Annotated in this window: 52 protein-coding genes (2 of these 52 running past the window's edge); 30 read left to right on the top strand and 22 right to left on the bottom strand. The window is 64.7% G+C overall.

Going from position 1 to position 57,671, the window contains the following annotated elements; all coding sequences use genetic code 11:
* The 9 genes from GQO94_RS03330 to GQO94_RS03290 all read left to right on the top strand — a co-directional run.
* Positions 1–256, top strand: partial view of a glutamate-5-semialdehyde dehydrogenase gene (locus GQO94_RS03330; protein ID WP_156839721.1) — the final stretch only. It extends 1,019 nt beyond the left edge of the window; only the last 256 of its 1,275 coding nucleotides appear in the window; its start codon lies off the left edge, out of view; the stop codon is at positions 254–256.
* Positions 257–274: 18 nt separating this feature from the next.
* On the top strand, positions 275–913 hold the full coding sequence (locus GQO94_RS03325) for a nicotinate-nucleotide adenylyltransferase (RefSeq protein ID WP_156839720.1): 639 nt from the start codon (positions 275–277) through the stop codon (positions 911–913).
* 113 nt (positions 914–1,026) lie between these two features.
* Positions 1,027–1,428, top strand: coding sequence for a ribosome silencing factor (gene rsfS / locus GQO94_RS03320; protein ID WP_156839719.1), 402 nt, complete (start codon positions 1,027–1,029; stop codon positions 1,426–1,428).
* A 94-nt stretch (positions 1,429–1,522) separates the two neighbouring features.
* Positions 1,523–1,945 carry a 23S rRNA (pseudouridine(1915)-N(3))-methyltransferase RlmH gene (locus tag GQO94_RS03315; protein WP_156839718.1) on the top strand — a complete coding sequence of 141 codons (423 nt, stop codon included), beginning with the start codon at positions 1,523–1,525 and terminating at the stop codon, positions 1,943–1,945.
* Positions 1,946–1,984: 39 nt separating this feature from the next.
* On the top strand, positions 1,985–3,226 hold the full coding sequence (locus GQO94_RS03310) for a murein hydrolase activator EnvC family protein (RefSeq protein ID WP_332310815.1): 1,242 nt from the start codon (positions 1,985–1,987) through the stop codon (positions 3,224–3,226).
* Between the two features lie 123 nt (positions 3,227–3,349).
* Complete coding sequence (locus GQO94_RS03305; protein WP_156839717.1) at positions 3,350–4,681, top strand: S41 family peptidase; 1,332 nt, start codon at positions 3,350–3,352, stop codon at positions 4,679–4,681.
* Positions 4,682–4,690: 9 nt separating this feature from the next.
* Complete coding sequence (locus GQO94_RS03300) at positions 4,691–5,164, top strand: disulfide bond formation protein B (protein ID WP_156839716.1); 474 nt, start codon at positions 4,691–4,693, stop codon at positions 5,162–5,164.
* Positions 5,161–5,685 carry a demethoxyubiquinone hydroxylase family protein gene (locus GQO94_RS03295; protein WP_156839715.1) on the top strand — a complete coding sequence of 175 codons (525 nt, stop codon included), beginning with the start codon at positions 5,161–5,163 and terminating at the stop codon, positions 5,683–5,685. The genes GQO94_RS03300 and GQO94_RS03295 overlap by 4 nt, the downstream gene beginning before the upstream one ends.
* A 118-nt stretch (positions 5,686–5,803) precedes the next feature.
* Positions 5,804–6,358, top strand: coding sequence for a hypothetical protein (locus GQO94_RS03290; RefSeq protein WP_156839714.1), 555 nt, complete (start codon positions 5,804–5,806; stop codon positions 6,356–6,358).
* A 32-nt stretch (positions 6,359–6,390) separates the two neighbouring features.
* On the opposite strand, the gene GQO94_RS03285 is transcribed toward GQO94_RS03290, so the two are convergent.
* Positions 6,391–7,293 (bottom strand): response regulator transcription factor, encoded by a 903-nt coding sequence (locus tag GQO94_RS03285; protein ID WP_156839713.1) that lies wholly within the window; start codon positions 7,291–7,293, stop codon positions 6,391–6,393.
* A gap of 603 nt (positions 7,294–7,896) precedes the next feature.
* Here GQO94_RS03285 and GQO94_RS03280 point away from each other — a divergent pair.
* The 7 genes from GQO94_RS03280 to GQO94_RS03250 all read left to right on the top strand — a co-directional run bounded on the left by GQO94_RS03280 (position 7,897) and on the right by GQO94_RS03250 (position 23,166).
* Positions 7,897–8,301, top strand: a complete 405-nt coding sequence (locus tag GQO94_RS03280) for a hypothetical protein (protein WP_156839712.1) — start codon at positions 7,897–7,899, stop codon at positions 8,299–8,301.
* A 46-nt stretch (positions 8,302–8,347) separates the two neighbouring features.
* The gene (locus GQO94_RS03275; RefSeq protein ID WP_156839711.1) at positions 8,348–10,000 is read left to right on the top strand and encodes a TolC family protein; all 1,653 of its coding nucleotides are present in this window, start codon (positions 8,348–8,350) and stop codon (positions 9,998–10,000) included.
* Positions 9,997–12,168, top strand: a complete 2,172-nt coding sequence (locus GQO94_RS03270) for an ATP-binding cassette domain-containing protein (RefSeq protein ID WP_156839710.1) — start codon at positions 9,997–9,999, stop codon at positions 12,166–12,168. The genes GQO94_RS03275 and GQO94_RS03270 overlap by 4 nt, the downstream gene beginning before the upstream one ends.
* A complete protein-coding gene (locus GQO94_RS03265) occupies positions 12,168–13,337 on the top strand; it encodes an HlyD family type I secretion periplasmic adaptor subunit (RefSeq protein ID WP_232332750.1) in 1,170 nt (389 codons plus the stop codon). Before GQO94_RS03270 ends, GQO94_RS03265 begins: the two co-directional genes overlap by 1 nt.
* A gap of 328 nt (positions 13,338–13,665) precedes the next feature.
* Positions 13,666–15,024, top strand: coding sequence for an Ig-like domain-containing protein (locus tag GQO94_RS03260; protein WP_156839708.1), 1,359 nt, complete (start codon positions 13,666–13,668; stop codon positions 15,022–15,024).
* 53 nt (positions 15,025–15,077) lie between these two features.
* Positions 15,078–19,166 carry a hypothetical protein gene (locus GQO94_RS03255; RefSeq protein ID WP_156839707.1) on the top strand — a complete coding sequence of 1,363 codons (4,089 nt, stop codon included), beginning with the start codon at positions 15,078–15,080 and terminating at the stop codon, positions 19,164–19,166.
* A gap of 286 nt (positions 19,167–19,452) precedes the next feature.
* Positions 19,453–23,166, top strand: coding sequence for a beta strand repeat-containing protein (locus tag GQO94_RS03250; protein WP_156839706.1), 3,714 nt, complete (start codon positions 19,453–19,455; stop codon positions 23,164–23,166).
* Positions 23,167–23,230: 64 nt separating this feature from the next.
* On the opposite strand, the gene fabI is transcribed toward GQO94_RS03250, so the two are convergent.
* From fabI to GQO94_RS03235, 3 genes are read right to left on the bottom strand one after another with little or no spacing between them, the layout of a single operon-like run.
* Entirely contained in the window at positions 23,231–24,037 is an 807-nt protein-coding gene (fabI, locus tag GQO94_RS03245) for an enoyl-ACP reductase FabI (protein ID WP_156839867.1), read from the bottom strand.
* 18 nt (positions 24,038–24,055) lie between these two features.
* Positions 24,056–25,048, bottom strand: coding sequence for a YihY/virulence factor BrkB family protein (locus GQO94_RS03240; RefSeq protein ID WP_332310814.1), 993 nt, complete (start codon positions 25,046–25,048; stop codon positions 24,056–24,058).
* 25 nt (positions 25,049–25,073) lie between these two features.
* Positions 25,074–26,048 carry a DnaJ C-terminal domain-containing protein gene (locus tag GQO94_RS03235; RefSeq protein WP_156839704.1) on the bottom strand — a complete coding sequence of 325 codons (975 nt, stop codon included), beginning with the start codon at positions 26,046–26,048 and terminating at the stop codon, positions 25,074–25,076.
* 138 nt (positions 26,049–26,186) lie between these two features.
* Between GQO94_RS03235 and pdxH the strand changes: the two genes are divergently transcribed.
* Genes pdxH through GQO94_RS03220 form a run of 3 tightly spaced genes read left to right on the top strand, consistent with a single transcriptional unit; the run spans position 26,187 to position 28,569 of the window.
* Positions 26,187–26,795 carry a pyridoxamine 5'-phosphate oxidase gene (gene pdxH, locus GQO94_RS03230; protein ID WP_156839703.1) on the top strand — a complete coding sequence of 203 codons (609 nt, stop codon included), beginning with the start codon at positions 26,187–26,189 and terminating at the stop codon, positions 26,793–26,795.
* On the top strand, positions 26,792–27,775 hold the full coding sequence (locus GQO94_RS03225; RefSeq protein WP_156839702.1) for a cation diffusion facilitator family transporter: 984 nt from the start codon (positions 26,792–26,794) through the stop codon (positions 27,773–27,775). The genes pdxH and GQO94_RS03225 overlap by 4 nt, the downstream gene beginning before the upstream one ends.
* Positions 27,775–28,569 (top strand): PhzF family phenazine biosynthesis protein, encoded by a 795-nt coding sequence (locus tag GQO94_RS03220; protein WP_156839701.1) that lies wholly within the window; start codon positions 27,775–27,777, stop codon positions 28,567–28,569. The genes GQO94_RS03225 and GQO94_RS03220 overlap by 1 nt, the downstream gene beginning before the upstream one ends.
* Positions 28,570–28,580: 11 nt before the next feature.
* Here the strand turns inward: GQO94_RS03220 and GQO94_RS03215 are convergent, their stop codons facing one another.
* Positions 28,581–29,708 (bottom strand): serine hydrolase domain-containing protein, encoded by a 1,128-nt coding sequence (locus tag GQO94_RS03215; RefSeq protein ID WP_156839700.1) that lies wholly within the window; start codon positions 29,706–29,708, stop codon positions 28,581–28,583.
* A gap of 32 nt (positions 29,709–29,740) precedes the next feature.
* On the opposite strand from GQO94_RS03215, the gene GQO94_RS03210 reads away from it, so the two are divergent.
* Positions 29,741–30,091: a hypothetical protein gene (locus tag GQO94_RS03210; RefSeq protein ID WP_156839699.1), complete on the top strand. Its 351-nt coding sequence runs from the start codon at positions 29,741–29,743 to the stop codon at positions 30,089–30,091.
* 30 nt (positions 30,092–30,121) lie between these two features.
* On the opposite strand, the gene mnmA is transcribed toward GQO94_RS03210, so the two are convergent.
* A complete protein-coding gene (gene mnmA, locus GQO94_RS03205; RefSeq protein WP_156839698.1) occupies positions 30,122–31,279 on the bottom strand; it encodes a tRNA 2-thiouridine(34) synthase MnmA in 1,158 nt (385 codons plus the stop codon).
* A 131-nt stretch (positions 31,280–31,410) separates the two neighbouring features.
* Between mnmA and GQO94_RS03200 the strand changes: the two genes are divergently transcribed.
* From GQO94_RS03200 to GQO94_RS03170, 7 genes are all read left to right on the top strand, one after another.
* On the top strand, positions 31,411–31,734 hold the full coding sequence (locus GQO94_RS03200; protein WP_198045780.1) for a hypothetical protein: 324 nt from the start codon (positions 31,411–31,413) through the stop codon (positions 31,732–31,734).
* Entirely contained in the window at positions 31,731–32,030 is a 300-nt protein-coding gene (gene sciP, locus GQO94_RS03195) for a CtrA inhibitor SciP (RefSeq protein WP_156839696.1), read from the top strand. The genes GQO94_RS03200 and sciP overlap by 4 nt, the downstream gene beginning before the upstream one ends.
* A gap of 139 nt (positions 32,031–32,169) precedes the next feature.
* On the top strand, positions 32,170–32,442 hold the full coding sequence (locus GQO94_RS03190; RefSeq protein ID WP_408636575.1) for a GlsB/YeaQ/YmgE family stress response membrane protein: 273 nt from the start codon (positions 32,170–32,172) through the stop codon (positions 32,440–32,442).
* Between the two features lie 207 nt (positions 32,443–32,649).
* Entirely contained in the window at positions 32,650–33,849 is a 1,200-nt protein-coding gene (locus GQO94_RS03185; protein WP_156839695.1) for an efflux RND transporter periplasmic adaptor subunit, read from the top strand.
* A gap of 21 nt (positions 33,850–33,870) precedes the next feature.
* Positions 33,871–37,305: an efflux RND transporter permease subunit gene (locus GQO94_RS03180; protein ID WP_156839694.1), complete on the top strand. Its 3,435-nt coding sequence runs from the start codon at positions 33,871–33,873 to the stop codon at positions 37,303–37,305.
* Between the two features lie 67 nt (positions 37,306–37,372).
* Positions 37,373–38,581 (top strand): DUF445 domain-containing protein, encoded by a 1,209-nt coding sequence (locus tag GQO94_RS03175; protein ID WP_156839693.1) that lies wholly within the window; start codon positions 37,373–37,375, stop codon positions 38,579–38,581.
* On the top strand, positions 38,578–39,129 hold the full coding sequence (locus GQO94_RS03170) for a GNAT family N-acetyltransferase (protein ID WP_156839692.1): 552 nt from the start codon (positions 38,578–38,580) through the stop codon (positions 39,127–39,129). The genes GQO94_RS03175 and GQO94_RS03170 overlap by 4 nt, the downstream gene beginning before the upstream one ends.
* Positions 39,130–39,221: 92 nt before the next feature.
* Here GQO94_RS03170 and GQO94_RS03165 read toward each other — a convergent pair whose 3' ends face one another.
* The 5 genes from GQO94_RS03165 to sucC all read right to left on the bottom strand — a co-directional run bounded on the left by GQO94_RS03165 (position 39,222) and on the right by sucC (position 44,343).
* Complete coding sequence (locus GQO94_RS03165; protein ID WP_156839691.1) at positions 39,222–40,208, bottom strand: energy transducer TonB; 987 nt, start codon at positions 40,206–40,208, stop codon at positions 39,222–39,224.
* Positions 40,209–40,224: 16 nt separating this feature from the next.
* Positions 40,225–41,154 (bottom strand): electron transfer flavoprotein subunit alpha/FixB family protein, encoded by a 930-nt coding sequence (locus GQO94_RS03160; protein WP_156839690.1) that lies wholly within the window; start codon positions 41,152–41,154, stop codon positions 40,225–40,227.
* A gap of 27 nt (positions 41,155–41,181) precedes the next feature.
* Positions 41,182–41,931, bottom strand: a complete 750-nt coding sequence (locus GQO94_RS03155; protein WP_156839689.1) for an electron transfer flavoprotein subunit beta/FixA family protein — start codon at positions 41,929–41,931, stop codon at positions 41,182–41,184.
* A gap of 189 nt (positions 41,932–42,120) precedes the next feature.
* Positions 42,121–43,047: a class I SAM-dependent methyltransferase gene (locus tag GQO94_RS03150; RefSeq protein WP_156839688.1), complete on the bottom strand. Its 927-nt coding sequence runs from the start codon at positions 43,045–43,047 to the stop codon at positions 42,121–42,123.
* 96 nt (positions 43,048–43,143) lie between these two features.
* Positions 43,144–44,343 carry an ADP-forming succinate--CoA ligase subunit beta gene (sucC, locus tag GQO94_RS03145; RefSeq protein ID WP_156839687.1) on the bottom strand — a complete coding sequence of 400 codons (1,200 nt, stop codon included), beginning with the start codon at positions 44,341–44,343 and terminating at the stop codon, positions 43,144–43,146.
* Between the two features lie 178 nt (positions 44,344–44,521).
* Here sucC and GQO94_RS03140 point away from each other — a divergent pair, with 178 nt between their 5' ends.
* Positions 44,522–45,316 carry a 3'(2'),5'-bisphosphate nucleotidase CysQ gene (locus tag GQO94_RS03140; RefSeq protein WP_156839686.1) on the top strand — a complete coding sequence of 265 codons (795 nt, stop codon included), beginning with the start codon at positions 44,522–44,524 and terminating at the stop codon, positions 45,314–45,316.
* Positions 45,317–45,382: 66 nt separating this feature from the next.
* On the opposite strand, the gene GQO94_RS03135 is transcribed toward GQO94_RS03140, so the two are convergent.
* Positions 45,383–46,636, bottom strand: coding sequence for an MFS transporter (locus GQO94_RS03135; RefSeq protein WP_198045779.1), 1,254 nt, complete (start codon positions 46,634–46,636; stop codon positions 45,383–45,385).
* A 139-nt stretch (positions 46,637–46,775) separates the two neighbouring features.
* Between GQO94_RS03135 and GQO94_RS03130 the strand changes: the two genes are divergently transcribed.
* Positions 46,776–47,042: an acyl-CoA dehydrogenase family protein gene (locus GQO94_RS03130; RefSeq protein WP_156839684.1), complete on the top strand. Its 267-nt coding sequence runs from the start codon at positions 46,776–46,778 to the stop codon at positions 47,040–47,042.
* Positions 47,043–47,143: 101 nt separating this feature from the next.
* On the opposite strand, the gene GQO94_RS03125 is transcribed toward GQO94_RS03130, so the two are convergent.
* Positions 47,144–47,818, bottom strand: a complete 675-nt coding sequence (locus tag GQO94_RS03125) for an OmpA family protein (protein ID WP_156839683.1) — start codon at positions 47,816–47,818, stop codon at positions 47,144–47,146.
* A gap of 192 nt (positions 47,819–48,010) precedes the next feature.
* Here GQO94_RS03125 and GQO94_RS03120 point away from each other — a divergent pair, with 192 nt between their 5' ends.
* Complete coding sequence (locus GQO94_RS03120; RefSeq protein WP_156839682.1) at positions 48,011–49,339, top strand: hemolysin family protein; 1,329 nt, start codon at positions 48,011–48,013, stop codon at positions 49,337–49,339.
* 523 nt (positions 49,340–49,862) lie between these two features.
* Here GQO94_RS03120 and GQO94_RS03115 read toward each other — a convergent pair.
* The 9 genes in view from GQO94_RS03115 to GQO94_RS03075 are tightly spaced (at most 40 nt apart) and all read right to left on the bottom strand, a layout consistent with a single transcriptional unit that may run on beyond the window.
* On the bottom strand, positions 49,863–50,282 hold the full coding sequence (locus GQO94_RS03115; RefSeq protein WP_156839681.1) for a DUF3035 domain-containing protein: 420 nt from the start codon (positions 50,280–50,282) through the stop codon (positions 49,863–49,865).
* Positions 50,283–50,286: 4 nt separating this feature from the next.
* Positions 50,287–50,811 (bottom strand): signal peptidase II, encoded by a 525-nt coding sequence (gene lspA, locus GQO94_RS03110; RefSeq protein WP_232332749.1) that lies wholly within the window; start codon positions 50,809–50,811, stop codon positions 50,287–50,289.
* Entirely contained in the window at positions 50,808–53,789 is a 2,982-nt protein-coding gene (gene ileS, locus GQO94_RS03105) for an isoleucine--tRNA ligase (RefSeq protein ID WP_156839679.1), read from the bottom strand. The genes lspA and ileS overlap by 4 nt, the downstream gene beginning before the upstream one ends.
* A gap of 16 nt (positions 53,790–53,805) precedes the next feature.
* Entirely contained in the window at positions 53,806–54,738 is a 933-nt protein-coding gene (locus tag GQO94_RS03100; RefSeq protein ID WP_198045777.1) for a bifunctional riboflavin kinase/FAD synthetase, read from the bottom strand.
* A 22-nt stretch (positions 54,739–54,760) separates the two neighbouring features.
* The gene (locus GQO94_RS03095; RefSeq protein ID WP_156839678.1) at positions 54,761–55,246 is read right to left on the bottom strand and encodes a dihydrofolate reductase; all 486 of its coding nucleotides are present in this window, start codon (positions 55,244–55,246) and stop codon (positions 54,761–54,763) included.
* 1 nt (position 55,247) lies between these two features.
* Positions 55,248–56,303: a 5-(carboxyamino)imidazole ribonucleotide synthase gene (locus tag GQO94_RS03090; protein ID WP_156839677.1), complete on the bottom strand. Its 1,056-nt coding sequence runs from the start codon at positions 56,301–56,303 to the stop codon at positions 55,248–55,250.
* A gap of 40 nt (positions 56,304–56,343) precedes the next feature.
* Positions 56,344–56,799, bottom strand: a complete 456-nt coding sequence (purE, locus tag GQO94_RS03085) for a 5-(carboxyamino)imidazole ribonucleotide mutase (protein ID WP_198045786.1) — start codon at positions 56,797–56,799, stop codon at positions 56,344–56,346.
* A gap of 37 nt (positions 56,800–56,836) precedes the next feature.
* On the bottom strand, positions 56,837–57,529 hold the full coding sequence (gene gpmA, locus GQO94_RS03080; RefSeq protein WP_156839675.1) for a 2,3-diphosphoglycerate-dependent phosphoglycerate mutase: 693 nt from the start codon (positions 57,527–57,529) through the stop codon (positions 56,837–56,839).
* A 33-nt stretch (positions 57,530–57,562) separates the two neighbouring features.
* Positions 57,563–57,671 carry the 3' portion of a hypothetical protein gene (locus GQO94_RS03075; RefSeq protein WP_156839674.1) on the bottom strand. The gene runs 83 nt beyond the window's last position, so 109 of the gene's 192 nt are visible here — the last part of the coding sequence; its start codon lies beyond the right edge, outside the window; the stop codon is at positions 57,563–57,565.

The raw sequence follows: 57,671 nt of genomic DNA, 5'->3' as shown, positions 1-57,671 counted from the left end.
CGCGGAGCATTCCTCGGGCCATACCGATGCGATCGTGACGAGCGATGCCGCAACGGCCGAGCGCTTCCTCGCTGGGGTCGACAGCGCCATCGTCATGGTCAACGCCTCGAGCCAGTTCGCTGACGGCGGCGAGTTCGGCCTCGGCGCCGAGATCGGCATTGCCACGGGTCGGCTCCACGCGCGCGGCCCGGTCGCGCTCGAAGGGCTCACGACTTACAAGTGGCTGGTGCGCGGGACCGGGCAGATCCGCAACTGACCGCCGCGAGACCGGGCGATGCGCATCGGGATCCTGGGCGGTAGCTTCAACCCGGCGCACGGCGGGCACCGCCGCATTTCGCTGTTCGCGCGCGAGGCTCTGCATCTCGACGAGATCTGGTGGCTGGTCTCGCCCGGCAATCCGCTCAAACCGCGCGAAGGCATGGCGCCGTTGGCGAAGCGCTTCGCCTCCGCGCGGCGCATGGCGCGCCGCGCGCCGATCCGCGTGACCGCGATGGAGCGCGAGTTCGGCACGCCGTACACGGTCGAAACTTTGCGCCGGATCTCGCGACGCTGGCCGAAACATCGCTTCGTCTGGCTCATGGGCAGCGACAATCTCGCCCAGTTCCACGAGTGGAAGCAGTGGCGCGATATAGCGAGAACGATGCCGATTGCGGTGATCGCCCGTCCGGGCTATGATGCCGACGCTATCGCGAGCCCCGCGATGGCCTGGCTCGGGCGGTACCGGGAGCCCGCCTCCAGTCTCTTTGCCCGGGATGGATGGAGCGCTCCGGCGCTGGTGATCTTGCGTTTTGACCCTGATACGCGTTCGGCCTCTGCAATCCGCGAAGCTGATCCCGACTGGGCAGACGGGCCGTTAGCGACCCATCTGCGCGATGGCGTCACCTTTCGTCCCATCCCCGGTAACGCCGCATGAGCAGGCCGGCCGATCTTGCGAGATCAGGCAGTTATCCCAAAATTAGGGCGGCATGCGGAAGAATGGCGGGTCCGCCGCACATTCCGTTTTGAAAAGGAGTCTACGCAAACTCGATGACACAGGCGCAAATCCAGCCGGCCAAGGCCGGCGCCGCCGCCATCACCATGACTGACGAGGCCGAGTCCCGTTTGTCGCTGGTCCTGGAATCGCTCGACGACGATCAGGCTCAGGAAGTGGTGACCATCGCGCTCGACGGAAAATCGAGCATCGCCGACTACATGGTTGTCGCCAGCGGGCGATCGACGCGGCAAGTCGCCGCGATCGCGCAGAAGCTTGCCCAAAATCTGAAAGATGCCGGGTTCGGCAGCGCGCGAGTCGAAGGGCTTCCCGCCGCCGACTGGGTTCTCGTGGATGCGGGCGAAGTGATCGTTCATGTCTTCCGCCCCGAAGTTCGCAGCTTCTACAATCTCGAACGGATGTGGGGTTTCGAAGAAGGCGCCGCCGGGGAGGCCTGACGCCGCCGCCGACTGCTGACGGGCGACAGGTTCGGCCTTCGCATCGGACTGCGGGTGCTAGGAAAGCGTGGTCGCAAGGCCGCGCGAGGATGTGATGCTGCTGCACATTGTGGCCCGGGGCAAACTTGGTCGCAGCCCCGAGGCCGATCTTCTCGACCGGTACGCGAAGCGCCTTGCCTGGCCGTTTCGCCATACCGAGCTGCCGGAAACCGGCGGCAAAATTCCGGATTTTCAGACGCCCTATCGGCTCGTCCTGCTCGACGAGCGCGGCAAGGCGATGCCCTCGGAGGACTTCGCCGCGCTGCTTGGCCGCTGGCGCGATGACGGCGTGCGCGAGACTCGCTTCGTGATCGGTGCCGCCGACGGTCACAGCGAAGCCGAGCGCAAGGAGGCCGATCTGCTGTTCGCCTTCGGCGCCATGACTTGGCCGCACTTGCTGGCCCGCGCCATGCTCGCCGAACAGCTCTGGCGCGCGACCAGCATTCTTGCCGGGCATCCCTATCATCGTTCCGGCTGAGCTTGCTTCACGGGCTTTTGCGCGCTTAGGGATCTGCCCATGATGTCAAAGCGCCTCCTTGTCGGTGCGGGTCTCGCGTGCGCCGTGAGCCTTGCCGGCATGGCGGCGGTTTCCGCGCAGCAGGGCAGCGCGCTGATCAACCCTGCAGGCCTGCGCGACGTCCGCATCATCCGATCGCAGCTGATCGAAGCGCGCCGGCAAGGCAGCCTTGCCCGACAACGCGCCGAGAAACTGGAGCGCGAGGCCCGCGCCGCCACCGAGCGCGTCGCGCGGACCGAGCGCGAGGCCGCAGCACTGGCGGCGCGGATCCAGGAAACCGAGGCCGCGGTCGGAGCGCGCGAAGCGGAAGCGAAGCTGATCGGCGAAGCGCGCGACCGGTTGAGGGCAACATTGGCCGAACGCCAGCGCCCGCTCGTGCGCCTCACTGCCGCGCTGCAACGGCTTTCGCGCCGCCCTCCGGCACTGGCGCTGCTGCGCCCCGGCTCGGTCGAGGACACGATGCATTTGCGCGCGCTGCTCGAGACGATGCTGCCGGAAGTGGAGACGCGCACGGCAGCCTTGCGCGAAGAGATCGAAAAGGGCCGCGCGCTCGAACGCCGCGCGCTGGCGGCGGTGGAGACGATGCGGCGCAGCGAAGCCGAACTGGCAGACCGCCGCAAGCAGCTCGCGGCGCTCGAAAGCCAGCAGCGGCTCGCCAGCCGTTCCGCTTCGGGCACGGCGGCGCGCGAAGCCGAGCGCGCTCTGGCACTGGCGGAAAAGGCCGGCGATCTCGGCGGGCTGGTCGAGCAAGTCGGTCGCCAGGGCAAGTTGCGCGAGCGGCTGGCACGCTTGCCGGGGCCGATCATGCGGCCTGCACGTCCCGAGGTTTCGCAAGTGGTCGACGTCGAAAGCTTTGCGCCTGTCGCACAAGGGATCGCCGGCTACGTCCTCCCGGTGGGCGGGCGCGTGATCACGGGTTTCGGCGAGACCCGGGAGAACCAGCGCCGGACGCGGGGGCTCGAGCTCGAAACGCGGCCCAATGCGCAAGTCGTCGCGCCGGCCGCGGGGCGAGTCGCTTTCGCGGGTCCGTACCGCGGCTATGGCCGGATCGTCATCATCGCGCACGATGGCGGTTGGACCACGCTGGTGACGGGCCTGGCCCGGATCAACGTGGACGTGGGCGATGAGCTCTTGTCCGGCTCGCCGCTCGGCATCGCGGGGCCGGTCTCGCCGGTGATCGGGGTGGAGCTGCGCAAGGACGGCGAACCGGTCAACCCGCTGCGCTATGTGCGGCCGAACTGAGTCATCGGAGTCGGCATGACTCGGGATTTGGACCGCATTTCGCCATCCCTTGCAGCCATCTGGCATTAATTAGCCAAAGCGCATATTGTAAGCAGCGATATTTCCAAGAGGTCCGCACCCGCAATGAAACTGCTGCCCCTGTTCCGCGCCACTCTGCTCGTCAGCGCGGTCGCCCTGGTTCCGGCATCGACTGCCGGTCTTGCGGCCGTCGATGGACGCTCGAGCGCGGAGTTCGGCAGGCTCTTCGCGATCTACCAGCTGGTGAAGGACAATTACGTCGATCAGGTGGACGACGACAAGCTGCTGCGCGGCGCGATCGACGGCATGCTCGCCAGTCTCGATCCGCATTCGAGCTATCTCGACGGCGCTTCGCTGCAGCGCCTCGAAACGATGATCGACGGCAACTACACCGGTCTCGGCCTTTCGGTCATCCTCGAGGACGGAGCGGTCAAGATCATTTCGCCGTTCAAGGGCAGCCCTGCCGACAAGGCGGGCCTGAAAGCGGGCGACTTCATCACCCATCTCGACGGCCAGCTCTATTTCGACCGCGACCTCGATGAAGCCGTGGCCAAGATGCGCGGTGCCGCCGGCACGTCGATCCGCTTGACGGTATTCCGTCCCGGACGCGACGAACCGTTCGATGTGACGGTGACGCGCGGCGTGATCGAACTGGAACCGGTGACGCACGAAGTGAAGCACAATGTCGGCGTGATCTCGGTCAACGAGTTCTCCCGCGACGTCGGCCGGGACGTCAATGCCGCGATTGCCTCGATCAAGGCGCAGACCGGCAACAAGCTGGCCGGGCTCGTGCTCGATCTGCGCTCGAATCCCGGTGGTTCGCTCGACGAAGCCGTCGCGCTATCGGACTTGTTCCTGGAGAGCGGCGACATCGTCTCGCAGCGCGGACGCCTTTCGAGCGAGAACATGGTCTACCGCGCGCACAAGGGCGATATCGCCAATGGCTTGCCGATCGTGGTGCTGATCGACGCGGGCAGCGCCTCGGCTTCCGAGATCGTCGCCGGCGCCTTGCAGGACCAGAAGCGCGCCGTCGTGATGGGCGAGCGCAGCTTCGGCAAGGGCAGCGTCCAGTCGCTGATCGGGCTCGACCGCAACAGCGCGGTCAAGCTCACCACGGCGCGCTATTTCACGCCGTCCGGTCACTCGGTGCAGGAAGGCGGCATCGAACCCGACATCAAGGTGCCGCAGCTTTCGGATCCCGATGCGAAGGCCCGTGCCGATCGCGCGATTCGCGAATCCGATTTGCGCGGCCACTTGATCAACGAGGTTTCGCTCGACGACAAGAAGCTCGAGGACGACAAGAAGCAGGATCCCCGCTTCACCGAGACGGCCGAGGAGCTGAAGAAGAAGGGAATCGAAGATTTCCAGCTGCACTATGCCGTGCAGACTCTCCAGCGCACTGCCAACACTCCCGCGTTCGCGGCTCGAAAGCGCTGATGCCGGCCCATGGGTGAGGGGATCAGGGCGGCGCGTCTGCTCGCGTTCGCGACTCCCGCCTTTCTGCTCGGCGGTGCTTATCTCGGACAGTACGCCTTCGGGCTTTACCCCTGCGAGATGTGCTGGTGGCAGCGCTACCCGCAGTTCGTCGCGCTGGGGCTCGCGATCGTCGCGCTGCTCATCCCGAGACCGAAAGCGGTGCTGGCGTTGGCCGCGCTTGCGATCGCCGTGTCGGGCGCCATCGGCGCGTTCCATGCCGGGGTCGAATATGGCTGGTGGGACGGCGTGACCGCTTGCAGCACGACGGGCCGGCCGGCAGGCACCGAAGCCCTCGAGGCCATCCTCGACGCGCCGGTGATCCGTTGCGATGTTGCGCCCTGGACCCTGTTCGGCATTTCGCTGGCGGGGTGGAACTTCCTGTTCTCGAGCGCCGCCGCGCTCGCACTCGTCTTCCTGCTGACCGCCGAGAGGAAACCCGCATGACCGATACCGCAGCCAAGCTTACCGAACGCATGTTGCGCGTCGACCAGGCCGGCGAATACGGCGCCACGCGCATCTACGAGGGGCAGATCGCGGTCATGGGCAATCGCGCTCCCGGTTCCTCGCTGATCGCCGGAATGGCCGCGCAGGAAGTGGGCCATCGCGAGCGGTTCGACGCGATGATGACCGAGCGTGGCGTTCGTCCGACCGCGCTGCAACCCTTGTGGTCGGCCGCCGGCTATGCGCTGGGCGCCGCGACCGCGCTCATGGGACCCGAAGCGGCGATGGCGTGCACGGCCGCGATCGAGACCGAAATCGAACGGCACTACACCCAGCAGCTCGAAACTCTGGACGGCGAGGATCCCGAACTGTCCGAAGCGATTCGCGAGTTTCGCGATGACGAGCGCGCGCATCACGATGCGGCGATCGAAGCCGGGGCCCGCGGAGCGCCGGGCTATCCCTTCCTCTCGGGCGCGATCCGTCTCGGATGCCGCCTGGCGATCCGGTTGTCCGAAAGGATCTGAGCCCCCGCTCCGGCGCGATGGAGCGACGCGGCGGGAACCAACCCCCTTGCTTCAGCTATCATTCAATGGCGGCACCCCTATAGTCGCCGCATTAGCGCCAAATTCCGGAGCCCGTTCGATGTCCCGTCCATTTTATCTCTTCGCCGCCGCCGCGCTCATCAGCGGCCTTCCCGTCACTGCGGCGCAGGCTCAGGACGAGGGCGAACGCTACAATCAGGTCATCGTCTATGGCGACGATCCATGCCCGCAGTCGCAAGGCGACGAAATCGTGATTTGCGCGCGCAAGGACGAAGCGGAGCGCTACAGGATTCCGGAGCCTCTGCGCGGGATCGACAATCCCGAGAGCGAATCGTGGAACGAGAAGGTTCTCGCTTACGAAACGATCGGTAGCTTCGGCACGCTGAGCTGCTCCCCGGTCGGCGCCGGGGGCGCGACCGGCTGCACCCAGAAGCTGATCGATGCGGCCTATGCCGAACGCACCAATGGGACCGACGTGCGCTTCAGCGAACTGATCGATGCGGAACGGCAGAAGCGGCTTTCGACCATCGACGATGAGGCCGCCAGCGAGCAGGCCCGTGTCGAAGCGGCCGAGCGCGAGTATTTTCAGCGCAAGGCGCAGGAAGACGTCGCGAAGAAGATGGCCAGCGAAGCGGGCGCACAGAAGGACGACTGACCGCTTGCGGCCCCCGCCGGCCGCTGCTCAAGCTACCACAATTTGGCGAGCGTCGCGTGCACAGCGGTCAGGTAATCGCGCATGTTGGTCGCGGTCGTCTCGGTCAGCGCGATGAGATCGCGCCGCCGGTCCTTGGGATCGGTCCAGCGCCGCAACAGTCCCGCATCGGTCATCTGCCGGACCCAGCGCAGGGCGGTGCTCATCGGCACCGACGCGGCAATGCACACGCTCGAGACCGAGACCTGCTGCCCGTCGAGTTTGGCGCGCGTGAGGTCGAGCAGGATATCCCAGGCGGGATCGGCGAACATCTGGCTGGGAAAGAAGCGATTGCGCAACGAGCGTGAGGCAATGATCGCACGCAGCGTCGCGCCGATGTCCTTGTCGGTCAGACGCGTGTCCGACCGCGGCTCGAGCGTCTTGCCTTCGAGCACCGAGACGAGCCGCGCGAGCTGCTCGCTGAAGTTCGTCATGCTGGCGCCGTCGGCGATGTGACGCCGCACGCCGAGGTAGCGCATCGCCCGGCGCAGCGCGGCCGAATAGGCATCGAATTGCAGCGGACGGCACAGCACGTCGACCGCTTCGACATGAAGGCCGCGCACCGCGAGTTCGGTCGTAAGCTGGTTGGTGATCATCACCGCGGCGAGCGGCCGTGCCGTGCCGAGGCGCGAGCGGGCTTCGTCGATGAGGATGAAGCCGTCGGTCGCCGGGATGTGCAGATCGACCATGAGGATCTGGATTGCGGACTCCCGCGTCAGGCGTTCCAGCGCTTCGCGGGCCGTCGCCACACAGAAGTAATCGTAATTGAGCTCTTCGAGCATCCGTGCGCAGTGGGCCGAGCACTCACGATCGCTGTTGATCACGAGAACGGCGGGGGCTTTCGGTTCGACGAAGGGTTGCAGACCCTGAAGAGGGGCTGCCAAGGCCTGGCTAGCCATCGACGATACTCTCCTTTTCAGGGTCAGCCACCCTGCTTGCTCCGCGAACCGGCGAAGCCGTTGCGACAGCCCGAAGCGATCGTTCGCGAAAACGCGCCGGAGGGCCGGGACGGCGCAGCTATAGACCCAAAAATACAGATTACCACCGTCTTGGCTGCAAAGCGGTGGTCACACCGGCCCAGCTGAAGGGATGGTGGCCCGCTGGATCCGGTTAGCGGTCGCGCATCGGGCAACCGCTTCGCAAGATTCTCGAGCCGACGCGCGTTGCCGTCGCCCGCCTCTATGCGGCCTTTAGAAAATCCCTTGATTTCAATAGGAAGGCGCGGCTTCACTTGGAATCATCCAACCGGTCGCGGGCCTCGATCCGTCGCTATTCCTGGCGAGTGGTGCTCGTGACCGACGCGCTGACCCCGCCGGGGCATGGCGATCCGACCGCTTTGCTCAGGCCGTCGCCAGCAATTCTCGCGCTTATTTTCCACAGATATGACGGTATCCGGGAACTTTTGCTGGATATCGCGCCAATATGACACTAGTTGGCCGCCTATCCGAGATTCGATGTGATAATTGCATGCTCAATTTGCAGATAAATAGTGCAGAGGTTTAGTGGACGATTCGCGAGGAGGGCCCGACAGTGCCGCCGCCGCAGGACTGGATGCCGATAAGTCCGACGGTGAACATGGCGTTGGAGAAAAGTCCGGCAAGACGGGAACCGAGCGGCGTGGCCAGAACTGGCGGAGCCTGCTCGAACTCGATGCGCAGATTCACGAAAAGCATGGCATTCGTATCCTGACGCCCGAAGCGCGAGTCCTCATCCACCTCAAGCTGCAAGGGACGCTTTCAGTAACCACGGCCATGCAGCTTGCGGGAGTATCCTATCGTGGTTTCTATGCCGTACTCGAGCGGCTCAAACAGGCCGGGGTCGTGTCGCAGGCGAGGGACAAGGGGGACCAGCGCGTGCGCAATCTCAGCCTCGATCCCTCCATGCCGCTGACCACGGACAACGTCTGAAGACGCTGCCGCCGCATTTCCTGCAGAATTCTGGGAATACCCGACCTTGACGCAATCCGCTCCTGCCATCGCGGCAATCCTCAAATTGAAGTCGCGATCGCTGCTCCTTGCCGGTATCGCCGCGGTGGCACCGACGCTCTGCCTGTCGCTGCCGGCGCTGGCCGACGACGGCGGTCAGGCGTCGACTCTGCAGCCGATCCCGGATCCGGACGTGGCCGCCCGGCAAGGCGCCAACGATCAGTTCGATTCCGCTTTCGATGCCACCGACGATACGACCGTCGCTGTGCCTTCGGCGCCGGACACTGCCGCATCGGGCGATGTCATGGCACCGATGCCCGGTGTCGCTGTGCCCCCCCGCAATGACGCGCCGGCGATGGTCGGTCCCGTCTACGATCCCGGTCGGCCGACCATTGCGCCAGACGCGCTGTATGGTCCGCCGTCGCCCAAGCAGCGCAAGGGCAATCTTCCCGCGATCGGCTGGACCGAGCCGGCCCGCGTAGTGCCGCCGGCGCTCGAGGAAGCGGTGCAGATCGTGACCCGCAATTACCCATCGGCCCTCGCCGCGCGCTCGGCCTTGCGGGCCGCGAATTCAGACGTCAGTTCCGCCAAGTGGCAGCGCTTCCCCAGCCTCACCGGCAATCTCGCCTATCTCGACGATCGAGGCTCGCCGCAGCCCGAAGTGGTGGTCGAGGCGCCGATCTGGGCGGGTGGCCGGATTTCGGCGAACATCCGCCGCGCCCGCGCGCAGGAGGACGTCAGCTCCGCGCAGTACGTCGAAACCGTGCAGCAGCTCGCTTTGACGGTCTCGCAAGTCTACTTCGAGATCGCGCGCCTGACATTGCGCGAACAGCTGCTCAAGGAAAGCCTTGCCGAGCATCTCCGGCTGGTCGAGACGATGGAGCGCCGCGTCGCGCAGGAAGTCAGCCCGCAGGCCGACCTGGAGCTGGCGCGTTCGCGTGCCGCGCAGATCCAGCAGGAATATACGGTCTCGCAAGCCGCACGCGAAACCAATCTGCGCGTTCTCGCGCAGCTCGTGGCGGATCCGAGCTACGATCTTGGGCCGATCCCGTTTTTCGATCCCGCGCTCGACCTCGCCAGCAAGACCACACTGGAGGAACAGGCAGTCGCCTACGATCCCCAGATCAGCCGCCGCCGCTCGGAGGCCGACATTTCGCGCGCCGATCTGGATCTGCGCCGCGCCGCCATTCTCCCGCAGGTCAACGCGCAGTATTCCTATTCCGATGTCTTCGGCAGCCGTGTGGGCGTGGTCCTGCGCTCGCAGACCGGTTCGGGATTGAGCGCGCTTGCCGACGTCAACAGCGCGCAGGCCCGCATCCAGACCGCGATCGAAAACGTCCGGGTCGCGGAACAGGAATTGCGGCGCGAGGTCGCAGCTGACATCATCAATTTCGAAGCCGCCAAGGCCCGTGCCGTGATTTCCACCGATGCCGCCGCGACGTCGGCACGAGTCAGCGAAAGCTACACCCGGCAGTTCATCGCCGGCCGCCGATCGTGGCTCGACGTGATGAACGCGCTGCGTGAGGCCGTGAACAACGCCATCGGCAAGACCGATGCAGAAATGACCGCGCTTGCGACCGCGACCAAACTCTTGCTGGAAAGCGGGCGTTGGCGTCCGGTCTTCAGCGATCAGACCAATGCCGGAATGCGCATCCCGGAAAGCCAGGAAACGGGGCAATGACAGTGGCCAATGCAATTCAGACGTCGATATCGGACCTCGCGCTGCTGCGCAGGATCGAACTGAAGCCCGAGTGGGCCGATTCGGCCCAGGAGGTAACGCGCGAGGATGAAGAAGGCCTGGCCGCCTTCATTTCCGCGATCGGCTGGGCGCCGCCGAACGCGTTGCGGACGCCGCCGCGCGCCAACGACTTCCCGCTGCTGGTGTTTCATCCGGACCATGGCTGGGCCGTGGCCGAGCGCCTGGAGTCGGACAATCGTCTCCAGATCATGCGCCACGGCATCGCCGCGGTCTGGGAAGACGCCGACAAGGCGACTCTCTACGAGGTCGTGATCCCGCTGCCGGCAGGCCAGCAGCCGTTCACCCGCGCTATCGACGTCTTCAAGACGGCGGTCTTGCGGCGCAAGAACGTCATCGTCGTGGCGATCGTCGCGACCGTGGTCGTCAACTTCATCGCGCTCGTGACGAGCCTTTATACGATGCAGGTCTATGATCGGGTCGTCCCGCGCGGGGCGTTCTCGACGCTGTTCGTCCTTACCGTGGGTGTGTTCATCGCCTTCGCCTTCGACTTCACGCTGCGAGTCGTGCGCGCCAACCTGATGGAGCGCGAGGCGGCGCATATCGATACCGAGGTGTCGGAATTCTTCTTCTCGCGTGCCGCCGAAGCGCGGCTCGATGCGCGCCCGCCTTCGGTCGGCACCATGGCCGCGCAGTTGCGTGGCCAGGAGCAAGTGCGCTCCATGATCTCCTCCGGGATCGTGTTCGCTTTTGCCGACCTTCCGTTCGCGCTGCTCTTCATCGGGGTCGTCGCGCTGCTGGGCGGCGTCATCTCGCTGGTGCTCCTCGTCGCGTTCCCGTTGTCGATCTGCATTGCGCTGATCTTCGCCCGCCTGATCCGCAAGGATACGGAACGGACCCAAGTCAGCAGCAACCGCAAGAACGGCCTGCTGGTGGAAGCGCTCGACGCGGCCGAAACGGTGAAGGCGAATCGCGGCCAGTGGTACATGCTGTCGCGCTGGAGCGCGCTGCTCGACGAACTGCACGAATCCGAGGTCCCCACCAAGAAGCTCCAGGCCAAGGCGGGTTCCATCTTCGGCGTCCTGCAGCAGGCGACTTACGTCTGCCTGATCGCCTGGGGATCCTACGAGGTCTTTTCGAATCGGATTTCGCTCGGCGGCCTGATTGCCTGTTCGATCCTCGCGGGTCGCGTCAACGGACCGCTGATCGCGCAGCTGCCGAACCTGCTGGTGCAGTGGAGCTATTCGCGCTCCGCGCTCAAGATGCTCGACGGCATTCTCGCGCTTCCGGTCGACCGGCAGCACGACGTCGAGCAGCTGCGCCCGGCACGACTGGCGCCGGCGTTGTCGTTCAAGGACGTGGAATTCGTCTATCAGGGCGGCAGGACCGGCATCAACGTCCCCAAGCTGGAAATCGGCACCGGCGAACGCATCGGCATGATCGGTGGCGTCGGGTCGGGCAAGTCGACGTTGCTCAAGCTCATGAGCGGGCTCTACCCGCCGCAGAAGGGGCAAATCCTGATCGACCGGCTCGACATGACTCAGGTCGCCGAAGATATCCTGCGCGGCACGATCGGCTATCTGCCGCAGGACTATCGCCTCGTGAACGGCAGCCTGCGCGATAACCTGACTCTGGGTATCCCCGATCCGGGCGACGACAAAATCATGGAAGCAGCTCAGGCCACTGGTCTGGCCTCGCTGATCACTTCGCATCCGCGCGGGCTCGATCTGCCGATCAGCGAAGGCGGGCGTGGTCTTTCCGGCGGACAGCGCACGCTGACCGGCCTTACGCGCCTGCTGCTCGCGCAGCCCAAGCTGCTGCTGCTCGACGAGCCGACCTCGAATCTCGACGTCGACACCGAGGCGCTGGTGCTGCGGACCATCACCCAGCGCTTTTCGTCCGAAACCACTTTGGTCATGGTCACGCACAAGCTTCAGCTCGTCAATCTGGTCAGCCGCGTGCTGCTCGTCGCCAACGGCCAGATCGCGATGGACGGCCCGACCGCGGAAGTGATGAAGCGTCTGCGCCCCAACCAGGCGGGCCAGCAGCCGACGGCAGCCACTAGCAACACCGTCGCCGCCACCACCACCTCCACGCAGGGCAAGCAGGTCACGATCACCCCAAAGCGCAGTCAGGAAGGAGCTAAGGCATAATGGTCTCCGCCAGCTTCAAGAACCGATGGTTCAATCAGTCGACGATCGTCGTCTTCTCCGTGCTCGCCTTTCTGGTGCTTGCGATCACCTGGTCGTTCTGGGCGGAACTCGATCAGGTCAGCCGCGCGCCGGGGCAAGTCATCCCGACCGGCCGAATCCAGGTCATTCAGAGCACCGACGGCGGCCAGATCGAAAAGATCTTCGTGCGCGAGGGCGACAAGATCAAGAAGGGCCAGCAGCTCGTCCAGCTCGAGGACGTCAAGCTGCGCGCCTCGACCAGCGAGGCGCAGGGCAAAGTCGCCTCGCTCCTTTCGACGATGTCGCGAATCAACGCCGAGCTGTTCGATCGCCCACTTTCCTTCCCGCCCGAAGTGCAGGCGTGGCCCGAGTTCGTGAACAACCAGACGCTGCTTTATACCAAGCGCCGCCAGGCCTTGAACGATCAGCTCTCGTCCTTGCGCCAGATGCTCGGCCTGATGAATCAGGAGCTCAACATGAACATGCCCCTGCTCGAGCAGGGTGACGTCAGCCGCGCCGACGTCCTGCGGTTGCAGCGCAGCGTGTCGGACATCGAATCGCAGATCGTCAACGTGCGCAACAAGTACCTGTCCGACCTCCAGACCGAGTACACCAAGACCGAGGAAGACCTCGTGACCGCGCGCGAAGTGCTCGCCCAGCGCACCGATGCGCTGTCGGACACGAAGATCTACGCGCCCAGCGATGGCATCGTGAAGAACATCAAGCTGACCACCGTCGGCGGCGTGCTGCGACCCAGCGACGAGATCATGACGATCGTTCCGACAGGTGACGAACTGATCGTCGAAGCCAAGATGTCGCCCAAGGACGTCGCCTTCGTCCGCGTCGGCCAGCCGGCGAGTATCAAGTTCGACGCTTACGATGCCGGCATCTACGGATCGGCGAACGGCGAAGTGATCTATATCAGCCCGGACACCCTGACCGAGCAGACCCCGAGCGGTGAGCAGGTCTACTATCGGGTCCACGTGAAGGTCGATACGAGCCCGATGAAGCCGCACTTGCAGGGCGAAACCATCGAAATTCAGCCGGGCATGACCGCCACTGCCGAGATTCAGACCGGCAAGAACACGGTCTGGCACTATCTGACCAAGCCGATCAACAAGACCATGAGCGAGGCGATGACCGAGCGCTGATGCTTACGCGGCTGCGGGAAAGCACGGAACTGGTGCCGGCTTTCCCGCAGCAACGTGTCGAATCGGTCATCTCTGTGACACTAAATCCACAGCAGGCAAATTATCTTGTAATTTTCAATACTTGCGGTGAGAAGTGCCGAATTCACCTTCTATCTGCCGCTGTCTGAGGGGTCTTCACCGCGCTGCGGTAGGGAAAACAGCCATCACACAACCAAAATGGCATCGTTGTGGTTTTAATAGCTTTGGCAAAGTGCGGATGGGCTTGTTAACGGACGAATTGCAGGGAGTAGATTTTGTCCCGAGCCTCGGTTCCATGTTGGGGGAATAGATGAGCACTAAAGTCGTAACGGCGCCGGCAAAGGCTGCTAAGCCGCTGGTCCACAAGGGAAAGCAGGCCCACGCGGCCGAGCAGGCGCAGCCAATCCCTGAAGACGACGCAAAGGTCGTTGGTAAGGAAGCCCGCGTTACCGAAGAATCCGAAAAGGTAATTCTTGCCCAGGCGGATGACGCCAAGGAAGGTAAGGAAAGCCGTGAGGAGGCTTCCGAAACCGCACTCGCCGCGAATTTTTCGTTCGCTGGTGAACTCGCGCAGGCCGCGGCATCGAGCGGTTCGCTCGTTACCGAAGCCGGCGAAGTCGAATCCGTGGGCTACGCCCAGGAAGGCGGCGGTCCCGGCGGCACCGTCCTTCTGATCGGCGCGGTCGCGCTGGTCGGTCTCGGTATCTACGTCCTCGCCGATGGCGGTGACGACGACGATCAGGATCTTCCCCCGCTTAACGTGGCCCCCGTGTTCGGCACTGCGCCGACCGTGGCTGCGATCGCTGAAGATTCGGATGGCACGACGTTCACCGTGACTGCCACCGACGCCGACAACGATCCTCTGACCTACACCCTCGGTACCATTACCGGCGGCACGGCCACGATCAGCAACGGCACCGTCACCTTCGTTCCTGCCGATGACTTCAATGGCAATGCCACGGTTGTCGTCAACGTCAGCGACGGCACGGCAAGTGCCAGCCAGACCGTGACGATCCCCGTCACGCCCGTGAACGACGCCCCGGTTGCGGGCGATGCCACGCTTGCGGTTACGGGTACCGAAGATCAGGACCTGGTCATCACTCCGACCATCACCGATCCCGATGGCGAAGACCTGACCTTCACGTTCACCGATCCGGCGCACGGTTCCATCGAAGTCAATGACGATGGAACGCTGACCTACACGCCCGACGACAACTACTTCGGTACCGACAGCTTCGTGCTGACCGGCACCGATGAAGCGGGTCTCTCGGCTACGCAGACGATCAACATCACCCTCGCGGACGACATGGATCCCAACGATCCCACGGGTCCGATGGATGTGTCGATCGACGTGGGCACGAACAGCTCGTCGGTGACGCTTGACGATGCGGCGGATGCTGCAGTGAACTTCGTCGATGATGTCGATGCGGTCACCAACGTGATCCTCACCGGCGTGGGCGACGACGATACCATCACGATCATGGGCGATTCGGATGATTATTCCATCGCTTCGGTTGGTAACGATATCCGCATCACGTTCAGCGACGGCAACACGATCTTCAACGATATCGTTGTCGAGGACATCCTGCCCGACGATTTCACGGGCTTCGTGTTCGACGAGCAGTCCGCTGAGCTCGCGGTCGGTTTCGACCTCATCAACTTCGGCTAAACATGTGCCCCTAAGGGGGGGTCACATACTCGATTTTATCAGGGAGCACTTTTATGGCCCGCATTATTCTCAATCCCGGTGAGACGGCGGAGGTCGGTAGCCGTACCGACTACGACGTATTCGGCACCACGGGAGCGGAAACGCTCTTCATCGACGGTGACGCTGACGTCACTCTCGATCCGTCGACCAACCGTGGCGGCGACACCATCTACATCGATGGTCTCGCTTCGGACTACACGGCGACTCTGCAGAACGCCAATCTCATCCTGACCAACGACACTGGAGCTTCGATCTTCATTCCCGTTGGCACGACCGCTTCGACGATCGTCTTCAACGGTTCGGTCCTCGGTTCGGACGACATCCGTGACCTCGCCATCGTCGACGGCGCGATCAATGTCGGCGATCAGGTCATCGTCAGCGGCGATGTCCTCGACGACGAAGGCACCGTTACGCCGACGCCGACGCCGACCCCCACGCCGACCCCGACTCCGACCGGCGACACCATCTCGCTGACGTTCACGCAGGACACGCTTGACGGCACCGGCGGCGACGACACGTTCCGTTCGCGGATCGTCCAGAACGGGGACGGCTTCCAGGCCAACTCGCTCGGCAGCGGTGACTTCATCGATGGCGGCGCTGGCCGTGACACGCTCGACGCCTACGTTCAGGCCGCTTCGTCGCTCGGCTCGCAGCCGACTGCGCCGATCTCGCCCGAACTGAACTCGGTCGAAGTCGTCGAAGTGCGTTCGCTGTTCGGCGTCACGCAGGACTTCGACACCTCGCCGGTCTACATCGACGCGCTCGATTTCCGTGGCACTGACACTTACACCTCGTCGTTCTCGGACAACGATCTGTACTTCTACAACGTCAACACGCTTCCCACCGACGGCATCGTCGATGAGGGCCGTGAAACCAGTGTCCTGACGTTCTGCATGGATCACACCTCGGGCGCTAACGTGACCGGGTTCCTCGATGCCGCCAGCCTCTATGTCGGTATCGACGAGGACTATCTCCTCTCGTCGCCGATTTCGACGGCGTCGTCGATCACGCTGCAGCTGCTCGACATCGACAACCAGATCACCACCGATCAGCCGCTGCTCACCAACCCGTTCGACCGCCTGGTCCTCGAGGTTGATGGCGTGCGCTACACGATCGCGTACGACGGCAACAACAACGCCGTTGGCGTTGCCGCGTATCAGGCGCTGGCTGCTTCGATCCAGGACGGCATCGACGATCTTGATCTGGACCTTCAGGTCACGGTTGCTTCCGCGTTCGACGTCGTCGATCCGGATGGCACGCCCGGTGGCATGGCTGACGGCTTCGAGATCATCATCACCGCGCAGAACGGCGAAACGCTGGTTCCGGTCGGCTTCATCGCTTCGGACATCGTTCCGCCGAACACCGACTACCAGAAGCAGGTCTTCGAGACGCCTTCGGTCGAAGTCGACACCCTCATCACCGTCAATGTCTGTGTCGATAAGGTCGGCCGCGGTGGCGAAGGCGGCGAACTCGTCGTCGGCAACCAGAACTTCATCAACGAGACGTCCGAGCAGCGCTTCGACTTCTCCGATGTGACCAATACGCCGGAATACTACGCGAACCCGGGCGTGCAGCGCATGCTGCTCACCGTTATGGGCAACACGCTGCAGTCCAGCAGCCTGAACGGCCTCTACGCGACCAACAACTCGCTGCAGGAAGTCTACGTGTCGAGCGAAGAGGGTGGCACGGCCAACCTCGAAATCGGCAACTTCGCCTTCGGAACGGGTTCGGGTCCGAACGAAACGTCCTTCACCGGCGCTGACCTGACGGACGTCCGTAACTTCGGCCTGCGTGACGTGCGCATCTTCGACGCGACCGACATGGTCGGTAACACCGAACTGCACGCGTACATCTCCGATGCTTACACGGTGAAGTACCTCGACTCGCAGGACAGCCAGTTCGATCCCACGGGTGACGACGTTCCGGCGATCTACACCTTCGGTGCGGGCGACGATCTGCTCAACATCAACATCTCCAAGGACAACATGGCGGACTCGGGCGCGGCGACGCGCAACGATTTCCAGTTTGTTGCCGACATGGGCGATGGCGATGACACGATCGAGTTCCAGATCGGCAACGGCCAGTTCAATGGCTTCGGCGCTGCAGGCACCGACGAAAACTGGTACACCAACCACCTGATCAACGCGAACCTCACGCTCAATGCAGGTGCCGGCGACGACTTCGTCAACACCTGGGGTTCGACGGCCGCGATCATCAACGGTGGCGCCGGCGACGACGTGATCTTCACCGACAACTCGGGGCAGACGCTCAATCCCAGCAGTGACGGTTCGGACGTCTTCAACTTCGGTAAGGCGACCTGGGTTCTCAACTCGCAGAACAACAACATCGAAGATCTCGAGACCTACGGTGCGACTTCTTTCGCGAACGTTGCCAACCTGCGCATCTCGGTTCAGTTCCAGGACTTCGTCATCAGCATCGACGTCCCGGGCTCGGATGGCGTCAACGGTGTCTCGCTGACCGATCTGCAGATGAACCAGCTCATCAAGGATCTCGTCAACGATCACCCCGTTGTCGGCGACTTCATCCAGGTCTCTGACGGCCCCGGCCGCACCCTGTATGTTGAATCGCTCGTGGACGGCGAGATGTCGGCCAGCGACTTCTCGGTCTCGTTCTCGAACTATGCTCCGCTCACCGCGGCGCAGACGGCGGGTAACGCGGTTCTGTTCAGCGACATCCTGGCCGGTCTTTCGGCTTCGGCTCTGACTTCGTTCAACGGTCGTTACGACAGCGAGTTTGCGGTTGATCCGTTCTACGGCACGCTGACCGGCATCGACTCGGACAACGTCAACAACAACCGCGTCAACGGCGGCGCTGGCAACGATGAGATCGCTCTTTCGTCGAACGGCGAAAGCATCGAGCACCTCGTTCTCACGGGTCCGTTCGGTGTCGATCACGTGCTGAACTTCAACGCTGCCGTGACCAGTGCGGCACTGGCTGAAGTGCAGACCATCACGGTTGCCGATACCAATGGCGCCGATCCGACGGCCGCAGGGATCACCTACACCGTTGCTGTTCTCGACGGACGTTACACTGCGACCTACACCACCACGGGTGGTGAGACTGCAGCTGAGATCGCAACCGAACTGCGTGATGATCTCACGGCAGCGGTTGGCACCGATGGTACCGTGGGTGGCACCGGTGGCGTGATCACCGTCACGTCGACTGACGTCGGCGCCGATGAGACCGACGCAACTGTGACCAGCTCGGGTGGTGAAGAAACCCAGGAGATCACGTTCACCGCCGACGCCCTTGGTGGTGAGCAGATCACGGTCACGTTCGCTGACACGACGGTCAGCTTCGTGGTCGACCCTGCTGCCGCAACGGCCGCAGATGTCGCTGCTCAGCTTGAGGATGCGTTCGACGCCGCTGGCGTGGACGCTACTCTGGCGGGTCCGACGGTCACGCTGACGAATGACGAAGCCGGTAACATCGTTCCGGCCTCGGTCGAAGTGACGCGGGTTGGTGGTTCGACGCTCGACTACACTGTCGACACGACCACTCCGGGTACGATCACGGGTATCAGCGTCACGGCGACTTCGGTCGACGGGGCCGATCCGGAAATCGGCTACGACATCTTTGCGGTGGATGCTCTGATCGGCACCGTCACGGGTGGTACGTACTTCGTGAATAGCCAGCAGGCTGACAACGCGGAGTTCACGACCATCAATGGCATGATCGACTCGAGCAATTCGAACGGCATCGTGCTGATCGATAACCTGCAGTCTGATGACTATGCCTTCTCGGCCGGTACGCCCTTCGGTGGTCTCGATCACTCGTCGGCGGTCCAGCAGCTGGTTCGCGCGGCTGACAACACCGCGCAGACCGGTGCGACGCAGCACCTCGTGGTCGAAGTGTTCGACTCGGCTGCTTCCCCGGACGGCCTGATCGGCTCGTTCTACCTGGTGAACGACGGTGCCGCTGCGAGCGACGCTTCGGCCACCTACCTGGGTTCGATCTACCTCGGCGGCTACAACGATGCCGGCAAGGAAGCGATCGGCGATTGGGATGCGATGACGCTTGCCAACTTCGACACGCTGACCCCGACTCAGCTGCTCGACACCTACGGCGTTGGTCTCCCCTGAGCCCATTGCTGGAACCGAAAAATTGGGGGGCGTCGCAAGACGCCCCCCTTTTTTTGTCCAGTAATCCAGTCCGGCCTTCGGCCTTGACGCGGCCCGGGGGCTGATCTGCGAGAAAACACGAAAAAGTGCGCCAGGGTTTGCTGAATTGGACGGACGACTCCGTCACATCAGTAGGGAAGGTCGTGAGCCGACGAGCTACGCTTGGTCAGCCACCTGACACTCCGCCTTGTAACCGGCACGGGACCGACGCGCGAAATGCGTGATCCAGCCCGGCACAGAGGAAACGATGGCCCGCAACACCCTCTTTATTCGATCCGGCCTCGCCGGAGTTCCCGGCACCGGCCAGTACGAAGTCTTCGGCACGCCCAGCGTCGAGGTTCTCTTCGTCGATGCTGACGCCGACATCGTTCTGGATGCATCCTTCAACAAGGGACGCGACACGATTCACCTCGGGGGCGCTGCGACCGACTATTCGGCCACACTCCAGAACGCCAACCTGATCCTCACCTCGGACTGGGGTGGAACAGTCCTGGTCCCCATAGGCACGACCGGTTCGACGATCGTCTTCGACGGTGTTGGCGAAACGACGGATAGCCGCGTCCTTGCGATTACAAACGGAGCCGTCGCTCTGGGAAATCAACTCCTCCCGACGGGAACCACCACACAGATCGACCCGGCGGGCGGCATCGTCGGTCAAACTAATGGATCGAACGGAGCCGAGCAGTCGGGCGAGCGCAACACCCTTTTGATCCGGTCGCCCGAAGCAGCCGTGAGCGACGTCGGTCGCTACGAAGTCTTCGGCACAACCGGTGCAGAGACGCTCTCGATCGCCGGCAATGCCGACGTCGTTCTCGATGCGTCCTTCAACAAGGGCGGCGACAGGATCCTGATCGACGGCTTGGCGGACGACTATTCGGCCAGTCTGCAGAACGCCAACCTGATCCTGACTTCGGCGGGGGGCGGTCGCATCTTCATACCGGTCGGCACTGTCGGTTCGGAGCTCGTGTTCAAAGGCTCTGGCGACTCTGAAGACGCCCGTGTCCTGGCGATCACGGACGGCTCGGTCCTGCTGGGTGGCCAGGTGATCCCGTTCTCCGGCGCGGTCGGCGTCGCACCAGAAGGCGTGATCGTTCCGCCCAACCCGTCGGCCGGTCTGACCGTCGCGCTGAGCACGGGCACGGACATCTTCACCGGTTCGCGCGGTAATGACATCTTTGCTGCCCCTTCGAAGACCGGCAGCTCGGGGACCGCGAGCGCCACGCTGACGACCGGCGATCGCCTGGATGGCTCAGCCGGCGAGGACATCTTGATTGCCGAGCTGCCGGCATCGGCAACCACGCCGATCCAACCGACGACGATCAGCGTCGAGACCGTCCGGATATCGGCGGGCGCCGTCACGCCCGCAGGGGGCGCGGTTCCGGCAGCGATCGCCGAGCTCGATGCTCGCAGCATGTACGACGTCGAATCGTTCGCGTCCTCGCTTTCCAGCGCTTCGCTACTCATCTCTCACGCGAATACGCTGGCCGGCGGCAGCAACGGGCCCCTTCGCCCGACCGAAGACGTTGAGATCCGAATGGCTTCGATGGCCGGCCTCGGAACGAACGCCGCTGCGTCCGACCTGGTCGTGCTGTTCGACGCGCCATATTTGGTCGCCACCGACGCGACGCGGCCCGTCACGGCGCAGGTCGTGCTCGACAATGTCGGGCGTGGCAGCGACGGCGGCGATCTGCTGATCGGCGCCACGGCCATATCGAACGAGCAGTCGGGAATCGAACGTTTCGTTGTCACGGTGCTGGGCGAAGCCAGCAAGTCCAGCAGTCTTGCCAGCCTCTCGACGACGGACAACATGCTGCGTGAGCTCATCGTGCTCAGTGAAACGAACGATGCCACGCAACCCGGCGCGGCCAATGCGATCATCGGCAACCGAGCGACCGCTACCGGTGTGGTGGGCAATCTGGGTGCTTCGCTGATTGGCTCGGTTCCCAATGACGCGACGGATAGCGCATGCGATCTTACGGATGCGCGGAACAGCGCGCTGATCGATGTCGCGCTGGTCGACGGGACCGGTTTTGCCGGAAACTTCGAACTTCACGCCAGCCTGACCGATCAGGTCGGCGCCAAATATTTTATCGGCGCCAGCAACGATGATGCCGATGTTCCGACGGGCACGATGCGATACCTGTTCGGTACCGGCGATGACACGCTCAATCTCAGCGTCGCCAAATTCAATCTCCTGTCCAACGCGACCGACGGCGACTTCCGGGTCGTTGCCGACATGGGGGCGGGAGACGATACGCTGCTGCTCCAGGCCGGCGACGGAACGTTCTCTATGGGCGGGTTGATGCCGGCGCAAGGAGTGAGCTGGTACGCCGGGCATCTGCGCAACGAAAATCTGTCGCTCTCCACCGGAGCCGGGGACGATTTCGTGTGGACTTACGGCGCGACTGCGGCCGTCATTGCGACCGGCGAGGGCGACGACGTCATCTACACCGACAATTCCGGTACCGACGATCTGGTGTCCAATTGCGGTTACGCGACGTGGGTCTACAACGCCCGCAATCTCGATATCGACAACCTTGCCAGCGAAGAGGCCTTGAGCGCGCCGCGGATCGCCAATGTGTTCGTGGCGGTGACGTTCCTCGGTTTCACCAGCACGGCCGTCGTCGCCGACAGCCTCGATTCGATCGATGGCGTGACGGTGACCGATCTCGATGTCAACGCGGCGATCATGTCCGCGATCAACGACGACCCGGTGCTCGGCTCGCTGCTGAACGCGGTGGAGGGTCCGGGCCGGACTCTGACCGTGCTCTCGCGGGTCGATGGGCAATACGTCGAGCCGGATCTCGCGATCGAACTGACCAGCACGCCGCTGAGCGCGGCCCAGACCGCCGGCGCTTCGAGCCTGTTCGATGCCACCCAGCTCGCCGCGTTCGAGGCACGGTACGACAGTCAGTTCGCCGAACAGCGCACCGTCGTGCTCGACGGACGCAATTCGCAGAACCTCAACAGCAACACGGTCGAAGCAGGCGCCGGTGACGACGTGATCGTGCTATCGTCAAACGTCAGCAGCATCGAAACGCTGAAAATCAGCGGGGCCTTCGGCGTCGATCATGTCGCAAACTTCAGCGCGCACAGCCTCGCGCCGACGACAAACGAGACGCAGGTGTTCTTCATCGATCGGGCGCAAAGTGGCCAGGGCAGCGTCACCGCCGTGACCTATTCGCTGTTCGGTCTCGAACCGCAAACCATCGCGCTCGGTGAGAATGCCACCGCCGATCAGATCGCGCAGACCATCGCCGCCGACATCAACGCGCGTTACGGCGACCTTGCCACCGCCACCGTCGATAGCGCGGGCACGGGCCAGAACAACCTCGTGATCGAAGCCGATGGCCCCGACGGCCAAGGCATCGATTTTGCAGCGACGACGATTGCGTTCGCCGGCTCGGCCAGCAACGGCGGCGCATTGCCGATCACCGCCGTGCTCGGCGACATCGTCGACGGGCACCGCGGCGCGCTCGGTTTCGACATCTTCGATCTCAGCGCGGTCATCGCCGACCCCGATGCGCCCGACTACTTCTTCAATGGCGCGCAGCAGGACAGCGATGAAGCGGGCGCCCTTTCGGCGTTCATCGATTCCGGCACCGACGGCGTCGTCATCATCGATACGCTTTCCCAGCCAGGCGACGGCGGCGATGCGGTGCGGCTGCAACAGCTCGTCTCGTCACTCGACGACGAGACAAGTGACAGCACCGCGGGCGACGATACCCAAAGCGGGGTGATCGTCACTGTCGACGGCCAGTCGGGCACTTTCTATCAGTTCGTCAACGGCGAGGCGGCGGGCGATGCCACGGTCACCTATCTCGGCACGATACGCTTGAGCGACTACAGCGCCGCCAGCAAGGACAGCATCGGCAACTGGGACGCGATGACGATCGAGAACTTCACGCCGCTGAGCGCGAGCCAGCTGCTGGACATGTATACCTCGAGCATCGTCGGCTGAACGGCGGCGCGCTTCGGCGCGCGCACCCAGCGCCGGGGCCGGCGCTGGGCTTCGACACACTAGCTCAGGCCAGCGCGATGTCGGGCGCGTCCTCCTGCTTCATGCCGATGACGTTGTAGCCGCCGTCGACATAATGGATCTCGCCGGTGACGCCGCTGGCGAGGTCGGACAGCAGGTAAAGGCCGCTGCCGCCGACATCGTCGATGGTCACGTTACGCCGCATCGGCGAGTTCAGTTCGTTCCATTTGAGGATGTAGTTGAAATCGCCGATGCCGCGCGCTGCCAGCGTCTGGATCGGGCCCGCCGAGATTGCGTTCACGCGGATGTTGCGCGGGCCGAGATCGTTGGCGAGGTACTTCACGCTCGCTTCCAGGGCCGCCTTGGCAACACCCATGACATTATAGTGCGGCACGACCTTTTCGGCGCCGTAGTACGTCAGAGTCAGGATCGAACCGCCGCTTTCGGGCATCATCTCCATCGCCCGCTTAGTCACGGCGACCAGACTGTAGGCCGAAATGTTGAGCGTCAGCAGAAAGTTGTCGAGCGTCGTATCGTAGAAGCGCCCGCGCAATTGCGATTTGTCGGAGAAGCCGATCGCGTGGACGAGGAAATCGAGCGAATCCCAGCGCGTTTGCAACTGCTCGAACGCGGTATCGAGCCGGTCCATATCGGCGACATCGCAATCGATGAGAATATCCGAGCCGACGCTTTCGGCGAGCGGACGGACGCGCTTTTCCAGCGCCGCGCCCTGATAGGTAAAGGCCAGCTCGGCGCCGTGCTCACGCAGCTTGCGCGCGATCCCCCAGGCCAGCGATTTGTCGTTCGCAAGGCCCATGATCAGCCCACGTTTGCCCTGCATCAATCCGGTCATCGTACTACTATCCTGCATTCAGCCGTTCGTTACGGAGACCGCCTCGCCTTGTGTCTGGAGCACTTCCTGCTCCTCCGGCGAAACGGCGAGCGCGGCATTCAATTCCGCGCCAACCACCATTCCTAGTCCGACGAGCCAGAAAAAGAAAAGCGCGATCATCACTCCGGCGAGCGAACCGTAGGTCAAGTCGTAGGTGAAGAACGTCCGCAACACCCGGGGCAAGGCATAGGTGACGAGAATCCACCAGGTCGTTACCAGCGCGGCACCCGGCCATTTGGGATAGCGCCGCGACTGGTATCGGGAGGGTGTCAGCGAGATGAACAGCATGTAGATGGAACCGAACAGTGCGCCGGCGCTGATCAGCCGCGTGATCAGGAACTCGCTGACGAGCACGTCGAGCCCGGGGAACAGGGCAAGCACGATCTCCTGCACGGCCGACAGCATGACTTGCCCCGACAGCGCGATCAGCAGCAGCAGCACCGCCGCGAAAATGACGCCGGTCGAAAACAGGCGATAGTGCCAGAATGCGTGCGTGGCCGGGGTTCCGTAAGCCCGGTGCAGAATGTCGCGAATCGTCTCGATCAGGCTGGTGGCGGTCCAGATCCCGAAGAGACCGCCGATCCACAGCAGCCACCCCTGCCGGGCGGCGGCGATATCGCGCGCGACGGGCCCCAGCACTTCGGCCACGCGCGGAGGAACAGCGGTCAATACCGCACTGATCGTCGCATTGAGTTGGCCCTGCTCGCCGATCATGGCGTAGATCGCGGCGACCGCGATGAAGAACGGGAACAGTGCCAGCAGCGTCATGTAGGCGAGGTTGCCGGCGTGAATGAAGCCATCGTTCCAGGCTCCCGTCCAGATCCGTTTGACGACCGTGAAGAAGCGCGTGCCAGGCCCTGCCGACGCCATGATCATCGCCTGGATGTCACGCTTGTGGAGAGCATCCTGCCGCCGACCCTCGGGCGTCAGATCGGGTGGTACCTTCGCGCCTTCCAGCGGCTCGTCATGCACGCCCGGTTGCATGGGTCGGCGCGGTTCAGACGCCAAGCTTGTCCCGCACGTTGGCCGGATCGGTCCAGCCCTCGAGCTTGCTCCGAAGTTCGGCAGGATCCGCCGGCAGCGCGATTTCGAGATTGACCAGCTGGTCACCGCGGCTGCCGTCCTTGCGCGTGAAGCCTTTGCCCTTGAGGCGCAGGACCTTGCCCGAACTGCTTCCGGCCGGAACCGACAGCATCACTGTGCCGTCCACCGTGGGCGCGCGCACTTTGGCGCCGAACAGCGCCTCGTCGAGCGAAATCGGCAAGTCGAGCCGGACATCGTCGCCGTCGCGGCGGAAGAAGGGGTGCGGCTCGATCTGGATGGTGATGATGGCATCGCCCTTGCCGCCCACGCCGGGTTCGCCCTTGCCGGCAAGACGCATCTGCATCCCGTCCTCGAGCCCGGCCGGCAGTTTCAGATCGATCGATTTGCCGTCCGACAGCGTGATCCGCTGTGGTGCCAGCGAGGCGGCATCCGGCAGCGAAACGGCGAGACGATAAGACACGTTGGCGCCCTTCGGTGCGGCGCGCCCGCGGCCACGCGAACCGCCGAAACCCGCGAACCCGCCGGATTGGCCGCCACCGCCGCCACCACCGGGACCAGCCCGATTGCCGAAGATCTCGCTGAAGATGTCGCCCATGTCGACGCCTTCGTTGGCAAAGCCCTCGAAACCGCCGCCGCCTCCACCGAAGCCGCGCTGGTTGCCGCCGCCGAAACCGCCGCCGCCGCCGCCGAACGGCATCGTCGGATTGCCTTCGAGGTCGATCTCGCCGCGGTCGAAACGCGCGCGCTTGTCCTTGTCGGACAGGAGGTCGTAGGCCCGGGTGGCATCGCTGAAGCGCTCCGCGGCCTTCGGATTGCCCTGGTTGGCATCCGGATGAAACTCTTTCGCGAGCTTCCGATAGGCGGATTTGATCTCCTTCTCGGTCGCACCGCGAGATATACCGAGGATGGAATACGGATCGGCTGGCATGCGCCTTAGCTAGGATGGCAAGGGCGTTCCGGCAAGCAGCGCTTTCCTGTAACGCCAAGCAAGGCTATCGCCGGCCCGTGCAGCGCAGCAGCCCGCCCGGCTGCGGCGCGCTCGGCAAAGCTCTACCAAGGAACCATCATGTCATCGGAAACCCTCGCCGAAGTGATCCCGGATACGGATCCGATCGCCCTGTTTGACGCCTGGATGGCGGAAGCGCGCGCCGCGGAAATCAACGATTCCAACGCGATGGCGCTGGCGACGACCACCGCCGACGGACGGCCCTCGGTTCGCATGGTGCTGCTCAAGGGGCACGGCCCGGACGGCTTCGTCTTTTACACCAATGCGCAAAGCCGCAAGGGCGAGGAATTGCTGGCCAATCCGCATGTGGCCCTGCTCTTTCACTGGAAGAGCCTGCGCCGGCAAGTGCGCATCGAAGGACCGGTCAGCCAGGTCGACGATGCCACCGCCGATGCCTATTTTCACTCGCGCGCGCGCGATTCGCAGCTCGGCGCGGTCGCGTCCGATCAGTCGCGCCCGCTGGACGATCGCGCCACGTTTCTCGCGCGGTACGAGCAGGCGCGCGAACGTTTCGCTGGCACAGAGGTGGACCGTCCGGCCCACTGGACCGGCTTTCGCGTCGCTCCGCAGGTGATCGAATTCTGGCAAGATCGCCCCAACCGGCTCCACGAGCGCCGCCAGTTCCGCCGCGACGGCAAGGACTGGCCGAGTACGCTTCTCTATCCATGAGCACGCTCCGATCCCAGGACAGGGGGAACAATCTTCGCCGGTCCGCCGCGATTGCCAGCATCACGCTCGCCGCGATCCTGCTGCTGCTCAAGATCTGGGCGGCGTGGTCGACGGGCTCGATCGCGATGCTCGGCAGCCTCGCCGACACGGCCCTCGATCTCGTCGCCAGCATCGCCACGCTCACCGCGGTGTGGATTGCATCGCGGCCGGCGGACGACGATCACCGCTTCGGCCACGGCAAGGCCGAAGCGATCGCGGCGCTGTTCCAGCTGGTTCTCATCTCGATCTCCGCGCTCGGGATCGCCGCGCGCGCGATCGAGCAGCTGATCCTCGGCAGCCGGCCGGAAGCGGTCGAGGCCGGCATGGCCGTCTCGGTGGTCGCGATCGTCCTCACGCTGCTGCTGGTCGGGTGGCAGCGTTATGTCGTGCGCAGGACGCGTAGCCTCGCGATCGAGACCGACAGCGTCCATTACCAGTCGGACTTGTTCCTCAATCTCGCAGTGATCGCCGCGCTCGCGCTCGATCGCTTCGCCGGGATCGCGGGTGCCGACGGCGTGTTCGGCTTGGGGATCGCGGCCTGGCTCGGCTGGGGCGCGTGGCGGGCCTCGCAAGCCGTGCTCGAACAGCTGATGGATCACGAATGGCCGCAGGAAAAAAAGGACCGCTTCCTGGAGATCCTCGCGCGCAACCCGGACATCACCGGCGTTCATGACTTGCGGACTCGCACCTCGGGCAATCGCGACTTCGTTCAGTTCCACGTCTGGGTCGATCCGAACATGACCGTTCGCACCGCGCATGACGTGATGGACGACATCGAGGAGCGGCTGCATCGCGAATTGCCGGACCTGGAAATCCTGATCCACCCCGATCCTTCGGGGCACGTCGACGAACACGGTCGCGCGGCCGAAGATGTCCTGCCGAATACCTGCGACGTCGAAGCCTACTTGGCGCAGCGCGCTCCGGAAGAAGGAGCCGCCTGATGCCCGACGTTCCCTATTGGCATGTCGACGCTTTCGCCGCCGAGCCGTTCACCGGCAATCAGGCAGCCGTGATGATCCTCGAAACATGGCCCGAGGATGGAGTGCTGCGCCGCATCGGCAACGAGAACAATTTCGCCGAAACCGCCTTTCTCGTGCGCGATGCCAGCGGCGAGACCGACTGGGAGTTGCGCTGGTTCACGCCGGTCGACGAGATCCGGTTGTGCGGGCATGCCACGCTCGCCTCTGGGCATGTGTTGCTCGGTCTCGAACCGGCGCGCGAATCTGTCCGGTTCCGCACGCGGAAGGCAGGCGTGCTCGAAGTCAGGCGTGCGGGCGCGCTGCTCGAAGTCGGCCTGCCCGCGATTGCGACCCAGCCGGCGAGCCTGCCCGAGGCCGTGGCCGCGCTTGGGACGGAGCCGGCCGAAATCCGCCGCAATGCCGATGGCTACAACTTGTTCGTATATCGCAATGCCGGCGAAGTTCTGGCGATGACGCCCGACTTCGGCGCGCTGGCCGCGCTCGGCGACGATTCCTTCACCGTCACGGCGCCGGGACGCGAGACGGATGTCGTCAGCCGGGTGTTCGTACCCGGCGCCGGTATCGATGAGGACAGCGTGACCGGCTCGGCACATTCCGTGCTCACGCCGTATTGGACGCAGCGGCTCGGCCGGAAGACTTTCACCGCCCATCAAGCTTCGGCGCGCGGGGGACACCTCGAATGCCGGATCGACGGCGATCGCGTCTGGCTTGCCGGCGCGAGCGTCACGATCGTCGAGGGCCGCTTCCGCTGGTAAACGCCTCTAGCTCAGTTGCTTGGGAACAGGGCGAGGAGTTCGCCCAGTCGCTCGTGCAGCTCGGCGGTTTCTTCGCCTTCCGACCAGCCCAGCCGGACGATCGTGAGCAGCTGATCGGGCGATCCCACGAGATATTGTCCATGCTCGCCGCGACAGGCAAACAGCTTGTCCGAAGCGCGCGCGGGCCACAGCATGTCCTCGCCTGCGGGCCGCGGGGCATTGAGCCATAACAGGGCGCCGTAAGCGGCGTTGCGCGGGGAGGGGCGGCGCATGAATTCGATCCAGCGACGCGGCAGGATCTGCGCGCCTTTCACCGATCCGTTGCGGCGCAGGAATTCGCCCAGAACCGCCCAGTCCGGCGCATTCGCGTGGATCATGTTCGATCCGATCAGGGTGCCGGCCCGATCGTAGTCCGCGATCATCGAGGTCAGCCCGATCGGCTCGAGCACCCGATTGTCGAGATACTGCGCCACCGCGATCCGGCGGGCCTCGGGGCTGCCGTCCGGCGCCAGCGCCCGCGCGGCCAGATCGGCGAGGATCACGGGGGTGGCGGCGGAGTACGCAAAGGTTCGTCCGGCAACCGCGCGCATCGGCTGGGCTTCGGCATAGCCGGCCATGTCGTCACGCCCATCGAGGAAGAGCATGCGCTCGGTATCCGAATCCAAGCCCTGCCCCGGTTCGTCGCGGTGGCGCAAGCCCGAACGCATCTGCAGCAGCTGGCGCACGGTGATCGCGCCACGCGGGTCGCCCGAGCGCTGCCAGGCGGCGACGGGCGGGGTCTCGTCGAGCCGCAGACGCCCGTCGCTGACGAGCTGGCCGATCATCAATCCGGTGACGCATTGCGCCATCGACCAGCCCGGCAGGCGAGTCTTGGCGGTAATGCCGCTTTCATAGCGCGCGACGATCGGCTTGCCCCGCTTGAGGATGAGCAAGGCGTCGGTTCGCCCGGCCTCCTCGGCGAAGATGCGATCGATCGCGCGGCCCAGTTGATCACGCGGCGCGCCGCCGGCGTCCTCGATCGCGGCAAGCGATTCGGCGCTGGGGGGTGGGGGCGGCTCGGGCGCGTTTCCCCCGCCACATCCGGCAAGGGCTGGAAGCGCGAGCGCGGCGAGGATAGGGAACAGGAAGGGCCGGGCCATGCTGCGCGGCGTGATGGGACAGGCTTCCGAGGATGGCAACAGGCAAGACCGTGCACTACCGCGAAGGGAGGCCTTCGCGTGCGCCGCGCATTCTCATCGCGGTGGTGTTGCTCGTCGCAGTCGCGGGGCTGGCGTGGGCGGTGACCAGCTACCGCGCCCAGGCGCGCTACGAAGCGGCCAGGGCGGCGCGGCTGGCGTGCGTGTGCCGCTACGTTTCGGGGCTTCCGCTCGAGGCCTGCGAAGCCCGCATGGGCGGTGGTTCGCTGTCGTTGTCGCAGGACCCCGAGCAGCGCTCGGTCACTGCCGGGTATCCGCTGATGCCGCACCAGAGTGCCACCTATAGCGATGGGCCCGGCTGCCAGCTCCAGCCCTGGGATGAGTAGCCGCGAACGATTGGCTGCCGGGCGCTAGCTTCAGGCCGGGGTGGCGGCTTGCGTCGATTCGATCCAGCCCCCGCCCACGACCCGTTCGCCGGCATAGAGCACGGCCGCTTGCCCCGGCGCGACGCCGTATTCGGGTTCGAGGAAGCGGATCGCGGTGTCCGCACCGTCGCCCAGGGGACCTTCGAGCACGACCGGAACCGGCTTGGCCAGCGACCGCACTTTTGCGGTGAGCGGGCCTTGCGGCAGCGGGCCGATCCGGTTGGTCTCGATGATCCGCGCACGCGCGACCGCCAGCATCTGGCGCGGACCGACGCGGACAGTCGCCGTCGCCGCATCGATGCCGATGACGTAGAGCGGTTCGGGCTGCCCCCCGATCTCGAGCCCGCGGCGCTGGCCGACGGTGTAATGAATGATGCCGCGATGGTCGCCCAGGACTTCGCCGGTTTCCGCGCGCACGATCTTGCCGGGCAAGGCGCCTTCGGGGCGCAGATCGCCGACGATCCGCGCATAATCGCCATCGGGAACGAAGCAGATGTCCTGGCTGTCGGGCTTGCCGGCGACGCGCAGGCCTTCCGCCTCGGCAATCCGACGAGTTTCGGCCTTGGGCAGGCCACCCAGCGGGAAGCGCAGGAAATCGAGCTGCGCTTCGGTGGTGCCGTAAAGAAAGTAGCTTTGGTCGCGCGCCGGGTCGGTGGCGCGGTGCAGTTCAGGCCCGGCGGGTCCTGCGACGCGCTGGACGTAGTGCCCGGTCGCGAGGCAATCGGCGCCGAGATCGCGCGCCATGCGCAACAGGTCGGTGAACTTGGGTCCCATGTTGCAGCGGATGCACGGGATCGGCGTTCGCCCGGCGAGATAATCGTCGGCGAAACGCTCGACCACGTCCTCGCGGAACCGGGATTCGTGATCGAAGACATAGTGCGCGATGCCGAGACGATCGGCGACCGCGCGAGCATCGCGGATATCGTCGCCCGCGCAGCACGCGCCCTTGCGGCCCGTCGCGGCGCCATAGTCATAGAGCTGCAAGGTGATGCCGATGGTTTCCGCGCCGCTGCGCGCGGCGAGCGCCGCCACCACCGAACTGTCGACGCCGCCGGACATGGCGACCACGATCCGCCGCGCGGTGGGCGCGCCATCGAGCTGGAACAGGCTCGCAGCTTCGTCTCGGGAAAGGGCGTCAGTTTCGGTCATGGCTCGTGCCGCGCCATACAGGTGCAGCGGCGCGCCGCCAACACCCGGCCTTCGTGACGAGAAAAAGTCAATTCGTCACCATGAGGTAAACCCGTGATTTACCTGGCTTTGACCTCCTTGGGGCTATGGCCTTGATCATGGAGATTATGATCGAGTTGCAGGAGGGGCTGTTCGCCCGTCCGGAAACGGCGGGGGGGCACGTTCCCGGACCGCCGGATTGGGCCGCGCTCAGGGCCCGGCTGCTGGCCGCACGCGACGCTTCACGCGAGCTCTCGCGCGCTTCGTCGCGTCAGGCTCGCGGCAGTTTTGCAAGTGATGTAGCCTGTCAGCTGTCTGCACAGGAAGAGACTGGCGGTGCCGTTAACCCTACCAATTCAGGCAATCTCAAGTGGGAAACGGCAAAGGTCGAACCAGTCGCCGGGTACATCGGCATCGGCGGACGAGGACAGACATGATCGAGAACCAGAAAATCCGCCCGGCTCAAGTCATCGGGCCGCTCGGCGAGCCGTTGACCATCGAGTCACTGCCGCCCGCCAACACCACGCGATGGGTCGTTCGGCGCAAGGCCGAAGTGGTCGCGGCCGTCAACGGCGGCCTGCTCACGATCGATGAAGTCTGCGAACGCTATCAGCTCACGCTCGAAGAATTTGCATCGTGGCAGCGCGCCGTGGATCGGTCGGGAATGCCGGGCCTGCGCGTGACGCGCTTGCAACACTATCGCGAAAAATACGAACGCCAGCAGAAGTACTGATCCTAAGCCCCGAGCAGCAATAGATTAACGACCTGTTCTTTTCGGTCGATGCGGCTATGGTTCGCATCGGCGGCCTTTGTCTGGCCGCTGCTCGATGGTTTCGCGAGAGAGGCCAGGGCTACACGAAGAGGACTGGCAGATGATCGATTTTATCGTTGCGATTATAATGGGCGGCATCATGGGCTGGCTCGCCAGCAAAGTGATGAACCGTGATGCTTCGATGGGCATCTTCTGGAATATCGTAGTCGGCTGCATCGGCTCCATTCTCGGGCGCTTCCTGCTCGGTGGACTGATCGGCGGCGGGCACCTTCGTGGCGACGCCTTCGACTGGCGCACTCTGGTGACGTCGTTCCTCGGCGCGTTGATCCTGCTGGCGATCGTGAACCTCGTGCAGCGCGGGCGGGTTCGCTGATCCGCCGGGCCCTGTAGAAGTCGTTCGTCGATGCGTGTCGCGCCCGGGCGACTGCGCATTGCCACGGTTTGCCCGGGGGTCTATTGCACTGCGACATAACTCCGTAGCTGTTCGGGGCACTCTCCCAGTGGCCAGCAGGTACGGTCCGCAGGCATTTCCGCGGCGCCCCGCACCCGTGAGGGCGATCAAGGCCAGGTCGAATTGACGATGAACTACGAAGCGAAACTGGATATGTCCGAAGATGCCGGGAGCGTTCACGGCTATGATCCGCTGGCCGAAGACGACGCCGGCGGACGCTCCGCGCGTCGGTGGCTGTGGATCATCGTGGCTGTCATCGGCGTGGCCGTGGTCGGTCTCTGGTTCTTGTCGCGCGGCGATGACGAAGCGCAGTTCGCTGCGGCGACCGATGAACAGATTCCCGCAGTGACCGTCGTCTCGCCGGGCCGCTCGACCATTTCCGGACGGATTTCGGCAACCGGCACGATCGGTGCTCGTCGCGAGCTTCCGGTGGGCGCTTCGGGCGAAAGCGGCGCGGTCGATCGCGTGCTCGTCGATGCCGGCGACTGGGTCGGCAAGGGCGAAGTGCTCGCGGTGATCGATCGCTCGGTGCAATCGCAACAGATCGCGAGCCTGGCGGCACAAGTCGATGTCGCCCAGGCCGACGCCCGGCTGGCGCAAGCCAATCTCGACCGCGCGCTCAAGCTCGTTGATCGCGGTTTCATTTCCACGGCCGATGTCGACCGCCTCACCGCGACCCGCGATGCGCAGGCCGCGCGAGTCAAGGTTGCCAAGGCCCAGCTCGGCGAGCTCCAGGCGCGCACCCGGCGGCTCAACATCCTCGCGCCCGAGGCCGGCTATGTCCTCGAACGCAATATCGAGCCCGGGCAAGTCGTCGGGCCGGGCAGCGGCATCCTCTTCCGCATCGCCAAGGGCGGCGAGATGGAACTGCGGGCGCGCGTCAGCGAAGACGATATCGCCAAGCTTTCGGTCGGAGTGAAAGCCGAAGTTACTCCGGTCGGCTCGGGCAAGACGTTCACGGGCCAGATCTGGCAGCTTTCTCCGACGATCGACGAAACCAACCGTCAGGGCCTCGCCCGGATCGCCTTGTCCTATTCGCCCGAGCTGCGGCCCGGCGGCTTCGCCAGCGCCGAAATCGCTTCGGGCTCGATCGTCGCGCCGATGCTGCCCGAATCCGCCATTCTGAGCGACGACGATGGTTCGTTCGTCTATGTCCTGGGCAAGGACAACAAGGTCGTTCGCCGCGCCGTCAAGACCGGCATCGTCACGGCGGACGGCATCTCGGTCGTCGAAGGTCTGAACGGGTCGGAACGCGTCGTGCTGCGGGCCGGCGGTTTCCTCAATCCCGGCGACGTGATCGATCCGCAGCTCGTCCGGCCCAAGGGCTGAGCGGGCAGGGAAGACGACAGCATGCGTAACATTTCGGCATGGTCGATCCGCAACCCGATCATTCCGATCGTGTTCTTCATCGGCTTGATGATCGCGGGGCTGGTTTCGTTCAGCCGGATGGACGTGAACAACATGCCCGACGTCGAGTTTCCGGGCGTGCTCGTCCGGGTCTCGCAGCCGGGCGCCGCGCCGACCGAAATCGAGAACCAGATCACGCAGAAGATCGAATCAGCGGCGCGCGCGATCAGTGGCGTCGAGGAAATCGAATCGACCGCCTCTGAAGGCAGCTCCGTCACCTTCGTGCGCTTTGCGATCGGCAGCGACGTCGATGTCGCCACCAACGAGGTCAAGAACGCGGTCGACCAGATCCGTTCCGACTTGCCCGAGGGCATCCTCGAACCGCAAATCACCAAGGTCCAGGCAGGCGGCGGCGGCCCGATCGCATTCTTCGCGGTTCGCGCCGACGATATGACGATGGAGCAGCTCAGCTGGTTCGTCGACGACACCGTCGCCAAGCAGTTGCTCTCGATCGAAGGTCTGGCGACGGTCGACCGCAACGGCGGTGTCGATCGCGAGATTCGCGTCGTCCTCGATCCTGCGCGAATGCAGTCGCTCGGGGTGACCGCGCGCGACATCAACAATGTCCTGCGCTCGATCAACACCGATGCGGCCGGTGGCCAGGCGGAAATCGCCGGATCGCGTCAGTCGGTACGCGTGCTCGGCAATGCCCAGACCGCCTACGAGTTGTCGCAGACCCGGATCAGCCTGGGGGGCGACCGGACGGTCCGGCTCAATGACGTGGCCACCGTGTACGATGGCTATTCGGAACAGAGCCGCATCGCCAGGTTGCGCGATCGCGAGGTCGTCACCTTCGGCTTCGAACGCGCGCTCGGCGCTTCGGAAGTCACGATCTACGATTCGGCACTCAAGGTGCTCGAGAAAATCCAGGAAGAGAACCCGAACGTTCACTTCACCAAGCTGTTCTCGCAAGTCGACTACGTGAAGAAGCAGTACACCAGCTCCATGGAGATGCTGGTCGAAGGTGCCGTGCTCGCGATCGTGGTCGTCTTCCTGTTCCTGCGCGATTGGCGCGCGACTTTCATCGCCGCCATCGCCATTCCGCTTTCGGCGATCCCGACCTTCTATTTCATGGATCTGATGGGCTTCTCGCTCAACATGCTCTCGCTGCTGGCGCTCAGCCTGGTGGCCGGCGTGCTGGTCGACGACGCGATCGTCGAGATCGAGAACATCGTGCGACACATGCGCATGGGTAAGACTGCCTATCAGGCCTCGATCGATGCGGCCGACGAGATCGGCCTCGCGGTCGTGGCGACGACGTTCTCGATCGTCGCGGTGTTTCTTCCCGTCGGCCTGATGGGCGGCATTCCCGGCCAATTCTTCAAGGCCTTCGGTCTGACGGTCGTCGCTGCCGTGCTGATGAGCCTTGCCGTCGCGCGATTGATCACGCCGATGGTGGCCGCCTATTTCCTCAAGGCCCACGGCGAGGCCGAGCACGGCGAAGGCCGGGCGATGGACCTGTACATGAGGGTCCTGAACTGGACTCTCGATGCCGGCGAAGCGAGGCGGCTCAAGGCCCAATTGGTCAAGCCGCCCTTCCGCTTCTGGTACGCGGTTCTTGCCGTCCTGGTGATGCTCGCCATCCTCGGGGTCGGCGCGGCCGGAGCGTTCCTGCTGTTCCAGACCGTCAACACGGGCCTCACCGCGGCGGGCCTTGCCGAGCGCTGGGCCTTCCTGCTCGCCGCGGTCATCGCGCCTCTGGTGATCCCGGTGGCGGCGATCTTCATCGGTCGCATCGCGCGCGCCGTGATCGGTGCAGCCGGCAGCTTCGGCACCTGGTACCGCTACTTTTCGGACCGCGTCGCCGCGCGCGCGCACGATCACCGCTTCTTCGCATTCTGCGGCGGCATCTATGCACTGATACTGACGGTCGCGATGCTGGCAGGCGCGCCGCAGCAGTTTCAGCCCAACGAAAACAGCGATTCGAGCCAGATCAACATCGAGATGGTGCCGGGTACGACCATCGAACAGACCGCCGCCGTTACCAGTCGCGTGGGCGACCTGCTCGATAAGCAGCCCGAAGTCATGCAAGTGCTGGAGGCCTCGCGCGAGGGTCGCGCGACGCTCTACATCACGCTCAAACCGCCCGAAGAACGCGATAGCACCAGCATCGAGTTCGAACGTCGGCTCGCCCCCGAACTTCAGAAGTTCCCCGATGCGCGGGTCAGCTTCGCGTCGCAGTCGGGTGGTTTCGGAACGGGTCGCGATATCTCGGTCATGCTCTCGGGCAGCGATCCCGATAAGCTCCAGTCGGCCGCGCAGACGCTGGCCGAACAGATGCGCGGGATCCCGGGCGTGGTCGCGCCGCGGATCGCCGCCGACCTGAAACGGCCGGAGCTGATCGTCGTGCCCCGACTCGATCTGGCCGCGGCGCTCGGCGTGACCACGGCATCGCTGAGTTCGGCGATCCGCATCGCGACGCTGGGCGAGATCGACCAGAACGCGGCCAAGTTCTCGCTCAACGATCGCCAAGTGCCGATCCGCGTAATCCTGCCGCGCTCCTCGCGCCGCGACCTCTCGACCATCGAGAACCTGCCGGTGCCTACCGCTAGCGGGGGTTCGGTGCCGCTCAGCCGCGTCGCCGAAGTTCGCTTCGGTGCGGGCCCGACGCAGATCCAGCGCTACAACCAATCGCGCCGCATCTTCGTCGGCGCCGATCTCGGTCCGGGCCAGGTCAAGGGCCCGGTCATGGAGGCGATCCAGAAGCTGCCGATCATGGAGAACCTGCCCACCGGCGTGTCCAACGCTCCGGTCGGCGAGGACAAGTGGCAGAACGAGATGGTGAGCTCGTTCATTGTCGCCGTGATCAGCGGCATTTTCCTGGTCTTCGCGGTGCTGGTGTTGCTCTACAAGCGGTTCGTTTCGCCACTGGTCAACATGGCCTCGCTGCTGCTGGCGCCGCTCGGCGGCCTCCTGGCGCTGACGCTGATCGGCCAGCCGGTGTCGATGCCGGTCTACATCGGCATTCTCATGCTGCTGGGGATCGTCGCCAAGAACTCGATCCTGCTGATCGACTTCGCGATCGAGGAGATGGGCAAGGGCGTCGAAAAGCTGCACGCGATCGTGGATGCCGGGCACAAGCGCGCGCAGCCGATCGTGATGACCACGGTCGCGATGACCGCGGGCATGGTCCCGACCGCCGTCTCGCTGTCCGGGGACGGCGCATGGCGTGCGCCGATGGGCATCGTCGTGATTGGCGGGTTGCTGGTTTCGACCGCGCTCACCCTGGTGATCGTGCCGGCCGCGTTCAGCCTTGCCGACGGTTTCGAGAAGCGCATCGGCCCGGCACTGCGCCGTTCGCTGCTGACGTACGATCCCGAACACGCCGAGGACGATCGCCGCCGCCGCAATGGCGAGACCGCGCTTCCGGCCGAATAGCCGAACGGTGGCCGGTCTGGTCAGGCAGGGCCGAGCGCCCGTGGTTCCCGTCGACAGGGCACGCCGCATGCGCCTCGTCGCCACCGGCTTGCTGCTGCTGATGGCGATCGCCTTCGTGCTGCTGCGCCGGTTCGAAGGGCCGCATCCGATCTGGGGCTATGCGATCGCTTTCACCGAGGCGGCGATGGTCGGCGGGCTCGCGGACTGGTTCGCGGTGACGGCGCTGTTCCGCCGCCCTCTCGGGCTTCCCATTCCGCACACCGCGATCATCCCGGAAAACAAGGACCGCATCGCCGACACCATGGCGACGTTCCTGCGCGACAATTTCCTGACGCCGCAAGTGGTCGCGCGCCGGGTGGCCGGGTTCAACATCGCCGGAACCTTGTCGCAGTATCTCGCGCAGCCCGATCGCGATGGCGAGGCGCGGCTGCGGGAGGGGGCCGGCAGCCTGTTTGCCGATGTCCTTGAATCGCTGGATCCCGAACGGATCGGCGGCCAAGTGCGCGCCGGCCTGGCGCAGCAACTCGAGAAGATCGAGATCGCTCCGCTGCTCGGGCGCATGCTGGACGCGGCGATTGCCGACAAGCGCCACTTGCCGCTGATCGAAAGCGCGGCCCGTTGGGCGGGGCACACGCTCGAGGCGAACGAGGAACTAGTCCGCACGATGATCCGCGAGCGCGCCAATGCGCTGCTGCGCTGGACCGGGCTCGATGAACGCATTGCCAATTCGGTGCTCGACGGGCTCTACAAGCTGATGGCCGAGATGATCGTGATGCCCGACCATCCGCTGCGGTTGAAGATCGATTCGATGTTGCAGGAGCTCGCGTGGAAGCTCGTCCACGATCCGGTCACGCAAGAGCGGGTCGAACGCGCCAAGCGCGAAATGCTTGCCAATCCGGCGATCGGCGATTGGTGGCAGGCGGTGTGGGAACGCATTCGCCGGTCGCTGATCGATGCCGCGCGCAATCCCGATTCGGAGCTTGGCGGCCGGTTTGCCGGCATTCTGGTCGAGCTTGGCGGCGCGGTTCGCGACGATGCGCGGCTGCAGGTGCAGATCAATCGGTTTGCGCGTCGAACCCTGGTGGGCGCCGTCTCGCGTTATGGCGACGAGATCGTGCGTCTGGTATCCGAAACGGTGAAGCGCTGGGATGCGCAGACCGTGACGGGAAGGATCGAGGGGGCCGTGGGACGCGACTTGCAATTTATCCGGATCAACGGAACGCTGGTTGGGGGGCTGGTCGGCCTGGCGATCCACGGCTTGGACATGCTGCTGTGAACGCCGCGCCCTTGCTCAAGACCGAGCGCTTCGATCTGTGGAAGCCGCGCGTCTCGGACCTTGGTGGCTTGTGCCGACTGGTCGCCGACGCAGAAACGCGCCGCTATCTCGGCCACACTGGCCGCGACGAGAAATCGCAATGGGAGCGCCTTATGCGCAACGCCGGCAGCTGGGCGCTGCACGGCTACGGCACTTTCATGGTCCGCCCGCGCGGTTCGGAGGATCTGATCGCTACGTGCGGCGTATTCCATTCCTGGCGCGGCTTCGGATCCGAGATCGGCATGGACGACGTTCCCGAAGCCGGCTGGATCGTGCGGCGCGATCACTGGGGGCAAGGCGTCGCAGGCGAAGTGATGGCTACGGTGATCGCCTGGTTCGACACCGAGATCGGCCCGCGCCGGATCGGCTGCATGATCGAGGAAGGCAACGAAGCCTCGCACCGGGTCGCCGCCCGACTGGGCTTTCGCCCTTACTGCGATTACGAGGCGACCGATACCGACGAGAAGGTGATGTTGAAGCTCTACGAGCGCGTGCCGGAAGCGGATTGAGCAGGGTTCCGCCCGGCTTGTCCGAATGCGCCTGGCGGGTCGTTCGCGCCGCCCCGGAAGCGATCATCGCGCTGAGGACGATAGTTCGCGGATCATGGTATGATGAAGCGCACCGTGTTCACGTAAAACGATGGCACCGCCTGTCCGTTGGCATTGAACGCCGGTTCGAATTTGGCGCGCTTCATCAGGTTATCGCACGTCGTGCGTCCGAAGGCCTGACTTTGGGAATAGGCACGCAAAACGGCGCAGTCGCTCGGCTTTCCGCCCGCATCGACCATCAGCCGGAACATGATGATGGCCTGTTGCCCTTTGCGCAACTGTTGCGTGGGATAGTCCATCGCCGCGATCCAATGCGCCGGACTTGTTTTCGGAACGGGGTGCCGGCGGAGCGTAGCCTGTTCGGCGGGATCGAGACCCCACTGCTTGACCAGATCCACCGTGCATGCACGCAGCGCTGCGAAGGGAGCCGCCAGCGAATTGGTCGCGAGCTGCACGCTGCCCCGGCGCGTGGCGATTACGATGGAATCGGCGGCCTTCTCCATGTCCGGAGTGACCTTTGGCGCTTGTCCTTTGTCTTTGTCATTGTCTTCGTCATCCGCTTCCTCGCCCGTGATAGAAGACGTGGTCAGGAAGATGACGGCGACGTCACTGGAAGTCCTCGCCAAGACCATCTTCCCCTTGAAATCGCGGGCAGGGTAGGGGCCGAAGCGAACTTCGAGGCGATCGTTGACGGTCACGGGTTCGAGCCATTTGCTGATCAGAACCAACTGGAAGCCATCACCCGGTGCGGCCTTCTCGAAGCGAATCGCAAAGGGATCCTGCTCGGAGCCGAAGCCGCGCGCCAACGTGCAAGTCGTCGGATTCCAGTCGGCGTTCCACGGCGTGATCGGGTTGAGAACAACGGGCGCATCCGCTTGCGCAGGATGGGCTGAAAGGAGCAGCGTTGCCGCCGCCATGGCAACCGCAACAGTTCGTGTGAAATCCATCGCGGTGCTCCTGGTCAGGGCAAGCGATACGCCATTTCGAACGATCGACAAAGAAAAACCCCGGCCATCTCTGGCCGGGGTCTGCGTATTCAACAGATGTCGACGCTCTTCAGAGCTTGCTGGTCAGTTCCGGCACGGCAGAGAACAAGTCGGCGACGAGGCCGATGTCCGCCACCTGGAAGATCGGCGCGTCCTCGTCCTTGTTGATGGCGATGATGGTCTTGGAGTCCTTCATGCCGGCGAGGTGCTGGATCGCGCCCGAGATGCCGATGGCGATGTAGACTTCGGGGGCGACGATCTTGCCGGTCTGGCCGACCTGGTAGTCGTTGGGCACGTAGCCCGCGTCGACCGCGGCGCGGCTCGCGCCGACGCCTGCGCCGAGCTTGTCGGCGAGCGGCAGGATCACTTCCTCGAACGTCGGCCCGTCCTTGAGCGCGCGACCGCCCGAGACGATGATCTTGGCGCTGGTCAGTTCCGGGCGCTCGCTTTCGGCCAGTTCGGCGCCGACGAAGCTCGAAAGCCCGGCATCGCCCGTTCCCGAAACGTCTTCGATCTCGGCTGAGCCGCCGGTCGCATCGGCCTTCTCGAAGGCGGTGCCGCGCACGGTGATGACCAGCTTGGCATCGCTCGATTCGACGGTGGCGATGGCGTTGCCGGCATAGATCGGACGCGTGAAGGTCTTCTCGCCTTCGACCGACAGGATGTCGGACAGCTGCATCACGTCGAGCAGCGCGGCGACGCGCGGCGCGACGTTCTTGCCGGTGGTGGTGGCGGGAAACAGCACCGCGTCGTGATGGCCCATGAGGTCGGCCACGAGCGGGGCGACGTTCTCGGCCAAAGCGTGTTCGAAAGCGGCGTCGTCGGCGAGGTGGACCTTGCCCACGCCCGCGATCTGCGCGGCGGCTTCGGCGACAGCGCGGCAGCCCGATCCGGCGACCAGCAAGTGCACTTCACCCAGCTTGGCAGCGGCAGTCACCGTGGACAGAGTCGCGTCCTTCACCGTGGCATTGTCATGTTCGACCCAGACGAGAGTCTTCATCGGTTCGTTCCTTTCCCGGCAGTCGTCTCAGACGACGCCCATGTCCTTGAGCTTGGCGACGAGCGCATCGACGTCCTCGACCTTGATGCCGGCCTGGCGAACCGGCGGCTCGGAGACCTTGAGGGTCTTGAGGCGCGGCGCCACGTCGACGCCGAAATCGGCCGGGCTCTTGGTGTCGAGCGGCTTCTTCTTCGCCTTCATGATGTTGGGCAGCGAGGCATAGCGCGGCTCGTTGAGGCGCAGGTCGGTGGTGACCACCGCCGGCATCGTGAGCTTGACCGTCTCGAGACCGCCGTCGACTTCGCGCGTCACCGAAACGGCATCGCCCTCGATCACGACCTTGCTGGCGAACGTGCCTTGCGGCCGGCCGAGCAGCGCGGCGAGCATCTGGCCGGTCTGGTTGGAATCGTCGTCGATCGCCTGCTTGCCCAGGATCACCAGGCCCGGCTGTTCCTCGTCGACGATCGCCTTGAGGATCTTGGCAACCGCGAGGGGCTCCACTTCGGCATCGCCGGCATCGACCAGGATCGCGCGATCGGCGCCCATCGCCAGCGCGGTGCGCAGCGTTTCCTGCGCCTTGGCGGGGCCGACCGAGACCGCGACGATCTCTTCTGCCGAACCGGCCTCCTTGAGGCGGATGGCTTCCTCGACGGCGATTTCGTCGAACGGATTCATGCTCATCTTGACGTTGGCAAGGTCGACGCCCGAACCGTCGGACTTGACCCTTGGCTTGACGTTATAATCGATCACCCGCTTTACGGGCACGAGGATCTTCATGGATTCACGTCCTCTCGGTTAATGATGCGCAGACAGGCTCTAGCCGCGCTATTAAATCGGATTGCGTGCACCCCATCGCGTGACGCGCGGGCGGCGTCAAGACCCGCCAAGGGGCGGTTTCGTCATATCGGCGGGCGAAAACACGCCTGCCAGCGGTGCGCGGCAGCGGCATCCCGCAAGACCCGATTGCTATGCCTTGATATAGACGGCCTCGATTCCCGAGCCGAGCCCGGTCAGCCGCAGCCCGCCGTTGACCGCCCGCTTCGCGAACGCCAATCCGCGATGGGAGGCCACGGTGGCTTGGGCCTTGTCGGAAACGGCCTGTTCGGACACGTTTCCCAAGGCCTTGCCGAAACGCCCCTTCTTGAGCGCCTGGACGACCCGAAACGGGCTGATGTTGCGCGTGATCAGGCTGTCCTGCCTGAAACCGGCGCTCCGCAGGCCTTTGTCCAGCGTGTCCGGCGTCCAGTAGGTGATATGTTCGGGCCACATCAGCATGCCCCAGCTTGGACCGATGATCCGGCGCTCCAGCGAATCGAAATTGGGCGTGGTGATATAGACCGCACCGCCGGGGCGCAGCAGCCGGTGGATGGTGTTCAAGGCCTCGCGGGTTCGATTGGTATGCTCGATGACTTCGGTGAACACGATCACGTCGAAGGCATTTTCGGGGGCGCCGTCGGGCGACAGTCCACCGGCATACGTCTTGAAGCCCTTGGCCTCCAGATAGGCACACATCTCGGGACTGAATTCGGTCGCGTGACAGGAAAAGCCGGCGGTCCTGAAATGTTCGAGGAAGCGGCCCGCTCCTGCCGCAATATCGAGGACTCGTCCGGTTTGCCGGAAGCGGGTCAATCGCTCGACGACCGCGCGTTCGTTCTCGATGCTCAGGGGCGTTCGTGCGGCATCCTCGGCGGCATAATCGTAGCGCGCATAGACGCGCGCGTAATCCTCAGGCGTGGGATCGAGCAGCGAGAAGGTGAAATCGCAGCTGCGGCAGCGGACGAGGAAATCCTTCTCGTAGCGCTGCAGCGGGGTGATCGCATTCCCCGCGGTCGGCGTGGAGCACAGCGGACAGGCCGGCAGGGGTTGGGCGGGGAGCGGTTGGGGCGGGGCCATGGCTCACGGTAGACCCCGCGCGATCTCCGTCAACGACAAAGCAAAGGGCCCGCCGTTTCGCAACGGCGAGCCCTCCGAATTCGCAACCGATAAAGGTCAGGCGACCGCCTTGACCTCCGCGACGATCTTACGCGCGGCATCGCCGAGATCGTTCGCGGGAACGATGGCGAGGCCCGAGTTGGCTAGGATTTCCTTGCCCTTGTCGACATTGGTACCCTCGAGGCGCACGACCAGCGGCACCGAAAGGTTCACGTCCTTCGCCGCCGCGACGATGCCCTCGGCGATGACGTCGCACTTCATGATGCCGCCGAAGATGTTGACGAGGATGCCCTTCACGTTGGGATCGCCCAGAATGATCTTGAACGCCGCGGTCACCTTCTCGGTGGTGGCGCCGCCGCCGACGTCGAGGAAGTTCGCCGGGAACATGCCGTTGAGCTTGATGATGTCCATCGTCGCCATGGCGAGGCCGGCGCCGTTGACCATGCAGCCGATGTCGCCGTCGAGCTTGATGTAAGCGAGGTCGTACTTGCTGGCTTCGATCTCGGCGGGATCTTCCTCGGTCTCGTCGCGCAGTTCCATCACGTCGGGGTGACGGTAGAGCGCGTTCGAATCGAAGCTCATCTTGGTGTCGAGCACGAGCAGGTTGCCGTCCTCGGTCTCCACTAGCGGGTTGATCTCGAGCATCGCGCAGTCGAGATCGACGAACGCGGTGTAGAGCTGCTTCGCCAGCTTCTGCGCCTGCTTGTTGAGATCGCCGGTGAGCTTGAGGCCGAACGCGACCGCGCGGCCGTGGTGCGGCTGAAAGCCCTCGGCCGGGTCGATCGTGATGGTCACGATCTTCTCGGGCGTCGAATGCGCGACTTCCTCGATGTCCATGCCGCCTTCGGTCGAGACGATCATCGCGACGCGGCCGGTGGCGCGGTCGACGAGCATCGAAAGGTAGTATTCCTTGGCGATGTCGACGCCGTCGGTCACGTAGAGGCGATTGACCTGCTTGCCCGCGTCACCCGTTTGAATGGTGACGAGCGTATTGCCGAGCATTTCCTTGGCGTTGGCTTCGACTTCCTCGATCGACTTGGAGAGCCGCACGCCGCCCTTGGCATCGGGGCCGAGTTCGGTGAACTTGCCCTTGCCGCGGCCGCCCGCGTGAATCTGGGCCTTCACCACGTAAAGCGGCCCGGGCAGCTTCTTGGCGCCTTCGACCGCTTCTTCCACGGTCAGCGCCGCATGCCCCGCCGGAATACCGATACCGTACTTCGCGAGCAGTTCTTTGGCCTGGTATTCATGAATGTTCATTGATGGGTCGCTTTCTGCTGGTGGGGCCGGTGCAGGCGCGCATGAGCCTATTGCAGTGCCGCATAAGCACATCACCCCGCGCTTGAAAAGGCCTCGAAGCTACCCGATTTCGTGTTCTGACAGGAAGGTTGGTCCCTATCATGCTCCCCGAATTCCCTAATGCGCGTGTCGCCACACGGTGATCGATCGCGCGCGCCTCGAATCGCTCGTGCGCGAAGCCGGCCGAATCGCGCTCGCCAGCTGGCCCGGCGACGGCCACGCCTGCGAGGTGTGGGACAAGGGCGACGATAGCCCGGTTTCCGCCAGCGACATCGCGGTCGATTCGTTTCTCAAGCGCGAACTGGCAGCGCTGCTGCCGGCGGCGGCGTGGCTCTCCGAGGAGACAGCGGACAATGCCGATCGTCTCGACAAGCAGCTCGTCTGGCTGGTCGATCCGATCGATGGCACGAGGGATTACATCCGCGGGCGCGACGGTTGGGCCGTCTCGGTCGCCCTGGTGAACGCGAATCGCCCGCTGATGGCAGCGCTGTTCGCGCCCGCGCGTCGGCGAGAGGAAGGCGGGGAGTTCTGGTGGGGCGAAGCCGGACGCGGCAGTACGCGCAATGGCCTGCCGCTGGCGGCCAGCACACGCCCTGATCTGCCCGGAGCGCGGGTGCCGGCGACCACGCTCTCGCGCGAGGATGAGGACCTGGTGATGGTGCCGCAGCCCAATTCCATCGCGCTGCGCATCGCGATGGTGGCCGCCGCCGAAGCCGATTTGCTGGCGACACTGCGGTGGGGCTTCGAATGGGATATCGCCGCCGCCGGCCTGATCGCGCGCGAGGCCGGAGCCGCCGTCACCGATGCCTTCGGCAAGCCGCTCGGCTACAACAAGCGCGATCCGCGCGCGTTTGGTGTCCTGTGCACATCGCCCGCGATACACCCGGCGGCAGTGGCGCGGCTGGAAGAGCGGGCGCGGCGCTATTCGGCCTGACGTTTCCGAAGGCTTGAATGGAATGCCGATTCGCCACGCGTCATCTGCACGCGGCGAAATTCCGATTTATGTGGCCAGGGCGCCACTGGGGCGCGATCCGGTGCGCGCCAGCAGGACGAAGACGATCGCGGTGAGCCCGCAGCCGGCGCTCATCGCCGCGATGACGGGACCGTAGCCACCCATTCCATCGCGCAGCACGCCGACGAGGGGCGGCACGCCGAACGTCAGCGGCAGCGTCAGCATTTGAAACAGTCCAAGCACGCGCGGCAAGGTTTCCTGACCGAACAAGCGCGCCGACAGCATGTTGACCGCCGGAAAGACGCCCGCGCCCGCCGCCCCCAGGGCGAGGCTGCACATCGCCATCAGCGCGAAAGTGGTCGTTCCCATCAGCACCAGCCAGCTGGCGGCCAGCGCAATAGCAAGCAAGGCCAGCGCCGGCGCGGCGCCCAGCCTGCTGCATAGCGCGCCGATTGCCAGTGCGCCGAACACGGCCGACCCGCCCAGAATCGAGAGCAGGGCCGCTGCTTCGGCCGCCGCGATACCGCGTTCCGCCGCGACCGCCGCCAAATGCGAGACGCCGGTGATGCCGATCGCGCCGAGAAAGCCGGCGCCCACGCAAATGGCCCAGAACGATGGAGTTCGCAGCAGTTGTCGGGCGGGGAGCATCAAATCGGGCTTAGGCGCATGCGCTTGCGAGGACGCCGGGGCACTGCGTGCTGGCCTGTCCGCGACGCCCAACATGAAGGGGATGATCGCGATGTGCAGCGCTGCGAGCATCAGCATGAAGGATGTCAGACCATGATCGCGGATCACCACCATGCCCACCATCGGCAGCAGGGCGACGATGAGCGGGGTGTTGGCGATACCAAGGGCCATGCCCGGATTATGCGCATACCAGTTGCTGGCAAGAATGCTGGACGGGAAGGGGCCGAACATCGCGAAGCCGATGCCCACCGGAAGCGCGTAAAGCAGCAGAACCACGGTCATACTGGGCGCAAAGGCGAGCAGCGCATAGCCGCTCGCGGAAAGCAGAAGGCCAGCCATCATCGTCCAGCGAAGGCCGATGCGGCCGATCAGGGCTCCGATCGCGGGGCCAGCCAGCCCGAACACCAAGACACAGAGGGACAGGGCCAGTGCTACGGTCCCGGTGCTGGCGCCATAAGCGCGTTGCAACGGCAAGGCCGCAACGCCGAAGCCGCCGAAAGCGCAACCAACCGCGACATTTTGCGCCAGGAACGCCCGCAGGACCATCATTCGCGCCTTGCCCGTCGGACCATGCGGAGCCGATGGTTCGAGTGTGACGTCCTGTGGCTTTGCCATAGCGCTGATATGTCCTCCCCGCCGCGGACCGCTCATTGTCGCGCGGCATCCCCGATAGTCTTCATATTGCCCGCTTCGCGTAACAATTGAAGTTTCGCATCTCGCGAATGTCTATGTTCTTCCGCCGGACAATAGCGAGATGCGTAAAGGCGGCAAGCGGTTTGCGCCCTTCTTTTGCGCAGTTATCGGGGCGATGGCCAATATGGTCATGACCAAGATCTGCATGGAAGATGCGGGCGCCCACCTCGCGCTGGCCGCTCCCGCTTCGCTTCGGCACGACACGCCCGCGCTATCCGCAATTGAGCAAGGGTATCGCCAGTCGATCGGACAGACCATCAACGGCGGCACCAGCGAAGTGCATCACGGAATCATCGCCCGACATGGACTGGGTTTGCCGCGCGGCTAATCCGTCTGACGCCGCTCTAGGCAGCGTGGTGCATGGGCCTGACGAAACTAAAAGGGGCCGGCGTTTCCGCCAGCCCCCGATCGGTTCATCACACGCTGGCTTTAGCGCGCGGAATTGACGTCGTCGGTCGAAACCGGCGTGATCTTGATTTCGACACGGCGGTTGGCCGCGCGACCCTGCTCGGTGGTGTTGTCCGCGATCGGGTAGGTTTCGCCCATGCCCTGCGCCTGGATACGAGCCGAATTGACCCCCTGCGCGATCAAGTAGCGCGCGACCGCATCGGCGCGGCGCTTGGACAAGTCCATGTTGTAGCTGTCCGAACCGGTCGAATCGGTGTGACCGTAAACGTCGATCAGGCTGTTGGGATACTGGTTCATGCTCTGCGCAACGCGGCTGAGCGTCGTCTGGAACGAGGGCGAGATCGCCGTCGAATCGACCGCGAACGTCACGTCCGGCAAGTTGAGCAGGATGCCGTCGCCCGTATCGGAAACGTCGACGCCCGAACCGGCGGTCTGTTCCTTGAGCTCGCGGATCTGCTTGTCCTTCTGGTACCCGATCGCGCCGCCCGCGACGCCGCCGATGCCGGCACCGAGGATACGGGCGGTCTTGCCGCCGATCACGCTTCCCAGCAGATAGCCGAGCCCGGCGCCGCCGACGCCGCCGATCGCGGTGCGCGAGATTTTCTGCTCGCCGGTGTTGGGATCGGTGACGCAGGCCGAGACCGTAACCAGCGCAAGCGCGGCGGCGGCAGATGTAAGCAGGCGGGATTTCTTCATGGCTTTATGGCCTTTCGGTAGGTGACGCGTAACGGCGCTTTGCGTGCAGTAGTGAACATGAATGCCAAGCGAATGACGGTGCGAACAACGCCCAGGCGCACCACCTGTTCCAGTCTTCTGGTGCGATCGTGGACAAGAACCATGCGATCCTGGCTTCGCGTTCGGGCAAATCTCTGCTAGCGGGGCCGCATTGTGACGCCCTTTCCCTGGCCTGACCTCCTCATCATCGTCGGTTTGATCCTGCTCAACGGCCTGTTTGCCATGTCCGAGCTGGCGATCGTGTCCGCACGCACCGCGAAGCTGCAGATGAGCGCCGAACGGGGCAGCGGCGCGGCCAAGACCGCACTCGCCTTGGCCGCCGACCCCGGTAAATTCCTTTCGACCGTGCAGATCGGCATCACGCTGGTCGGCATCATCGCCGGCGCCTACTCGGGCGCCAGCCTTGGCGGTCCGGTAGGAGAGCGGCTTGCGCAAGTGGGCGTTCCCCAGCAATTCGCGAACGAGGCGGGCTTCGCGCTGGTCATCGTGCTGACGACGTACGGCAATCTCGTCATCGGCGAGCTCGTGCCCAAGCAAGTCGCGCTGCGGGCGGCGGAAGCCATCGCGATCGTGATGGCGCGTCCGATGGCGCTGCTGGCCCGGATCATGGCGCCGTTCGTCTGGCTGCTCGAACGGTCGTCGAACTTCCTCCTGCGGATCCTGCGGGTGAACCGCGCGGGCGACCAGCGCATCACTGCCGAAGAACTGCAGATGATCTTCGCCGAAGCGACCCGTTCGGGCGTGATCGAGGAAGAAGAGCGGGCGATGATGTCGGGCGTGCTCAGGCTCGCCGAACGTCCCGTGCGCGAACTGATGACGCCGCGCACCGAAATCGACTGGCTCGACGTGGGGTCCGACGAGGAGGAACTGCGCGACATGATCCTGTCGACGCCGCACTCCCTGCTGCCGGTGGCGGCGGGGTCGGTCGACAAGATCGTGGGCGTGCTCAAGGTGCGCGACGTGCTCGCCTCGCTGATCGATGGGCGCGATGTCGTGATTTCCTCGCTGATCAAGAAGGCCGAAGTCATTCCCGATCAGCTCGACGCGATCGACGTGCTGCGCAAGCTGCAGGTGGCCGAAGTGCCGATGGCGATGGTGCATGACGAGTACGGCCATTTCGATGGGATCGTCACGCCGACCGACGTGCTGACCGCGATCGCGGGCACCTTTGTCAGCCACCAGGACGAAGGCGACGATCCGCTGCTGGTCGAGCGCGAGGATGGCTCTCTGCTGGTCTCGGGCGGGATGCCGGTCGATTCGCTGGCCGAACGGCTGCGAATTTTCCTGCCCGAAGATCGCGAATTCGCGACGGCGGCAGGCTACGTGCTCGCGGTGATGAAGAAAGTGCCGCGCGAAGGCGAATACTTCATCGAACAGCGCTGGCGCTTCGAAGTCGTCGACATGGACGGCCTGCGGATCGACAAGCTGCTCGTCGCGCAAGTCCCGAGCGACGACGAAGAGGACGACGCTGCGGGCGACTGAGGGCTTGCCTGGGCGGGTTCGGTGGGCCTCGGGAACGAAGCACCGGGCCTCAGCGCCGAAGACTTCGCCGGGACTGGCGCCGGGCGTAATCTCACGACCCACCACGCCCGTCATGCTGAACTTGTTTCAGCATCCATTTCGCCATCCGCACAGGTCTGGACCAAGAGGCACCATGGATACTGAAACAAGTTCAGCATGACGATTAGGGGGGAGGCTAGCGGCTTTCACCACCGTCACCCCGGACCTGATCCGGGGTCCCGCTCACTGGTGGCTGCGCTCAACCGTCGCGATCCGACGCCGCGCTGTCCTACACCGCCCGCAGCCCATACTATACGCAGCGATGACCCACGACGCATCCTGGACGAAAACGCCGCGCGCAAGTGTCACCCTGGCGAATCGCCAACTTTCCCAGGAAATTCAAGGCATTGGCCTCGCGCGGCAGGGTGACAAGGTGTCACCTTTGTCACCTTCGGACGGCCTCGATACGCCCGATCACCCGTGGGCGACCGAGCCGCGCCGGCGCTTACGCCCCGAGCGTGGCCTGTGCGTCGCGGCCGTCGCCTTCCGGAGCGGAAAGGATCTGGCGCGTGATCTGGCCCTTGGCGACGGTGTTGGTCTGCATGTCGCCGACCGTCGAGCGGATCGCCGGGGCCGGGGTGCCGGCGCGCGACAAGGTGTCGCTCTCGACCTGGCTGCGTGCGGACGGGCCGCCGAACAGCGCGTCGAGCGTCTGCTGCTGCAGCGCGCGCTCGGACGGACGCGGTTCGCCTTCCTTGGGCGGGCTCAGCGCGAAATCGGGCGGCACGATCAGCGGGGTCTGGCGCTGCACCGCGAATTCGTCGGGACGGTCGCGGTTGAACAGGCCGGTGCTGCCGCAGCCGGACAGGAGGACCGCGCCTGCACAGGCAAGCGCCAGAGTGGCGGGCTTGGTGGGAATGCGCATTGGTTCAACTCTCCGGGACGATGTCGGGCTCGCGGGCAGGATCGGGCTTTTCGCGCGAAAGCAGCGAGCGGGCAAGGATTATCAGGACGCCGATGGTGATGGCGGCATCGGCGATATTGAAGATCAGGAAGGGGCGGAACTCGCCGAAATGCAGATCGGCATAATCGACGACGTAGCCATAAAGATAGCGGTCGCGGATGTTGCCGAGCGCGCCGCCGAGGACCAGCGCCAGCGCGGCAATGTCGATCAGCTTGCGCTCGCGCAGCATCCACACGAACACGAACAGCGCGATCGCGCTCGTCATCGCCACCAGGATCCAGCGCATCTCGACCGAGGTCGCGGTCAGCATGCCGAGCGACACGCCGTAGTTCTCGGTCCAGCGCAGATCGAAGAACGGCAGCAGCTCGTAGAGGCGTATCTCGTTGAGATGCAATCCGTTGCGAACCCAGAGCTTCACCGCTTGATCGATGATGAAGATCGCAAGCGCGAAGGCGAGGCCGATCACCCGGTTGCGTGCGACCGGCGTCACGCGGTGGCATCCATTTCGGCGACGACAGCCTCGCAACGATCGCACAACGCGCCGTCCTCGGACACTTCGGGCAAATGCCGCCAGCAGCGGCCGCATTTGGCATCGTCGGTCGGGGTCACGCTCACGGTTTTTGCTTGGCCACGGCGCACTGTCCCGGTGATGAACAGCTCGGCCAGATCGACCTCAGAGAAGCCCGAGGGCACGCCCGCATCCGGCACCGTGACCTCGGCCTGCAGGCTCGAGCGCACGACCTTGTCGCGGCGCAGCGGCTCGATCGCCTCGGTCACGTCCTCGCGCAAGTCGCGCAGCGCCGTCCAATCCTCGCTGGTGGATGAGACCGAAGGCACCTCAGGCCATTCGAGCAAATGCACGCTGCCGCCATCGGGATAACGCGTGCCCCAAACCTCCTCGGCGGTGAAGACCAGCACAGGCGCGGCATAGCGCACCAGCGCGTGGAACAGCGTGTCGAGCACCGTGCGGTAGGCCCGGCGCTTCGTGTCGGTCGGCGCGTCGCAGTAAAGGCTGTCCTTGCGGATATCGAAGAAGAACGCGGACAAGTCCTCGTTGCAGAACTCGACCAGCGCGCGGACGTAATCGTTGAACTCGAAATCATCGACCGCCTGGCGCAGCTCCGCATCAAGCTCGCCCAGCAGCGCCAGCACGTAGCGTTCCAGCTCGGGCATTTCGCTCACCGGGACGCGCTCGGCGTCGTCGAAATCGGCGAGCGCGCCGAGCAGGTAGCGGAACGTGTTGCGCAGCTTGCGGTACTGGTCGCCGACGCCTTTGAGGATTTCGTCGCCGATGCGGTGGTCCTCGGTGTAATCGACCGACAGCGCCCACAGGCGGATGATGTCGGCGCCGTACTGCTCCATGACCTTGAGCGGGCTGACGGTGTTGCCCTTGGACTTGGACATCTTCTCGCCCTTGGCATCCATGGTGAAGCCGTGGGTGAGTACCGCCTTGTAAGGCGCGTGGCCGCGCGTCGCGCACGATTCGAGGAGCGAGGACTGGAACCAGCCACGATGCTGGTCCGAACCTTCGAGATAGAGGTCGGCGGGCGGGCCTTCGTAGCCTTCCGGTCGCAAGAGGTCAGGCCACTTACCGCTTTCGAGCACGAAGGCGTGAGTCGAACCCGAATCGAACCAGACATCGAGAATGTCGGAGACGCGCTCGTAATCCTCGGCGGAATATTCGTTGCCGAGGTACTCCTGCGCGCGGGCGTCGGTCCAGGCATCGACCCCGCCTTCGCGTACCGCGGCGACGATGCGGGCGTTCACCGCCGGATCGGCGAGGTACTGGCCGGTCTTGCGATCGACGAACAGCGTGATCGGCACGCCCCAGGCGCGCTGGCGCGAGAGCACCCAGTCGGGCCGCCCCTCGACCATCGCGCCGATGCGGTTGCGACCCTTGGCTGGCACGAAGCGCGTATCGGCGAGCGCCTGCATCGCGGTCTGCCTGAGCGTCCTCCCAGCGGAAGCTGGGATCTCTTCCGGCGTCGCGCCTGGTTGGCCAGCGGCCCCAGCTTTCGCTGGGGCGACGGACGGCTCCTTGTCCATCGGCACGAACCACTGCGGGGTGCAGCGGAACACGACCTTGGCCTTCGAACGCCAGCTGTGCGGATAGCTGTGCTTATAGTCGGCGGATGCCGCGAGAAGCTTGCCGCTTTCCTGGAGGTCGAGGCAGATCGGCCCGTCGGGCGCGTTGAACTTGGGATTGATGACCGAGCCTTGACCGCCAAGCCACGCCCAGTCGGTGCGATACTTGCCGTCGCCTTCGACGGCGAAAACGGGTTCGAGACCATGCGCCTTGCACAAGTCGAAGTCGTCCTCGCCGTGATCGGGCGCCATATGGACGAGGCCTGTGCCGCTCTCGGTGGTGACGAAGTCGCCGGGCAGGAACGGGCGCGGACGCAGGAAGAATTCGGCCAGGGGCGAAGCAGCGTCGATGTTGAGGGCGTCGCTTGCTCCCTCCAATTCGTCATCCCCTTCGCGGGACTGACGAAAGAAGTTCGCCATCGGATGCCGCGCGACTGTTCCCGCCAGATCCTTGCCCATGATCGACTTGAGCGCGGTGACGGTGCCTTGCGTGTCGCCCATGGTGTAGACCACCGGATGGCCAATGCGCGCTCCGAAGGCTTCCGCCAGGTCCATCGCCACCAGCAGCGTATAGGGAGCGGCCATCTCGTCGAAGCGCAGCAGCACGTATTCGACCTCGGGACCATAGGCGATCGCCTGGTTGACGGGGATCGTCCACGGCGTGGTCGTCCAGATCACCGCATGGGCGCCGACCAGGTCCTCGATCGGGCTTTCGGTGATTTCGAAGGCGACGTCGATCTGGGTCGAGACGATGTCCTCGTACTCGACTTCGGCTTCGGCGAGCGCGGTCTTCTCCACCGGCGACCACATCACCGGCTTGGCGCCGCGATAGAGCTGGCCGGATTCGGCGAATTTCATCAGCTCGGCCACGATGGTCGCTTCGGCTGCATAATCCATCGTCAGGTAGGGGTGATCCCAGTCACCTCCGACGCCGAGACGCTTCAATTGCTCGCGCTGAACATCGACCCACTTCTGCGCATAGGCGCGGCATTCGGCGCGGAATTCCTCGGCCGGGACCTCGTCCTTGTTCTTCTTTTTCTTGCGGTACTCTTCCTCGACCTTCCACTCGATCGGCAAGCCGTGGCAGTCCCAGCCGGGCACGTAAGGCGCGTCCTTGCCAAGCAGGGTCTGGGTGCGCACCACCATGTCCTTGAGGACGTGGTTGAGCGCGTGGCCAACATGGATATCACCGTTGGCGTAAGGCGGACCGTCGTGGAGAATGAACTTCTCGCGACCTTCGCGCGCCTCGCGCAACCGGCGATACTGATCGTCCGCGATCCAGCGCGCGAGAATGCCGGGCTCCTTCTGCGGCAGGCCGGCCTTCATCGGGAAATCCGTCTTCGGCAGGAAGACGGTGTTTCTGTAGTCGCGCTCTTCGCTCATGGTGCCCGCTTTGAATCTAAAGCAGCGCACCTAGAAGTTTGCGCGCGGTCTCGCAATCCCGCTCCATCTGCGCGCTCAATGCGTCCAGACTGTCGAACTTGGCCTCGGGGCGCAGGAAGTGGTGGAAGCCGACTTCGATTTCCTCGCCGTAGAGTTCGCCGTCGAAATCGAAGAAGTGCGGTTCGAGCAGTTCCTTGGGCGGATCGAAGGTCGGGCGCACGCCGAGATTGGCGGCACCGATCACCTGGCGCCCGCCGGGGAGCAGGCCAGTGACGGCATAGATGCCGTAGCGCGGCCGCAGATAGGTGCCGAGGTCGAGGTTGGCCGTGGGATAGCCGATCGTGCGCCCCAGCTTGTCGCCGTGCTGCACGGTCGCGCGAATGGCGAAGGGCCGCGTCAGCAGGCGGCGGGCGGTGGCGCAGTCCCCCGCCTTGAGTGCCTCGCGGATCCGGCTCGACGAAATCGGACCGTCCGCATCGAGCACGGCGGGCACGGCGCGCGTTTCCATGCCCAGCGGTTCGGCAAGTTCGCGCAGCGATTGCGCGGTGCCGCTGCGGCCCTTGCCGAAAACGAAGTCCTCACCCGTCACGATGCCCGCGAACTGGAGATGCGCGTGGATCACGTCTTCGACCCAGCGCGACGCCGGCATGCCGGCGATGCTCTCGTCGAAGTGGAACACCAGCATGGCATCCGCCCCCGCCGCGGCGAAATGTTCCTGGCGCTGGTCGAGCGTGGTCAGGCGGAACGGGGCGGTGTCGGGCTGGAAATAGCGCACCGGATGCGGATCGAACGTCGCCACGACCGCCGGGCGGCCTTCCGCGCGCGCCCAGCGTACGGCTTCGCCGACGACCATTTGGTGGCCCTGATGAAAACCATCGAAGTTGCCCAGCGCAAGAATCGCGCCGCGCAAGGTTTCGGGCATGGGTTCGCGGTGATCGAGACGAATCATGGTCGGGAGCGAGCTATAGGGCCTATGTCGCGCGGACGTAACTGACGAATGCGTACCCCGGGGTGCCGTCTGCGGCCGCGTGGCTCTCGCGGCGGACTGCGCGCCATTCGGGGCCCAGCGGCGGAAGGTGGGTATCGCCTTCGTAGTCGGCATGGATTTCGGTCAGTTCGATCCGGTCGGCATGGTCCATCATCGCGGCGTAGATTTGCGCCCCGCCGATGACCGCGACTTCGCCGTCGCCCGCCAGCGCCAGGGCTCCCGAAGGGGCATGCGCGATATCGACGCGCGGATCGCGCCAATCGGTGTCGCGCGTCAGAACGATGTGGCGACGTCCGGGCAGCGGCCTGCCGAGGCTTTCGAAAGTCTTGCGACCCATGATCATCGACTTGCCCATCGTCAGCCGCTTGAAGTGCTTGAGGTCGGCCGGGATATGCCAGGGCAGCGTACCATCGCGCCCGATCGTGCCGTTCGCGGCGCGCGCGTAGATGAAAACGACTTCGCGCGCCATGTCAGGCCGTCAACCGGGTGAGATGACCCATTTTGCGGCCGGGGCGGATATCCGCCTTGCCGTAAAGGTGCAGATGGTTCGCCGGATCGGCGAGCAGCGCCTGCCAGTCCGCCACGTCCTCGCCGATCAGGTTGCGCATCTCGACGCCGGGCGCGACCAGCCCGGTTTCGCCCAGCGGCAGGCCGCAGATCGCGCGGATGTGGTTTTCGAATTGCGAGATCGTCGCGCCTTCGATCGTCCAATGCCCCGAATTGTGCACGCGCGGCGCCATCTCGTTGAACACCGGCCCTGCCTCGGTCGCGAAGAATTCCAGCGTCAGCACGCCGACATAGCCGAGCCCTTGTGCGACCTGGGCGGCCAGCTCGCGAGCGGCGGGAACCTGGGCCATGACCGCGGCGGGTGCGGGTAGGGAGGAATGCGCGAGAATTCCGTCCTCGTGCCGGTTGCGCGCCGAATCGTAGAACGCGAGCGATCCGTCCGTGCCGCGCGCGAGGATCACCGAGAATTCGGCGAAGAAGTCGACAAAGCCTTCGTAGACCATCGGCACGTCGGGCACGTCGAGCGCGGCGGCCTCCGCGGCCGAGCCGATGCGCCACTGGCCCTTGCCGTCGTAGCCGTCGCGCCGCGTCTTGAGGATGCCGGGGGTGCCGATCTCGCGCAGTGCGGCGGCGAGATCGTCCGCGCTGTCGACCGGGGCATAAGGCGCGGGCGTGCCGCCGAGTTCGCTGACGAAGCGCTTTTCCGCCAAGCGGTCCTGCGCGGTCTCGAGCGCGCGCGGGTGCGGCCGCAAGGGCACTTCGCCGACAGCGGCGAGCGGGCCCACGGGCACGTTCTCGAACTCGTACGTGATGACCGCGCAGTCGTGGGCGAAGCGCGCCATCGCCGCCGCATCGTCCCAGGGGGCGCAAGTGAACTGCGCGGCAACATCGGCCGCGCCCGAATCCGCCTCGGGCGCATAGATATGGCAACGATAACCGAGCTGTGCCGCCGCGACCGCCAGCATCCGGCCGAGCTGGCCGCCACCAAGAATGCCGATCGTCTCGCCGGGAGGAATCATGCGGACCGGTCTTGGTGGCTCTTCGACAAGCTCGCAAGCATCAGGCCGGACGCTCCGCGACACGCTCCGTCTGGGCGGCGCGCCAGGCCTTGAGTCGGTCGGCCAGCGCGGCGTCCGTGGTCGCCAGGATCGCGGCGGCCAGCAGCCCGGCGTTGGTCGCGCCCGCCTCGCCAATCGCCAGCGTGCCCACGGGAATGCCGGCGGGCATCTGCACGATCGACAGCAGGCTGTCCTGCCCCGAAAGCGCCTTGGACCTCACCGGCACGCCGAGCACCGGCAAATGCGTCATCGCGGCAATCATGCCCGGCAGATGCGCGGCGCCGCCCGCGCCCGCGATCACCACCTTGAAACCTTCGTCCGCGGCGCCCTCGGCGAATTCCACCAGCCGCTTGGGCGTGCGGTGGGCGGAGACGATCCGCGCATCGTATGCGACGTCGAGCGTCTCCAGAACCTGCGCGGCGCATTCCATGGTCGGCCAGTCGGACTGGCTGCCCATGACGATCGCGACGGGAACGGCAGGCGCTGCGCTCAACTCAACGCTCCGATAGGTAGTAGCGGTCGAGCACATTCAGCTCCTCGTCCATTTCGTAGACGATCGGCTGGCCGGTTGGGATCTCGAGGCCGGTGATCTCGTCGTCCGAAATGCCGGAAAGATGCTTCACCAGCGCGCGCAGCGAATTGCCGTGCGCGGATACCAGCACGGTCGATTTCGCGCTCGCCTTGAGGTGCGGCACGATGCTGCTTTCGTAGTAGGGCAGCACGCGCGCGATCGTATCCTTGAGGCTTTCGGTCATCGGCACTTCGATCCGGGCATAGCGCGCGTCGGCCGACAGATCGAATTCACTGCCGCGTTCCTGCTCGGGCGGGGGCGTGTCGAAGCTGCGGCGCCACACGTTGACCTGCTCGTCGCCGTGCTTGGCGGCGGTCTCGGCCTTGTTGAGCCCGGTGAGACCACCGTAGTGCCGCTCGTTGAGGCGCCAGTCCTTGGTCTCGGGGATCCAGAGCAATCCCGCTGTCTCGAGCGCGAGATGCAGCGTCCGGATCGCGCGGGTCTGGTACGAAGTGAAGGCGACGTTGGGAATGACGTCCTTGGCCCGCATCAATTCGCCCGCGGCGCGGGCCTCGGCCTCGCCCTTTTCGGTGAGGTCCACGTCCCACCAGCCGGTGAAGCGGTTTTCGAGGTTCCACTGGCTCTGGCCGTGGCGGACAAGTACGAGGCGAGGCAAGGCATATGCTCCCTGGTTCAGGAGCGGCACCCCCTAGCTTTTCGGGTCGCTCTTGGGAAGGGCGCTCGATTCGTTTTCGGCGTCCGCGGCCGCTTCTATGGGGTTGTCCTGCCATTGCCGGGACTGCGCCTTGCGGCGGCGC

The organism is Novosphingobium aquimarinum (assembly GCF_009746585.1).
GTDB classification, from domain to species: Bacteria; Pseudomonadota; Alphaproteobacteria; order Sphingomonadales; family Sphingomonadaceae; genus Novosphingobium; species Novosphingobium aquimarinum.
This window is presented reverse-complemented; position numbering and strand designations above follow the sequence as displayed.

Bases quoted from the DNA above. Each gene is read 5' to 3' on its own strand.
- GQO94_RS03325 (WP_156839720.1), top strand. From the start codon at position 275: ATGCGCATCGGGATCCTGGGCGGTAGCTTCAACCCGGCGCACGGCGGG.
- rsfS (WP_156839719.1), top strand. From the start codon at position 1,027: ATGACACAGGCGCAAATCCAGCCGGCCAAGGCCGGCGCCGCCGCCATC.
- GQO94_RS03315 (WP_156839718.1), top strand. From the start codon at position 1,523: ATGCTGCTGCACATTGTGGCCCGGGGCAAACTTGGTCGCAGCCCCGAG.
- GQO94_RS03310 (WP_332310815.1), top strand. From the start codon at position 1,985: ATGATGTCAAAGCGCCTCCTTGTCGGTGCGGGTCTCGCGTGCGCCGTG.
- GQO94_RS03305 (WP_156839717.1), top strand. From the start codon at position 3,350: ATGAAACTGCTGCCCCTGTTCCGCGCCACTCTGCTCGTCAGCGCGGTC.
- GQO94_RS03300 (WP_156839716.1), top strand. From the start codon at position 4,691: ATGGGTGAGGGGATCAGGGCGGCGCGTCTGCTCGCGTTCGCGACTCCC.
- GQO94_RS03295 (WP_156839715.1), top strand. From the start codon at position 5,161: ATGACCGATACCGCAGCCAAGCTTACCGAACGCATGTTGCGCGTCGAC.
- GQO94_RS03290 (WP_156839714.1), top strand. From the start codon at position 5,804: ATGTCCCGTCCATTTTATCTCTTCGCCGCCGCCGCGCTCATCAGCGGC.
- GQO94_RS03285 (WP_156839713.1), bottom strand. From the start codon at position 7,293: ATGGCTAGCCAGGCCTTGGCAGCCCCTCTTCAGGGTCTGCAACCCTTC.
- GQO94_RS03270 (WP_156839710.1), top strand. From the start codon at position 9,997: ATGACAGTGGCCAATGCAATTCAGACGTCGATATCGGACCTCGCGCTG.
- GQO94_RS03265 (WP_232332750.1), top strand. From the start codon at position 12,168: ATGGTCTCCGCCAGCTTCAAGAACCGATGGTTCAATCAGTCGACGATC.
- GQO94_RS03260 (WP_156839708.1), top strand. From the start codon at position 13,666: ATGAGCACTAAAGTCGTAACGGCGCCGGCAAAGGCTGCTAAGCCGCTG.
- GQO94_RS03255 (WP_156839707.1), top strand. From the start codon at position 15,078: ATGGCCCGCATTATTCTCAATCCCGGTGAGACGGCGGAGGTCGGTAGC.
- GQO94_RS03250 (WP_156839706.1), top strand. From the start codon at position 19,453: ATGGCCCGCAACACCCTCTTTATTCGATCCGGCCTCGCCGGAGTTCCC.
- fabI (WP_156839867.1), bottom strand. From the start codon at position 24,037: ATGACCGGATTGATGCAGGGCAAACGTGGGCTGATCATGGGCCTTGCG.
- GQO94_RS03235 (WP_156839704.1), bottom strand. From the start codon at position 26,048: ATGCCAGCCGATCCGTATTCCATCCTCGGTATATCTCGCGGTGCGACC.
- pdxH (WP_156839703.1), top strand. From the start codon at position 26,187: ATGTCATCGGAAACCCTCGCCGAAGTGATCCCGGATACGGATCCGATC.
- GQO94_RS03225 (WP_156839702.1), top strand. From the start codon at position 26,792: ATGAGCACGCTCCGATCCCAGGACAGGGGGAACAATCTTCGCCGGTCC.
- GQO94_RS03220 (WP_156839701.1), top strand. From the start codon at position 27,775: ATGCCCGACGTTCCCTATTGGCATGTCGACGCTTTCGCCGCCGAGCCG.
- GQO94_RS03215 (WP_156839700.1), bottom strand. From the start codon at position 29,708: ATGGCCCGGCCCTTCCTGTTCCCTATCCTCGCCGCGCTCGCGCTTCCA.
- GQO94_RS03210 (WP_156839699.1), top strand. From the start codon at position 29,741: ATGGCAACAGGCAAGACCGTGCACTACCGCGAAGGGAGGCCTTCGCGT.
- mnmA (WP_156839698.1), bottom strand. From the start codon at position 31,279: ATGACCGAAACTGACGCCCTTTCCCGAGACGAAGCTGCGAGCCTGTTC.
- sciP (WP_156839696.1), top strand. From the start codon at position 31,731: ATGATCGAGAACCAGAAAATCCGCCCGGCTCAAGTCATCGGGCCGCTC.
- GQO94_RS03190 (WP_408636575.1), top strand. From the start codon at position 32,170: ATGATCGATTTTATCGTTGCGATTATAATGGGCGGCATCATGGGCTGG.
- GQO94_RS03185 (WP_156839695.1), top strand. From the start codon at position 32,650: ATGAACTACGAAGCGAAACTGGATATGTCCGAAGATGCCGGGAGCGTT.
- GQO94_RS03180 (WP_156839694.1), top strand. From the start codon at position 33,871: ATGCGTAACATTTCGGCATGGTCGATCCGCAACCCGATCATTCCGATC.
- GQO94_RS03175 (WP_156839693.1), top strand. From the start codon at position 37,373: ATGCGCCTCGTCGCCACCGGCTTGCTGCTGCTGATGGCGATCGCCTTC.
- GQO94_RS03160 (WP_156839690.1), bottom strand. From the start codon at position 41,154: ATGAAGACTCTCGTCTGGGTCGAACATGACAATGCCACGGTGAAGGAC.
- GQO94_RS03155 (WP_156839689.1), bottom strand. From the start codon at position 41,931: ATGAAGATCCTCGTGCCCGTAAAGCGGGTGATCGATTATAACGTCAAG.
- GQO94_RS03150 (WP_156839688.1), bottom strand. From the start codon at position 43,047: ATGGCCCCGCCCCAACCGCTCCCCGCCCAACCCCTGCCGGCCTGTCCG.
- sucC (WP_156839687.1), bottom strand. From the start codon at position 44,343: ATGAACATTCATGAATACCAGGCCAAAGAACTGCTCGCGAAGTACGGT.
- GQO94_RS03135 (WP_198045779.1), bottom strand. From the start codon at position 46,636: ATGGCAAAGCCACAGGACGTCACACTCGAACCATCGGCTCCGCATGGT.
- GQO94_RS03130 (WP_156839684.1), top strand. From the start codon at position 46,776: ATGCGTAAAGGCGGCAAGCGGTTTGCGCCCTTCTTTTGCGCAGTTATC.
- GQO94_RS03125 (WP_156839683.1), bottom strand. From the start codon at position 47,818: ATGAAGAAATCCCGCCTGCTTACATCTGCCGCCGCCGCGCTTGCGCTG.
- GQO94_RS03115 (WP_156839681.1), bottom strand. From the start codon at position 50,282: ATGCGCATTCCCACCAAGCCCGCCACTCTGGCGCTTGCCTGTGCAGGC.
- ileS (WP_156839679.1), bottom strand. From the start codon at position 53,789: ATGAGCGAAGAGCGCGACTACAGAAACACCGTCTTCCTGCCGAAGACG.
- GQO94_RS03100 (WP_198045777.1), bottom strand. From the start codon at position 54,738: ATGATTCGTCTCGATCACCGCGAACCCATGCCCGAAACCTTGCGCGGC.
- GQO94_RS03095 (WP_156839678.1), bottom strand. From the start codon at position 55,246: ATGGCGCGCGAAGTCGTTTTCATCTACGCGCGCGCCGCGAACGGCACG.
- GQO94_RS03090 (WP_156839677.1), bottom strand. From the start codon at position 56,303: ATGATTCCTCCCGGCGAGACGATCGGCATTCTTGGTGGCGGCCAGCTC.
- purE (WP_198045786.1), bottom strand. From the start codon at position 56,799: ATGGGCAGCCAGTCCGACTGGCCGACCATGGAATGCGCCGCGCAGGTT.